The organism is Streptomyces rectiviolaceus (genome assembly GCF_039533825.1).
Classification (GTDB): domain Bacteria; phylum Actinomycetota; class Actinomycetes; order Streptomycetales; family Streptomycetaceae; genus Streptomyces; species Streptomyces rectiviolaceus.
Genome location: NZ_BAAAUG010000222.1, coordinates 1 through 48478 on the forward strand (window position 1 = coordinate 1; position 48478 = coordinate 48478).

The following is a 48478-nucleotide window of genomic DNA, read 5'->3' on the forward strand; positions in this document are numbered from 1 at the left end:
ATGGTCGCCCGGGTGGCCGCAGCCGCCGGCCAGCAGGGCTGCGGACCGGGCGATGCCCGCGGCGAGCGCGAGACGGCTGCGGTGCACTGCACTCCTGCCTGCCGGGAGAGCGGCCCGGGGGCTGCTCGGCTGCGGCGCGAGGTTCGGTTGCTGCGCCGCGGGGTCCGGGTCCCGTTGCCCGGGTCCGGTTCGGCTACGGCGCGAGGTCGGCGTAGAGAATGATGTTGTCGGTGCGGTGACCGTCCTTGATCGGGCCGCCACAGGTCAGCAGGCGCAGCTCGGGCCGGTCGGTCGCCCCATACACCTTATTGGTGGGGAAGTTCTTTTTGTCCACCTGTTCAATCTCGCGCACCTTGAACGTCGCGGTGCTTCCGTCCGCTCGCGGTACCTCGATCTCGTCCCCCATTCTCACCTTCGCCACGTTCTTCATCAGCGCGGGCCCCTTGGCGGTGTCGTAGTGCGCCACCAGGACGGCCGCCCCTTTCTCGCCCGGGGTGACGCCTCCGGTCCACCAGCCCGGCTCGTCCGCCTTGTCCACGGGCGGCACCTCCAGCGCGTCGTCCGCGCCCACGCCGAGGTCGAGCATCGACGTGGCGTCGACACCGGCCGCCGGAATCCGCAGGCCCGTCGGCCGGGACTTCTTCAGCGGAGCGTGCGGCTCGGCGGCCGGTGCCGCGGCGGCGTTGTCGACCTTGACGTCGGGCGCAGGGTCGCCGGAGCCCTGGCCGCAGGCGATGAGGCCGACGCCGAGGGCGGCGGTCAGCGTGGCGGCGGCCGCGATGCGGGTGGTGTGGCGGCGCTTGGTGGGCGCGGGCGCGGGGGCTTCTTCGGTGGGGGTGCTCACAGCGACTCCTGCGGGTGCGTTCCTGCGGGTGCGTGGGGGGCGTTGGGGGGGGCTCAGGCGTCGGTGCGGCCGCGGCGCAGCATCGCGTACCCGAGACCGGCGGCGCCGGCCGCCGCCATGGCACCACCGACGGCGATGAAGATCGGGTCGCCGCTGTGGAACCCCTCGGTCCCGGCCTTGACGCCGCCCTCGGGAGCGACGGGGGCGACGGTCCGCTTGCCCTCGGAGTGCGCGGGTGAGCCGGCGGCGACCGTCCGCGCGCCCCCGGCATGCCCGGGCGATTCCGCGACGGCGGCGACGGCCGGCAGGAGGAGTGCGCTGCCCGCGGCGGTGGTCACGGCGGCGGTACGGAGGAGGGAGCGGCGGCGACGGGTGCTCACGGGCGGTCCTTACGGCTGGCGGCAGATCGCTGCGGAGAGCGAAAGGGGCACCTCCGAACGTAGATGTCCGCCATTGCGGCAATTCGTCGACTATGTAACAGCGGGCCATAACTGCGGAGGCGGTGCCGTTACGAGCGGCCCAACTTCCTTCCGCGTCGCCCAGCTTCTTGCCCCAGGCGTGTCCTTGCTGCTCCCATGGTCCGTGGGGTGATGGTGCATGAGCGGACTGCGCGTCATACCGGCCTGGCGGCACGGACAGGAGCGGCTGTACGTCTGTTTCACGGACGGCAGGAACGTGGCGTGGTACGAGAGGGAGTCGTCCCGCGTGAACCTGCTCAGCGAGGAGCACAGGGATGCCGTCCTGCGCGCCCTCGCCCCCTTCCTGACCGGCGGATTCTCGATCGGCCCGCCGCCCGTCCCCACCCCCGCCGAGCTGGCCCGCCTCGCCCTCCACCCGGACGACGACCTCGCCCCGAACCGCCCGGGCGAGGCCCTCCTGATCGCCCTGGACCGCGACCCGGCCCCCGCCCGCAGGCTGCGCGCCGACCCCCGGCAGCGGGCGCTCGCCGCCGAGCACTCCATCGGTGAGGTGCTCGACGGCCTCGAAGGCGCGGGCTGGCACACCCTGCACTCGGTGCCGCTGCCGGGCGGCGCCCGCATCCACCACCTCCTGATCGGCCCCGGCGGCCTGTTCAGCGTCCACACGCTGTGGGCCCGCAAGCAGCGGGTCCGCGTCACCGACCCGATGGTCTCGGTCGGCCGCGCGGACCCGCGTCCACTCCTGAGGGAGATCCGCGCCGACGCCGACAGGGCGTCCTTCGCGCTGACGGCCGAGATCCGCCCGGTCCTCGCCCTCTCCGGGGCGAGTGACCTGGACGTGACGACCCCGCCGCGCGAGGTGCGGATCGTGCGCGACGGGGAGGTGTCGGCCGTCGCGGGCATCGGCGGCGTACTGAAACCGGCCGATGTGGAGGCGCTGCACGCGATGGCCCGCGACCGGCACACGTGGCTGCGGGTGTAGTCCGCTCCCTGGCTGCCGGTCAGAGGTTGTCCCCCCAGCCGCCCTGGATCATGGTCTGGAACGCCCAGGCCCCGCCCCGCTTCAGCAGGATGTCGGCGTAGCGCAGCTGCTGCGTCTCGCCGTTCGCGGTCATCACCGAGTCGGTGAAGACCACGGCCATGGCGGGGGAGAGGAAGACGGGTGTGCGCGTGGACTCGAAGGTGATGTCCTGGCTGCCGTCCCCCATCACGTGCGTCATGGTCGCGACGAACTGTTCCCGGTCCCACTGCGCGGAGCGACCGTCGCCCGCGGAGTCGTCGCTGACCAGGTTGAGCGGGAAGACGGCCAGGTCGGCCATGCGCTCCACGTCGCGCTTGGCGCTGTGGGCGTCGTACTCGGCGAACCAGGCGGCCAGGCTCGCGCGGTCCTCGTCGGTCGGGACGTATCCGGTCTCGGGCAGAACGGTCATGCGGGCTCCTCGTCAAGTTTGACTACGTGTGAGGAAGTTATGCTCGATTCCCTCGCTAGTCAAACTTGATTAGGCGTGATGCCGGTCACATCGGAAGAGGGGCCGGGCGAGCGGGGGTGTGCCGGGGCGTGCGGGGGCGTGCGGGGGTGTGGGGCGTCCGCCAGGGTTCAGCGGAAGCGGGCGACCACCGCGGTCGCGTGCCGGGTCGTGTTCTGCCGGACCTCCACCGTGACGGGCGGCTCGGTCGGCAGGGCGGCATACGTGACCTCGCCGATCCCGATGGCGATCGCGGTCCCTTCGCCCCTGGCCTCCGGCAGCGCGGCCCCGGCCGCCGTCCGCAGCGCGGAGGTGAGCGGTGACGACACCACGGGCGTGCCGTCCCCCGGCAGGACGAGCACGAGTGCCTGCGGGCGTGCCCTGCTCCCGGTGAACCCGACGACCACCGCGTCCCGGGTGTCGCTGTGCCGCAGCTTCAGCCACGCGCGCGTGCCACCCCGGTAGGCCCCGTCGAGCCGCTTGACCACCAGCCCTTCGATGCCGGTAGCGGGCAGGGTCTCGTACCAGGTCAGGGCGAGTTCGCGGTCGGTCGTCATCGGTACGGGCTGGAGCGGCGGGCCGAGCGGTTCGAGGATGCGTACGAGGCGTGCGCGGCGCTCCTCGTAGGGCAGGGCGCGGCAGTCCTCGCCCCCGTCCGCGAGCAGATCGAAGGCGGCGTAGGAAGCGGGGAGCGTGCGCGCGAGGTGGGTGGCGCGCGCACGGGTACCGGCGGCGCGCTGCTGTACGGCGCTGAAGTCGATGCGGCCGTCGGTCCAGACGACCACCTCGCCGTCGAGCACGGTCCCCTCGGGCAGCCGCGCCGCGGCCTCGGCGAGATCGGGAAACGCGGCGGTGACGAGTCGGCCGGAGCGGGCCTGCAGCCGCACGCGGTGGCCGTCGGCGAAGACGATCAGACGGTGGCCGTCGAACTTCGGCTCGTAGGCCCAGCCGTCGCCCTGCGGCAGCGCGGTGACGGAGTCGGCGAGGGCGACGCGGAGAGGTGGCGTGATCATGGGCGGGGCTTACGGGGCTTACGAGGGAGGGGGCGGGCCTGGTCCGGGTCGGTGAGGGGGGCGAGCAGGTCGCCGTGGCGCTGGAGGCGGGGGGCGATGTCGGCGGCCAGGAAGACGAGGTCGGCGGGGTCGCCGCGCTCCTTGACTCCCTCGACTTCCTCCCAGGTCACGGGGGTGGAGACCGTCGGTTCCTGGCGGGCGCGGAGGGTGTAGGGGGTGGCGGTCGTCTTCGCCGCGGCGTTCTGGCTGAAGTCGACGAAGACCTTGCGGGGACGCAGGCTGCGGGTCATCCGGTGGACGACCAGGTCGGGCAGCGCGGCCTCGGCTTCCTTGGCGAGCTCCTTCGCGTACGCGGTGACCTGCTCGGAGGGCGTCGGCTCCAGGTGGCAGAGGAGGTGCAGCCCTTTGCTGCCGGAGGTCTTCGCGTAGACGTCCAGACCATCCGCCTGGAGGCGCTCGCGCAGCCAGAGGCCCGCCCGGCAGCACTCGACGATGGTGGCGGGATCGCCGGGATCCAGGTCCAGCACGAGCCGGTCGGCGAGGGCCGGGGCGTCCGCCTGCCACTGCGGAGTGTGGAACTCGGTCACGAGATTGGCGGCCCACATCAGGGTGGGCAGATCGTTCACGAGGATCTGCCGGGAGTTCCCGTCGGAGCGGGGCACGTCGGCGGTCTGCACCCAGTCGGGGGTGCCCGGCGGGACGTTCTTGGCGAAGAACCGCTGGCCGTCGGGCCCGTCCGGGAAGCGGAGGAAGGAGACGGGCCGGTTGCGGAGGTGGGCGAGGAGGGCCTCGGCCGTGCTGGCGTAGTAATGCAGCATCTCGCCTTTGGTGAAGCCGGATGCGGATGCGGATGCGGTGTAGAGGGCCTTGTCGAGATTGCTGAGGGTCAGCCGCCGCCCCTCCACCTCGGTGATCGGCGTCATACGATGAGAATCCCATGAATGGGGACGAATCACCCTAAATCTATCCGTGGTGGCTGCTGAGAGGTGCCTGACGTGCGATCCATATGGAACGGTGCGATCTCCTTCGGCTTGGTCAGCATCCCGATCAAGCTCGTGAACGCCACCGAGAACCACTCGGTCTCCTTCCGGCAGATCCATACGGAGGACGGGGGCCGGGTCCGCTATCGCAAGGTGTGCGAGCTGGAGGAGCGGGAGGTGACGTCCGCCGAGATCGGCAAGGGATACGAGGACGCGGACGGCTCGATCATCCCGATCACGGACGAGGACCTGGCGGCGCTGCCGATCCCGACGGCCAAGACGATCGAGATCGTCGCCTTCGTGCCGCAGGATCGGGTCGATCCGATGCAGATGGACACGGCGTACTACTTGTCGGCCAACGGGGTGCCCGCGGCGAAGCCGTACACGCTGCTGCGGGAGGCGCTGAAGCGGAGCCAGAAGGTGGCCATCGCCAGGTTCGCGCTGCGGGGGCGTGAGCGGCTGGGGATGCTGCGGGTGGTGGACGACGTGATCGCGATGCACGGGCTGCTCTGGCCGGACGAGATGCGTGCGTCGGAGGGCGTGGCCCCGGATTCCCAGGTCAAGGTGAGGGACGCGGAACTGGACCTGGCGGACGCGCTGATGGACACGCTGGGTGAGGTCGACATGGCCTCCCTCCACGACGACTACCGCGCGGCGGTGGAGGAACTCATCACGGCCAAGGCCGAGGGTGTGGAGCCTGCGGGGCCGGCTGCGGGGGCGGATTCGGGTGGGGGCAAGGTGATCGATCTGGTGGCGGCGCTGGAGAGCAGTGTGCGGGCGGCGAAGAAGTCGACGTCGACGGCGAGGGCGGCGAAGAAGTCCTCGGCGAAGAAGACGTCACCGAAGAAGCGGACTTCGGCGTAGGTGGCGGACTGGTCCGTCTGTGGGGCGGTGCCGCGCCGGTATGTCCGTCCTAGCTATCGTCCGGTGGCCGCGGGGCTACTTCGGCTCCGGAGCGCCGCGAACCGTGCTCCGGGCAGACATACCGGCACGTCCCCTCGCGTCTCGATGCCGACTACAGGTGGGTGGGGTCCTGATCTCGCACCGCAAGGGGCAAGCCGACTCCCGCCGAACCCCGCCCCACCCCCCCTCTCCCCACCACGCAGACGCCCCCCCTCCCGCTGCGGGGCAATCGGGTGGGTGGGCGGGAAAGCTTGTTCGGCAAGGGTCGGATGCGGGGTGAACGGGCGGGTGGGCGGGGAGGTCTGTTCGGAGCCGGAGGCTACGGCGTAGCCCCCCCCGCAGGGGAGGTCTGTTCGGAGCCGGAGGGTACGGGGTAGCCCCGCGGGGAGGCCTGTTCCGGGCCGGAGGCTTCGGCGTAGCCCGCGTGGAGCCCCCAGGCTCGCCACAGCGCACGTACGCGGTGAACCTGGGGGAATGACTCAGGACAAGGATCACAACTACCGCCCCGTCGTCTTCCGGGACCGCTCGGCGGGCTACGCCTTCCTCACCCGCTCCACCGCCGAGAGCGCCCAGACCATCGAGTGGGACGACGGCGAGACATACCCCCTGGTAGAGGTGGAGATCTCCTCCGAGAGCCACCCCTTCTACACGGGCCGCGCCCGCGTCGTGGACTCCGAGGGCCAAGTCGCCAAGTTCGAGCGCCGCTACGGCGATCAGGCACCCCCGGGCGCACCGGAGTGACAAGCCGCCGCCCCGCCCCCACGCGCGCCACGCCGCGTGGACCGCAGGAGTGGCAGGAGGGGCACGGCGGCCCGACGATGGCCGTAGCACCTTGATCACGAACGACGAACGACGACGAGCTTGATCACGAGAAGGCGGCGGCATGACCGACGGCACGACCGAACTCCAGGCGCTCGCCGCCGAGGCGTACATCTACGGCTACCCGATCGTGCGCAACCTCGACGAAGTCGACCGCGTCTCCCGCAAGGGCATGGGCTCGGTGGCCCCCGCGCCGTTCAACGAGTTCAGCCATGGCAGCAAGCCCGCGGGCCCGGACGACCCCTCCGCGACCGCCGACGCCGACAACGACGTCATCTACTCGGTGGCGCAGCTCGACCTCTCCGGTGGAGCCCTCCTCCTGACGGTGCCGGACACCGGCGGCCGCTACTACGTCCTGCAGTTCGTGGACGCGTGGACCAACAACTTCGCGTACGTGGGCCGCCGCGCCACCGGCACCGGCGCGGCCAGCTTCCTGCTCACGCCACCCGGCTGGGACGAGGAGGTCCCGCTGGGCGCCACCCGGATCTCCGTACCGACCGAGGTGGCGACCGTCGTCGGCAGGTGGGCCTGCGCGGGTCCGGACGACGTGGCGGAGGTGCGGGCGCTCCAGGAGGACACGCTCCTGGAGCCGTACTGGACGGCGACCGGAGAGCCCCGCGGGCTGCCGACCCACACGTACATCCCCGACGCCGAACCGGAGCTCCTCTTCTACGAGAAGCTCCGGGCGAGGATGGCCGCCTTCCCGCCCGCGCCCGCAGACCTGACGTACCAACAACAGTTCGCGCCACTGGGCCTGTTGGACGCTCAGAGCCCTTACGCGCAGCCGGAGCCGGAACTCGCCGAAGCGCTGCGCGCGGGCTTCGCGGCGGGGAAGGAGAAGGTCGAGTACGAGTCGACCCACGGCAACAGCCCCGAGCAGCACGGCTGGAAACTGACGTACCACGCCTTCGACTACAACGCCGACCACTTCGAGGTCGGCACGCTCAAGGATCCCCAATGGATCTACACGGATCGGGAGTTGGGCCGCATGGCGCGCGCCACGTCGGCCCACACCGCGCTCTGGGGCAAGCACGGCTACGAAGCGGCGAACGCGATGACATGGACCGACGCCGACGGACAGCCCCTGGAGGGCGAGCACTCCTACACCCTGCGCTTCGAGAAGCCGCCGCCCGTGGACGCGTTCTGGTCGGTCACGGCGTACGACCTGCCGGACCGGCACCTGGTCGCCAACCCCATCGACCGCTGCTCCATCGGCGACCGCACCCCGGGCCTGAGCCACGACGACGACGGCTCCCTCACCCTCCACCTCCAGCACCAACGCCCCACCGACGACAAAACGGCCGCGAACTGGCTGCCCGTCCCCAGCGGAAACTTCCGCCTGATCCTGCGGATGTATACGCCCCACGCCGCGATCTTCGACGGGACGTACGAGCTGCCGCCGATCCGCCGGAGTTAGGGAGAGGTGGACCACCGAGAAGCGGTGCGGGCCCAAGCCGCTCCCCATTGGGCGAGGTTGTGCCGCTCCAGCCTGCGGTGGGCGCAGGCGTATGCGGCGGCGCCGGTGAGGGGGACGGCGATGGCGGTCAGGACGACGTAGCCCCTGGTGTGGTCGCGGACCTCCGCCTGGGTGAGAGGCGCGTCGGTGAGCTCTCCTTCGTCGCTGACCCATACGGGGATGGTGTTCCCGGCAGTCAGGGCGGGTTCGACGTCCGCTTCCGAGGTGCGGGTGTGCCCGTGGCGGTCGGCGAAGCGGACAGCGACCGGGTACAGGGCCTTCTTCGCCTCGACCGACCCGGGCTCGGGATGACGGGGGGCGTCGTGGACGAGGACCGCGGTGGTGCGGTGCCGGGTGTCGGCCTGGTGCCGGGCGGTCTGTTCCATGTGGCGGCGGGCCGCGTCGCCGACCAGGACGCCGGCGGCAGGGGTGGCAGTCAGGACGGCCAGGAACAGGCCGACGGCGATCCAAGCCTGTACGAGGTCGGTGCGGCGGCGCAGCGGATTGCGACGCCAGCGCCACAGCAGGGTGCCGGCCACGGGGCTCTCCTTGGGTGGTGGGCGCCTAGTGAGGCCTAGTGAGGGTGCGGGGTGTCGGTGCTTCTGGTGCTGCCTCCCGTACTGCTTCCGGTGGCGGAGGGGTGGCCGTGGGCGGCCCGGAGGAGCTTGGCGGCGCCGCGGACCGCCGCTGTGTGCGGGGCGGGCACGGGCTGGACGGGAGCGTGCAGTTGCCCGGCGATGCCGTAGCTGATGCCGGGGAGCAGGGCGCCGCCACCGGCGAGGAGCGCGCCCCGCCGGAGAGCTTCGAGGGTCCGGGAGGTGCGGTCCTGCTCGAGCATCGCGGTCACCATCGCGACGACGCAGTCGGCGACTTGAATGGAGGGGGAGGGGGAAGGGGACGGGGACGTGGCCATGGCCGTGACCGTGGGCAAGGCGCGACTGTCCAGGTCGCTCGTTCCCAGGGCGGCGTGGCGGGCGTCGATCACCGCGCCGTCGGCGAGGAGGGCGACCTCGGTGAGGTGGGCGCCGATGTCCACGACGAGCAGGGGACGGCTCAGATCGGCGTCCGCGGCCGAGGCCACGGCGCGCGCGGTGGGGATGGTCAGCACGGTGCGTGGACGGAGGACCTCGACGGCGACGCGGGCCTCGGCCCGGTAGGCGACTCCACCCAGTACAGGTGCGGTCAGGATGAGCAAGGGGCGGCCGAAGCGGGGCAGGCGGTGGCCGAGCAGCCGGTCGAGCATCCGGGCGGTTCCAGGGGTGTCGACGATGGTGCCGCGCCGGATGGGGTACACGGCACCACCGCCGTGGAAGGTCACGGTGGGAACGTCGAGGATCATGCGCCGACCGGACGTCCAGGCACGGGTCCGGGCGCTGCCCAGGTCGAGGGCGATCCCGGAGCACTGCCGGCACCAGGGCCACGAGCGATGCCGGCCGGGCACGGGGGAGTCGAGGGGCGCCGCGGGGGATCGGCGAGGTGGCGTCGTGGTCATCGGTCGGCCCCAGCTCGGACCTGCTGGCAGCGGGCGCAGTAGCGGGCCTGCGGCACGATCAGCAGGCGGTCGCGGGCGATCGGCCGCCGACACAGGTGGCAGGCACCGTAGTCACCGCGGTCCATGCGCCCCAGGGCGGCCTCGACGTCGGCGAGGACCATGCGTGCCGAGGCGGCGAGCTGGACGCGGACTTCGGTCCGGGCGGCGCTCTGCCGGTCGAGGAGCGCGTCGGCGCGGGTCATCGCGGGGGCGGAGAGCTGCTGCAGCTGTTCCCGGCGGAAGAGGAACTGCTCGCGCAAGTTCGCGCGCAGCGCGGTGAGGTCCTCGGAGGACAGGCGAACGCTGTCCGTGGTGCTGCGATCGTCGATGATCTGATGGTGGTTCACGACTTCACCCCTCGGGGAGGGCGGGAGACGGGGAGGGCGGGCGTACGGCGGTCAGTCGGCCTTCCGCTGGCAGGGAACGCAGAACTGCGTGTAGGGCAGGATCTCCAGACGCTCGACCGGGATGGGCTTGGAGCAGCCCGGGCAGGTTCCGTAATGGCCGTCCCGGACGCGGGCGAGGGCGGCCTCGACCTCTCCGAGTACCCGCTCGATGGTGTCCTTCTGCGCTGACATCACCTGTTCCTCAGCTTCCTGCCCGGCCTCGCCGATGGCCTGCAACTGCGCCAGCCGGGAGGCACGTTCGTGTTCCAGGCGCTGGCGGGCCTCGCGCGCGGTGAGGCGCTCGGGGCGGGCTTCGACCGGGGGAGTGTGGGTGTCGAGCGACATGGTGTGACCTTCTTCCAAGAGGCGTTCAACAGCGGGCGGAGCGTGTACGCCCCCACCGTCACCACCCACCGTCACTGGTACGCCGCGTAAATCCCATCGGGCGCGATACCCATCTGCGGCGGCCCCTGGACCCCATCGCGGTGTGGACGGCCCGAGGTCAGACACAAAAATGGGCATTGGGCCCCATCGACGGACGGAAGGGAAGGGTGCAGGCTGGGCGGAAGCCGCCCAAGATCAACGACTACACGACGAGCAGCGGCGAGTAGCCGACGCGCATCCGGCGAGCAACAAGAGAAAGGCATCAACCCGTTGTCCCTGTTCTGGCGGATCTTCGCGCTCAACGCGGTGGTGCTGGGCAGCGCCACCGCGCTGCTCCTGTGGGCGCCGGTGACCGTCTCCGTGCCGGTGGTGCTGACCGAGGCGGTCATCCTCGTCGGCGGCCTTGCCGTCATGCTGGTCGCCAACGCGGCCCTGCTGCGGATCGGCCTCGCCCCGCTGGACCGGCTCACCCGGCTGATGACCACGGTCGACCTGCTGCGCCCGGGGCACCGGCTGCCGGAGCAGGGAAGCGGGGAGACCGCCGAGCTGATCCGCACCTTCAACGCCATGCTCGAACGGCTGGAGCAGGAACGGGCAGCAAGCAGCGCCCGCGTCCTGCTCGCGCAGGAATCCGAACGGCGCCGCATCGCCCAGGAACTCCACGACGAGATCGGCCAGACCATGACCGCGGTCCTGCTGTCCCTGAAGCGGGCGTCGGACGAGGCGGACGAACCCCTGCGCGGCGAGCTGCAGCAGGCGCAGGAGATCACCAGGGGGAGCCTGGACGAAGTACGCCGCCTGGTGCGCAGACTGCGGCCGGGCGTGCTGGACGACCTAGGTCTGATCAGCGCCCTGACCTCCCTGACCACGGAGTTCGCGACGCACGCAGGACTGCGCGTGGTGCGCAGCTTCGACTCCGACCTGCCCCCACTGGATCAGCAGACGGAACTGGTCCTCTACCGAGTGGCCCAGGAGGCCCTGACCAACGCGGCCCGCCACGCCGATGCAGACCGGGTAGAGGTGAGCCTCTGCCGCACAGACGGCGCGGTGACGCTGTCCATCACGGACGACGGCCGCGGAACGGGGATCGCCCACGAGGGAGCGGGAATCCGCGGGATGCGCGAACGGGCCCTGTTCCTAGGGGCATCGCTGGACGTCACCACCGGTCCGCAGACAGGCACGCAGGTCCGCCTGACGATTCCAGTACCTGCCTCAGACTCCACCCCCACCCCACCCCCGGGAAGCAGTAAATGAGCACGCCCGACACGAACACGACCGCCACGAGCACGCCAGCTAGGTCCAGGATCCGCATCCTCCTCGCCGACGACCACGCACTGGTGCGTCGAGGGGTACGGCTGATCCTGGACGGCGAACCGGACCTGGAAGTCGTCGCGGAGGCAGGTGACGGCGCGGAAGCCATCGCCCTGGCGCGCACGCACGAGGTGGACTTGGCAGTCCTGGACATCGCGATGCCCCGAATGACGGGCCTGCAGGCAGCACGCGAACTCGCGGCGCTGAAACCGGGTGTACGCGTACTCATGCTGACGATGCACGACAACGAGCAGTACTTCTTCCAGGCGCTGAAGGCAGGCGCCAGCGGCTACGTACTGAAGTCGGTGGCGGACCGAGACTTGGTGGCCGCCTGCAGGGCGGCAATGCGAGACGAGCCCTTCCTCTACCCGGGAGCGGTCACAGCCCTGATCCGCAACTACCTCGACAGAGTCCGCCACGGAGAGGAGCCACCCGACCAGGTGCTGACGGCACGCGAGGAGGAGGTCCTCAAACTCGTGGCAGAGGGCCACTCGTCGAAGGAGATCGCCGAGATGCTCTTCATCAGCATCAAAACGGTCCACAGACACCGAGCAAACCTGCTCCACAAACTGGGCCTACGAAACCGCCTGGAACTAACGCGCTACGCAATCCGAGCCGGCCTGATCGAACCCTGACCACGTTCCTGACTGCTGCTCGCTCCAAGATCATGTCCACGTCTAGTCCACAGGCTCTGACGCAGGGTCGTTCAGGGCGGCATACGGCTGCACGCTTCCGTAGATACGCGAAGACCCCGACCGCAGCGTTTCCGCTGGTGACGGGGTCTTCGGACACCTCATACAAGGTGCCCCCGGCAGGATTCGAACCTGCGCACCCGGCTCCGGAGGCCGATGCTCTATCCCCTGAGCTACGGGGGCGTGTCAGCGCTGTGTGCGCGGCGACGTGTAGAACCCTACCAGCTCCTAACGGCTCCCCATGAACAGGTATTTCCGCACCTCTGTGGCTGTGGGGCTGCCGCATCCGCACCTCGCGTCCCAGAGGTCAGCCTTGGCTTCATCACACGCTCACCGCACGCTCCCCCGCACGGGGCGGAAGTGGGGAAAACCCGGACGCGGTGGCGGACGCGGACCTACTCTCGAGTTGTGTCAGGCGTGACCGGCCGCGTGCTTGTTGTGGACGACAACAAGGTCATCCGGCAACTGATCAGGGTCAACCTCGAGCTGGAGGGCTTCGAGGTCGTGACCGCGGCTGATGGTGCCGAATGCCTGGACGTGGTGAACCAGGTCAGACCTGATGTCGTCACGCTCGACGTGGTGATGCCCCGCCTCGACGGGCTGCTTACCGCCGCTCGGCTGCGCTCCGATCCGCGGACCCGGGACCTGCCCATCGTCATTGTCAGTGCTTGTACTCAGTACGAGGTGGAGAGCGGGCTTGAGGTCGGGGTGGACGCGTTCCTCGCCAAGCCCTTTGAACCTGCCGAACTGCTCGGAATCGTACGGCAGTTGATGGAGCATGGCGGTGGTGGTGGCGGGGGCGGACGTGGTGCCCTCGGCAGTGATTGTGGGGCCGCCGGAGAAGCCGAGCGCGCCGGCCGGCCCGGCGGCTGACCCAGCTGCCGTTGCCGTTCCCGATGCCGCGGAGCTGCCGATGCCGCCGGCGCCACTCCCGGAGTCGCCGGAGCCGCCGTCCTCCCCCACCTCCCCCACCTCCCCCACCTCCCCTTTCCCCGTCCACATCCCGGACCATCCGGGAAACCAGGTCGCGTCCCTACCCCCCTCCTCCCATACGCTTGTCCCGTGACCCCCGTCGAGCTCTCCCGCACCGTGCTGCGCGCCATGCGCCGTGCCGTCGATGACGGGGAGCTCAGTGGCCTTGGAGATCTTGGAGGCCCCGGGGATCTCAGTGACGTGGGCGTGGCCCGGCGGGTCGTCGTCGAGCGGCCGCGGCCCGGTGGGTGCGGGGACTACGCCACCAACGTCGCCCTGCAGGTCGCCCGCGCCGCCGGGCGGTCGCCCCGGCAGGTTGCCGAAGTGCTCTCCCCGCGGCTCGCCGGCGAGCCCGGCATCGCCGCCATCGACATCACCGGGCCCGGCTTCCTCAACATCACCCTCGAACGAGGCGGCCCCCAGAACACCGGCAGCGACAGCGATAGCGGCAGCGGCAGTGCCAGCGCCGCCCTCGTACGTGACGTCCTAAGCCGCGGCGCCTCCTACGGCCACGTTGCCCTCGCCCCCGAAACCACCCCCGGCCCCGGCGAACCCCACCACCTCCACTTCCCCCGCGAAGTCCGCGCCACCGTCCTCGCCGACTCCCTCCGCCGCATCCTCGAATCCCAGGGCACCCTCGTACGCCTCACCTGCGACGAAGCGCCCGACCCCGGCTGGGACTCCCTCGGTGTCCACACCGACGCCCACGGAAAGCCCCGCGCGCAGACGGAGACCCTCAAGACCCTCCGCCCCGTCCCCGCCCCGGCCGACCCCACCCCCCTCGGCCCCGACGCCGCCCGCTGGGCCCTCCTGTACCCCGCCGCCCACGACCGGCCCCGCATCAGCGACGAGCACCTAGTCCAGCGAGAGGCCAACCCCCTCTTCCGCGTGCGGTACGCCTACTCCCGCACCCGCGCCCTCACCCGCAACGCCGCCGCCCTCGGTTTCACCGCCGAGCCCGGGGCCATAGCGGAACCAGAAGCGCAAGCCCTCCTCGACGCCCTCGCCGACCACCCCCGCATCCTCGCCGCGGCTGCCCGCCACCGTGCCCCCGACCGCCTCGCCCGGCATCTCGTCGTCACCGCCGATGCCTTCCTCGCCTTCCAGGCCGACGTTCTGCCCCTTGGGGACGAGAAACCCTTGGCCGCCCACCGCGCCCGGCTCGCGCTCGCCGATGCCGCCGGGACGGTGCTCGCAGGCGGCCTTTCCCTGCTAGGCATCAGTGCCCCCGAATTCTTGTGACACGTGAAGACGTGAAGACGTGAAGACGTGAATGAAGTGAGAGAGACGACCGCGACATGAGCCGTTCCGCACACCCCGCCGGGCCCCGCCACGCCGACGTAGTCCCCGAAGGGCACTACACCGCCCCGGCCGCCGACCTGAACTCCCTCGACCCGAAGGTCTGGGCGCAGACGGTCACCCGCAATACCGACGGCGTCGTCACCGTCGGCGGGATCGAAGTGACCCGGCTCGCCGAGGAGTTCGGCACCCCCGCCTACTTCCTCGACGAGGCCGACTTCCGCGCCCGCTGCCACGCCTGGCGCGGTGCCTTCGGCTCCGACGCCGATGTCTTCTATGCCGGGAAGGCCTTCCTCTCGCGCGCGGTCGTGCGGTGGCTGCATGAAGAAGGGCTCAACCTCGACGTGTGCAGCGGTGGCGAGCTCGCCACCGCTCTCGCCGCCGGGATGCCCGCCGACCGCATCGCCTTCCACGGCAACAACAAGACCGAGGAAGAGATCGAGCGGGCCATCGCCGCCGGTGTCGGGCGCATCGTGCTCGACTCCTTCCAGGAGATCGTGCGCGTCGCCCACATCGCCGAGCGGCTCGGCATCCGGCAGCGCGTGCAGATCCGCGTGACCGTCGGCGTCGAGGCCCACACCCACGAGTTCATCGCCACCGCCCACGAGGACCAGAAGTTCGGCATCGCCCTCGCCGGGGGACAGGCCGCCGAGGCCGTGCGGCGGGCGCTGCGGCTCGACGGGCTCGAGCTCATCGGCGTGCACTCGCACATCGGGTCGCAGATCTTCGACATGGCCGGGTTCGAGGTCTCCGCCCGTCGCGTCGTGCAGCTGCTCGCCGAGATCCGTGACGAGCACGGCGTGGAGCTTCCCGAGATCGACCTCGGTGGCGGGCTCGGCATCGCCTACACCTCCGAGGACGACCCCCGCGAGCCGCACGAGATCGCCAAGGCGCTCGGCGAGATCGTGACGCGTGAGTGCGAGGCCGCCAATCTCCGGACTCCTCGCATCTCCGTCGAGCCGGGCCGCGCCATCGTCGGGCCGACCGCCTTCACGCTCTACGAAGTCGGCACCGTCAAGCCGCTCGAAGGACTGCGTACGTACGTCTCCGTCGACGGCGGCATGTCCGACAACATCCGTACCGCGCTCTACGACGCCGAGTACAGCGTCGCGCTCGTCTCGCGGGAGTCCGACGCCGAGCCCATGCTCGTCCGCGTCGTCGGCAAGCACTGCGAGAGCGGGGACATCGTGGTGAAGGACGCGTTTCTGCCCGCCGACCTCGCGCCCGGTGATCTGATCGCCGTGCCGGCGACCGGTGCGTACTGCCGTTCCATGGCGAGCAACTACAACCACGCCCTTCGACCGCCGGTCGTCGCCGTGCGGGATGGTGGGGCGCGGGTCATCGTCCGGCGCGAGACGGAGGAAGATCTCCTGCGTCTGGATGTCGGCTGAGGAAATATCGGCCGAGAAACAGCTTCTGGCAGAGTATCGGCCAGTGAAATAGATGTCTCACAATCCGGACAGTGGATAGAAACTGCGATCCGGTGGGTGAGACTGGTCCCACTGTAGATGTATGAGAAGTGAGGTCGGATGATGCGTACGCGTCCGCTGAAGGTGGCGCTGCTGGGCTGTGGGGTTGTCGGCTCAGAGGTGGCGCGCATCATGACGACGCATGCCGACGACCTCACGGCCAGGATCGGCGCCCCGGTGGAGCTCGCCGGGGTCGCCGTCCGTCGCCCCTCGAAGGTGCGCGAGGGAATCGATCCTTCCCTCGTCACCACCGACGCGACCGCGCTGGTCAAACGCGGGGACATCGACGTCATCGTCGAGGTGATCGGCGGCATCGAGCCGGCCAGGACCCTCATCACCACCGCCTTCGAGCACGGCGCATCCGTCGTCTCCGCCAACAAGGCGCTCATCGCCCAGGACGGCGCCGCGCTGCACGCCGCCGCCGAGGAGCACGGGCGGGATCTCTACTACGAGGCTGCTGTCGCCGGTGCCATTCCGCTGATCCGGCCGCTGCGCGAGTCCCTCGTCGGTGACAAGGTCAACCGGGTTCTTGGCATCGTGAACGGGACCACCAACTTCATTCTCGATGCCATGGACACGACGGGGGCGGGCTACCAGGAAGCGCTCGACGAGGCCACTGCTCTCGGGTACGCCGAGGCCGACCCGACCGCCGACGTCGAGGGCTTCGACGCTGCCGCCAAGGCCGCGATCCTCGCCGGCATCGCCTTCCACACGCGCGTGCGCCTCGACGACGTCTACCGCGAGGGCATGAGCGAGGTGACCGCCGCCGACTTCGCGTCCGCGAAGCGCATGGGCTGCACCATCAAGCTGCTCGCCATCTGTGAGCGGGCCGCCCACGGCGGGTCCGTCACCGCGCGCGTGCACCCCGCGATGATTCCGCTCAGCCATCCGCTGGCGTCGGTCCGCGAGGCGTACAACGCCGTCTTCGTGGAGGCCGAGGCCGCCGGGCAGCTCATGTTCTACGGTCCCGGCGCGGGCGGCGCTCCCACCGCGTCGGCCGTCCTCGGCGACCTCGTCGCCGTCTGCCGGAACAAGCTCGGCGAAGCCACCGGGCCCGGCGAATCCGCGTACACCCAGCTGCCCGTGAGCTCCATGGGCGAGGTCGTCACGCGCTACCACATCAGCCTCGACGTAGCCGACAAGCCGGGTGTTCTCGCCCAGGTCGCGACGGTCTTCGCCGAGCACGGCGTATCGATCGATACGGTCCGTCAGACGGGCAAGGACGGCGAGGCCTCCCTCGTCGTCGTCACCCACCGCGCGCCCGACGCCGCTCTCAGCGGCACCGTCGAGGCGCTGCGGAATCTCGACACCGTGCGTGGTGTCGCCAGCATCATGCGGGTTGAAGGGGAGTAAGCAGCAATGACCCACCAATGGCGCGGAATCATCGAGGAGTACCGGGATCGTCTTCCCGTCTCCGACACGACGCCGGTCGTGACGCTCCGCGAGGGCGGCACGCCGCTCGTGCCCGCGCAGGTGCTCTCCGAGCGCACGGGCTGCGAAGTGCATCTCAAGGTCGAGGGCGCCAACCCGACCGGGTCCTTCAAGGACCGCGGCATGACGATGGCGATCACGAAGGCCAAGGAGGAGGGCGCGAAGGCCGTCATCTGCGCCTCCACCGGCAATACGTCGGCCTCGGCCGCCGCCTATGCCGTACGCGCCGGGATGGTCTGCGCGGTCCTCGTGCCGCAGGGCAAGATCGCGCTCGGCAAGATGGGCCAGGCGCTCGTCTACGGCTCGAAGATCCTCCAGGTCGACGGAAACTTCGACGACTGCCTGAACCTCGCCCGCGCCCTCTCCGAGAACTACCCGGTGGCGCTGGTCAATTCGGTCAACCCGTTCCGCATCGAGGGCCAGAAGACCGCCTCGTTCGAGATCGTCGACGCGCTCGGTGACGCCCCCGACATCCACGTACTTCCGGTGGGCAACGCGGGCAACATCACGGCCTATTGGAAGGGCTACAAGGAGTACGCCGCCGACTCGGTCTCGACGCGCACTCCTCGCATGTGGGGCTTCCAGGCTTCCGGTTCCGCGCCCATCGTGCGCGGCGAGATCGTCAAGGACCCGTCGACGATCGCCACCGCGATTCGCATCGGCAACCCCGCGTCGTGGCAGTACGCCCTCGACGCGCGCGACGAGTCGCACGGCTTCATCGACGAGGTGACGGACCGTGAGATCCTGCGCGCCTACAAGCTGTTGGCGTCCCAGGAGGGTGTCTTCGTCGAGCCGGCGTCGGCCGCTTCCGTCGCCGGTCTGCTGAAGGCCGCCGAGCAGGGCAAGGTCGACAAGGGGCAGAGGATCGTCTGTACCGTCACCGGAAACGGCCTCAAGGACCCGGACTGGGCCGTCGCCGGCGCACCGCAGCCGGTCACCGTTCCGGTCGACTCGGCCGCCGCGGCCGAGCGTCTGGGTCTGGCATAACCGTCCCGCGTCCGGCATAACCGGTTCGGTCCGGGATAGCCGCAGACGCAGGGCGGGCATAATCGCCTGGAAAACCCGCAACTCCGCATAGGGGGTGCACAGGGGGCTTACGACACGCATCGTGCGCCTCCTGTGCGCCCTATGTCGCCACAGAACCTTCCTTCGATAGGCTGTACCTAACCCGCCCCGCCGCATATGCCGCGGTGCCGCCGTAGAGCGGCCTTCGGGTAGTGCCTCATCACGTGGCAAGTCCTCAAAAGATCGCAGCTCAAGGAGAGTCATCGAGCGATGGCCGGTCCCGCGTTCCGCGCCGCCGCCGTCCGGGTGCGCGTCCCCGCCACCAGCGCCAACCTCGGCCCGGGCTTCGACGCCCTAGGCCTGTCGCTGGGTCTGTACGACGACGTCGTCGTGCGGGTGGCCGACACCGGACTGAACATCGACATCGCAGGTGAGGGCAGCGAGACGCTCCCGCGCGACGAGTCGCATCTGCTTGTACGTTCCCTGCGTACCGCCTTCGACCTGCTCGGCGGACAGCCGCGCGGGCTTGAAATCGTCTGCGCCAACCGCATCCCGCACGGCCGGGGCCTCGGCTCCTCGTCCGCCGCCATCTGCGCGGGCATCGTCGCCGCGCGCGCCGTGACGATAGGCGGAGACGCCCGTCTGGACGACAACGCCCTCCTTGAGCTCGCCACCGAGATCGAGGGCCACCCCGACAACGTCGCCGCCTGTCTGCTCGGCGGTTTCACGCTCTCCTGGATGGACGGGGGAGCTGCGCGGGCGATCAGGATGGAGCCCGCCGATTCCATCGTTCCGGTGGTTTTCGTACCGGGAAAGCCCGTCCTCACCGAGACCGCGCGCGGACTGCTCCCGCGCACCGTCCCGCACGTCGACGCGGCCGCCAACGCGGGCCGGGCCGCACTGCTCGTCGAGGCCCTGACCAGGCGCCCCGAGCTGCTGCTTCCCGCAACCGAGGACCGGCTCCACCAGGAGTACCGCGCGCCCGCCATGCCGGAGAGCGCCGCCCTGGTGGAACGCCTGCGCGCGGACGGTATCCCGGCCATGATCTCCGGCGCGGGACCCACGGTCCTCGCGCTGGCCGATGAGAGTGCGGCCGACAAGGTCGCACGCCTCGCGGGCGAGGGCTGGGCGGCCAATCGCCTGGCGCTCGACGCGACCGGTGCGAGCGTGCTGCCGCTTGCGCCTTGACACCTGGTGACCGGATTAGAGAGGGGGAATGTTTGTTGGATCCGGTAGTGTTAATCTCAAGTCTGCACCCGACCCCACCATGGCGAGGTGCTTTGTGTCCCCGTCCGGGACATCCATCCTTCCGGGAGCCTCCCAAACTGCTCTGTGCCCCGCATTGAGCAGCGCCGAGCACGCTCCGGAACCGGCGTGACCGAGCCGAGTGACACCGCACATCAGTGGCACCTCACCGGGACTCGCCATCACCAGTGAATTCTTCCGCCGCGCGTTGGCGGACCACCGCCCCGGCATGGTCCACACACCAGAGGACCTCCGGACAGCACAACCGGTCGCCGAGCCAGACAGGCCGACGTCCGCTCCAGGGAAGGACCCTTCGTGAGCGACACCACCGATCTGATGGGCGTGACTGCCGACACGCCCGCCACGGACGCCTCTGCGGCGCCTGCCACCGGTGCTTCGGCCGGGTCCCGGCGGCGCCGCGGCACCGGCCTCGATGGCATGGTGCTGGCGGAACTGCAGCAGGTCGCATCAGGCCTCGGTATCAAGGGCACCGCGCGGATGCGCAAGAGCCAGCTGATCGAGGTCATCAAGGAGGCGCAGGCCGGAGGGGGTGCCCCCGCGAAGAGTGCCGCGCCGTCCGCGTCCACGGACGCCGAGACCAAGCCCAAGCGTCGCGCCACCTCGAAGGCCCGGACGGGCGAGGACACCGCGGCGAGCACGGACAAGGCCGCCAAGGCGAGCAAGGCCGACAAGGCCGAGCAGACCGCGGGCGCCAAGGCCGAGGACGCCACCGCCCAGCAGCAGATCGACATCCCGGGCCAGCCCGCGGGTGCCGACAAGGGCGAGCGCCGCCGTCGCCGTGCCACCGCCGACGCGGGAAGCCCCGAGACGGTCACCGCCGAGGCCAAGGGCGAGCCGAAGAACGACGCCAAGAGCGACAAGAACGACAAGAGCGAGGCCAGGGCGGACGCGTCGTCCGAGGCCAAGGGCGACGGCTCCGGTGACAGCAACGCCGACGGCCGCCGTGACCGCCAGGGCCGCGACCGCCAGGGCCGTGGCCGTGACCGCGACCGCCGTGGCAACAAGGGCGACGAGCAGCAGGGCGGCAACCGCCAGCAGGGCGGCGGCCGTCAGGACCGCCAGGACCGCGGCGACCGCCAGGACCGCCAGGACCGCCAGCAGCGGGACCAGCGGGACAACGGTCCGCAGGACGACTTCGACGACGAGGCGGGTGGCCGCCGCGGTCGCCGTGGACGCTACCGCGACCGCCGTGGCCGCCGTGGCCGCGACGAGTTCGGCGGTGCCAGCGAGCCGCAGGTCGCCGACGACGACGTACTGATCCCCGTCGCGGGCATCCTGGACATCCTCGACAACTACGCGTTCATTCGTACGTCGGGCTACCTCCCCGGCCCGAACGACGTGTACGTGTCGCTCGCCCAGGTCCGCAAGAACGGTCTGCGCAAGGGTGACCACGTCACCGGCGCCGTCCGCCAGCCCAAGGACGGCGAGCGCCGCGAGAAGTTCAACGCGCTCGTCCGCCTCGACTCGGCGAACGGCATGGCGGCCGAATCCGGGCGCGGGCGACCGGAGTTCAACAAGCTGACGCCCCTTTACCCGCAGGACCGGCTCCGTCTCGAGACCGACCCGGGCGTGCTCACCACCCGCATCATCGACCTCGTCGCGCCGATCGGTAAGGGCCAGCGAGGCCTGATCGTGGCCCCGCCGAAGACCGGCAAGACCATGATCCTGCAGGCGGTCGCGAACGCGATCACCGTCAACAGCCCCGAGTGCCACCTGATGGTCGTCCTGGTCGACGAGCGTCCGGAAGAGGTCACCGACATGCAGCGGTCGGTGAAGGGCGAGGTTATCTCCTCGACCTTCGACCGTCCGGCCGAGGACCACACCACGGTCGCCGAGCTGGCCATCGAGCGCGCCAAGCGCCTCGTCGAGCTGGGTCACGACGTGGTCGTGCTCCTCGACTCGATCACCCGCCTGGGCCGTGCGTACAACCTGGCGGCTCCGGCCTCCGGCCGCATCCTGTCCGGTGGTGTCGACTCGACCGCGCTCTACCCGCCGAAGCGCTTCTTCGGTGCGGCGCGCAACATCGAGGACGGCGGCTCGCTGACCATCCTCGCCACCGCGCTCGTTGACACCGGTTCGCGCATGGACGAGGTGATCTTCGAGGAGTTCAAGGGCACCGGCAACATGGAGCTCAAGCTCGACCGGAAGCTCTCCGACAAGCGCATCTTCCCGGCGGTGGACGTCGACGCGTCCTCCACCCGCAAGGAAGAGATCCTGCTCAACAGCGAAGAGCTCGCGATCGTCTGGAAGCTGCGCCGGGTGCTGCACGCGCTCGACTCGCAGCAGGCCATCGAGCTGCTTCTCGACAAGATGAAGCAGACGAAGTCGAACGCCGAGTTCCTCATGCAGATCGCGAAGACGACCCCGACGCCGGGCAACGGCAACGACTAGTCCTCGCGCGACTCGCGCAAGCAAAGGTCCGCCCCCGTCGAACGACGGGGGCGGACCTTTGCGTTTGTGGGGGCGCGGCAGGGGCGCCGAATGACCTTGGCCACACACCTAAGAGATTCTTACGGTCACGGGCAGTAGCCCCACCACCGAAAAAACCGCAGGTGAGAAGCCGGAAGGACGGGGCAGGAGTGCACGATGCGTCACGAGCGCGCGCCGGGGCGCCCACAAACCGCTGTGCAACCCTTCTTTCGGTTTCCACGTCTGACAAGTGACGACAAACCGCGCCTGACCCTGAAAGCAGGGGGTACCCGACCCGACGAGGACTGAGGAGCACATGACCGACGAGAGCGCACCCGCGGATGCGAAGCCGAAGCGCCCCCGAGGCGGTGGCGGTCGGCGTCGCAAGCCCCGCGACAAGCGCCGCAAGGTCCTCGTCGTCACCGCGTGGACCGCGGCATCGGTGATCGTCGTCGGCGGTGCGGGCCTCGGCTTCGTGTACTTCAAGCTCAACGGCAACATCAAGGGCGTCGACATCAACGCGGCGCTCGGCACGGACCGCCCGAAGAACGTCGACAACGGCTCGCAGGACATCCTGGTCCTCGGCTCCGACTCCCGCTCCGGCGACAACGCCAAGTACGGCAAGGACGAGGGCGCCGCCCGCTCGGACACGGCGATGGTCGTGCACGTGAACAAGGGCCACAAGACGGCCAGCGTCGTCTCCATACCCCGCGACACCCTCATATCCCGTCCCGAGTGCAAGACGGACGACGGCGAGACGGACCCGGGCGGACAGCGGCAGATGTTCAACACGGCGTACGAGGTCGGCGGCCCCGCCTGCGCCGTCAAGACCGTGGAGAAAATGTCCGGCATCCGGATGGACCACTATGTAGAGGTCGACTTCACGGGCTTCAAGAAGCTCATCAACACCCTCGGCGGCGTCGAGATCACCACCAAAAAGGCGATCAACGACAAGGACAGCCACCTCAACCTCAAGGCCGGCACGCACCAGCTCACCGGCGAGCAGGCACTCGGCCTGGTCCGCACCCGGCACGCCGTCGGCGACGGCAGCGACCTCGGCCGCATCCAGCTGCAGCAGGCCTTCATCAAGGCCCTGATCAACCAGGTCAAGGACGTCGGCGTCTTCAGCAACCCGAAGAAGCTCTACGACCTCGCGAACGACGCCACCAGCGCCATCACCACCGACTCCGAGCTGAACGACGTCAAGAGCCTGGCGGGCTTCGCCGGCGGCCTCAAGGGCATCGGCGCGGGCGACATGAAGATGGTCACCCTGCCCATCCAGTACGACCCCGCCGACCCCAATCGCGTCCTCCCCCTGGAGAAGGCCGACCGGCAGGTCTGGGCAGCGCTCAAGGCCGACAAGCCGATCCCCAAGTCCGCCACCGAGAAGTCCGCGGGCGACAAGGGCGACGCGAGCGATGTCGTGACCAGCAACTAACGGCGTTCGTAGCGGGCCGCACGGCCCGCCGCGCACCCCGCCGGGAATAGAACGGAACCCACCCCGGTTTGGGCAGATGCGACCCGTCCTGGCAGACTGGTACGTCGGCCCCGGTTCACGTACGAGCAATCAGCTCGCACGACCCGGCGCCCTCCCGAAACTAGGAGACACCCTTGAAGCGCGAAATCCACCCCGAGTACGTCGAGACCCAGGTCAGCTGCACCTGTGGCGCCGAGTTCACCACCCGCAGCACGATCTCCAGCGGCACCGTCCGCGCCGAGGTCTGCTCCGAGTGCCACCCGTTCTACACGGGCAAGCAGAAGATCCTCGACACCGGTGGCCGCGTGGCCCGCTTCGAGGCCCGCTTCGGCAAGGCTGCCGCCGCCAACAAGTAGCGAGCCACTGCGCCGGTCTTCGGCTGCCCCCGGGAGGGGGCGGTTGGGACCGGCGCTTTGCCGTCTGACCGCAGCAGCCATGTCGCGTAGAACCTTCGCGTAGAAACGCAGAAAACCAGGAGCCCCCGATGTTCGAGGCGGTCGAGGAACTGATCGGCGAGCACGCCGATCTGGAAACGAAGCTCGCGGACCCCTCGGTCCACGCCGACCAGGCCAACGCGCGCAAGCTCAACAAGCGCTACGCCGAGCTGACCCCGATCGTCTCGACGTACCGCGCCTGGAAGCAGACCGGCGAGGACATCACGACGGCCCGTGAACTGGCCGCGGAGGACCCGGAGTTCGCCGCCGAGGTCAAGGACATGGAGAAGCAGCGCGAGGAGATCACCGAGAAGCTGCGGCTTCTCCTGGTGCCCCGGGACCCCAACGACGACAAGGACGTCATCCTTGAGGTCAAGGCGGGCGCGGGCGGCGACGAGTCGGCGCTCTTCGCCGGCGACCTGCTTCGCATGTACCTGCGGTACGCGGAGCGCGTCGGCTGGAAGACCGAGATCATCGACGCCACTGAGTCCGAGCTCGGCGGCTACAAGGACGTCCAGGTCGCCGTGAAGACCAAGGGCGGCAACGGCGCGACCGAGCCCGGCCAGGGCGTCTGGGCGCGGCTGAAGTACGAGGGCGGCGTGCACCGCGTGCAGCGCGTGCCCTCGACCGAGTCGCAGGGCCGGATCCACACCTCCGCGGCCGGTGTCCTGGTGACGCCCGAGGCCGAGGAGGTCGACGTCGAGATCCACGCCAACGACCTGCGCATCGACGTCTACCGCTCGTCGGGCCCCGGCGGCCAGTCGGTCAACACCACCGACTCCGCGGTGCGTATCACGCACCTGCCCACCGGAGTCGTGGCCTCCTGCCAGAACGAGAAGAGCCAGCTGCAGAACAAGGAGCAGGCGATGCGTATCCTGCGCTCCAGGCTCCTTGCCGCGGCGCAGGAGGAAGCGGAGAGCAAGGCCGCGGACGCCCGCCGCAGCCAGGTCCGCACCGTCGACCGCTCCGAGAAGATCCGGACGTACAACTTCCCGGAAAACCGGATCTCGGACCACCGTGTCGGCTTCAAGGCGTACAACTTGGACCAGTTGCTCGACGGAGACCTCGACGCGGTCATCCAGGCCTGTGTCGACGCGGACTCCGCCGCCAAGCTCGCGGCGGCCTGAGCCCCGACCGCACCCGCCCATCGCTCAGCTCAGCCCCGGAGGACCAGCGTGAACCTGCTGCTCGCGGAAGTGGCCCAGGCCACCCAGCGGCTGGCCGACGCCGGCGTGCCCTCGCCGCGCAACGACGCGGAGGAACTCGCCGCCTTCGTGCACGGCGTGAAGCGGGGCGAGCTGCACTCCGTCAAGGACTCCGACTTCGACGCCCGCTACTGGGAGACGATCGCGCGCCGCGAGGCCCGCGAACCGCTCCAGCACATCACCGGGCGCGCCTTCTTCCGCTATCTCGAACTCCAGGTGGGCCCCGGTGTCTTCGTGCCGCGCCCGGAGACCGAGTCGGTCGTCGGATGGGCCATAGACGCGGTGCGTGCGATGGACGTCGTCGAGCCGCTCATCGTCGATCTCTGTACGGGATCCGGGGCCATTGCGCTGGCCATGGCCCAGGAGGTCCCGCGCTCGCGGGTGCACGCGGTGGAGCTCTCCGAGGACGCCCTGAAGTGGACGCGGAAGAACGTCGAGGGGTCCAGGGTCAAGCTCTCCCAGGGCGACGCGCGCGACGCCCTTCCGGAGCTCGAAGGACAGGTCGACCTCCTCGTGTCGAACCCGCCGTACATCCCGCTCACGGAGTGGGAGTACGTCGCTCCGGAAGCCCGCGACTACGACCCGGAACTGTCGCTCTTCTCCGGCGAGGACGGCCTCGACCTGATCCGCGGCATCGAGCGCACCGCACACCGCCTCCTGCGGCCCGGCGGTGTCGTCGTCATCGAGCACGCCGACACCCAGGGCGGCCAGGTGCCGTGGATCTTCACCGAGGAGCGGGGCTGGGCGGACGCGGCCGACCACCCCGACCTCAACAACCGGCCGAGGTTCGCGACCGCCCGCAAGGCGATGCCGTGAGCACACCGACTTCAAGCCAGCAGTACGTGTACGAGGAGGCCCGCTAGATGGCACGGCGATACGACACCAATGACGCGACCGACCGTACGACCGGTCTGCGCGAGGCCGCGTCGGCCGTCCGCCGTGGCGAGCTGGTCGTGCTGCCCACCGACACCGTCTACGGCATCGGTGCCGACGCCTTCACACCGGAGGCGTGCGCCGACCTGCTCGACGCCAAGGGCCGTGGCCGCAACATGCCCACCCCTGTGCTCATCGGCTCCCCGAACACGCTGCACGGCCTGGTCACCGACTTCTCCGAGTCGGCCTGGGAGCTCGTCGACGCCTTCTGGCCCGGTGCGCTGACCCTGGTCGCCAAGCAGCAGCCGTCGCTCCAGTGGGACCTCGGGGACACCCGTGGGACCGTCGCGATCAGGATGCCGCTGCACCCCGTCGCCATCGAACTGCTCACCGAGGTCGGCCCCATGGCGGTCTCCTCGGCGAACCTCACGGGTCACCCCGCTCCGGAGGACTGTGACGCCGCGCAGGAGATGCTCGGCGACTCCGTCTCCGTGTACCTGGACGGCGGCCCGACGCCGGGCATCGTCCCCTCGTCGATCGTGGACGTCACCGGGAAGGTGCCGGTACTGCTGCGCGCGGGTGCGCTGACCGCGGAGGAGCTCCGCAAGGTGGTACCCGACCTCGAGGTGGCGAATTGACAGCCCCTGAGACGGGGCGTGGCATAGCGGCTTATCCCGATTCGTTCCGCATCCTCCACGTCAGCACCGGCAATGTGTGCCGCTCGCCGATCACTGAGCGGCTGACCAGGCATGCCCTGGCCGACCGCCTGGGCGATCCCTTCACCGGCGGCCTGATCGTGGAGAGCGCGGGCACATGGGGGCACGAGGGCGCCCCCATGGAGACCAACGCGGAGACGGTCCTCGCGGACTTCGGCGCGGACGCATCCGGCTTCATGGGGCGCGAACTCCTCGACGACCACGTCATCCGCGCGGACCTCGTCCTGACGGCGACCCGGGACCACCGGGCGCAGGTCATCTCGATGGGGCACTCGGCCGGCCTGCGCACGTTCACGCTCAAGGAGTTCACGCGCCTTGTGCGGGCCATAGACCCGGCGACGCTGCCCGACGTCGACGGGGGCGTCGTCGAGCGGGCCAGGGCCCTGGTGCGGGCCGCCGCGGCGCTGCGGGGCTGGCTCCTGGCGCCCACGGCCGAGGCGGACGAGGTGTACGACCCCTATGGGGCGCCGCTGCCCTTCTTCCGCTCGGTGGGCGACGAGATCAACGAGGCGCTCGATCCGGTGGTGACGGCGCTGACCGGCGTGCGGGCCAAGGCTTAAACCTTTCTCCCTGTCCGGCCAATGGTTCAGATGCCTCTCGCATGCCTCTCGCACCGCGCGGGCACCGTGAGGCAGGCCTACATTGGAGGGACCCTCACCCCTCGCGAGGCCCGGAGCCCAAGATGCCGGTCAGCACCGCACCCACCGCCGCCCCGACGGCGCCCGCTGACTTTGCCGCGCTCCGCCGCGCGGACCCCCAGATGGCGGAGATCCTGCTGGCCGAGCAGGACCGCCAGGCGTCCTCCCTTCAGCTCATCGCCGCGGAGAACTTCACCTCACCGGCGGTGCTCGCGGCCCTGGGCTCCCCGCTCGCCAACAAGTACGCCGAGGGCTACCCCGGCGCCCGCCACCACGGCGGCTGCGAGCTGGTGGACGTCGCCGAGCGCATCGCCATCGACCGCGCCACGGCCCTCTTCGGCGCCGAACACGCCAACGTGCAGCCGCACTCGGGATCCTCAGCGGTCCTCGCCGCGTACGCCGCGCTGCTGCGCCCCGGCGACACCGTCCTTGCCATGGGCCTGCCGTACGGCGGCCACCTCACGCACGGCTCGCCCGCGAACTTCTCGGGGCGCTGGTTCGACTTCGTGGGCTACGGCGTCGACCCGGACAGCGGCCTCATCGACTACGACCAGGTCCGGGCCCTGGCCCGCTCGCACCGGCCGAAAGCCATCGTCTGCGGCTCCATCGCCTACCCGCGGCACATCGACTACGCGGCCTTCCGCGACATCGCCGACGACGTCGGCGCGTACCTCATCGCCGACGCGGCCCACCCGATCGGCCTGGTCGCCGGGGGAGCAGCCCCCAACCCCGTGCCGTACGCCGACGTCGTCTGCGCCACGACCCACAAGGTGCTCCGCGGCCCGCGCGGCGGCCTGATCCTGTGCGGCGCCGAGCTCGCCTCCCGCATCGACCGGGCCGTGTTCCCCTTCACACAGGGCGGCGCGCAGATGCACACGATCGCCGCCAAGGCCGTCGCGTTCGGCGAGGCGGAGACCCCGGCCTTCACCGCGTACGCCCACCAGGTCGTCGCCAACGCCCGCACCCTGGCCCAGGTCCTGGCCGCCGCCGGCTTCGCGATCACCACCGGCGGCACCGACACACACCTGATCCTGGCCGACCCCACGCCCCTGGGCATCGACGCGCACACCGCCCGCGGCAGACTCGCCGCCTGCGGCCTCGTCCTCGACACCTGCGCCCTGCCCTACGCCGACGGGCGCGGACTGCGGCTCGGCACCGCTGCCGTCAGCACACAGGGCATGGGTGACGCGGAGATGGTGCGGATCGCCGGGCTCTTCGCCGACGCGGTGCGCGAGGGGTCCAAGGAGGCGAACGACTCGAAAGTACGAGAGGAAGTGCGTGAACTGGTGGGCAGATTTCCGCCGTATCCGGCCTAGGTCGGGGTAGACGCGTCAGGGCAAGGCGCGTACTCGTGCAACCATCGTCGCTACCCGGAAGTCCCCAACCGTATGCACGCAGAGCTAGGGTGTGGGGCTGAGATGGCCAGCGATACCTGTGGGGAAGCCCGTGCGTGAATACCTCCTGACGCTCTGCATCACGGCCGCGGTGACTTACCTGCTGACCGGCCCGGTGCGGAAGTTCGCGATCGTGGCCGGCGCCATGCCGGAGATCCGCGCCCGCGACGTGCACAGGGAGCCCACGCCCCGGCTCGGCGGTATCGCGATGTTCTTCGGGCTGTGCGCCGGTCTGCTTGTCGCCGACCACCTGCCGAACCTGAACGACGTCTTCGAGCGGTCCAACGAACCGCGCGCACTGCTCTCCGGTGCCGCGCTGATCTGGCTGATCGGCGTCCTGGACGACAAGTTCGAGATCGACGCGCTGATCAAGCTGGGCGGCCAGATGATCGCGGCCGGCGTCATGGTCCTCCAGGGCCTGACGATCCTGTGGATCCCGGTCCCGGGCTACGGCATGGTCCTGCTCGACCAGGGCCAGGGCACGCTCCTGACGGTCGCGCTCGTCGTCATCACCATCAACGCCGTGAACTTCGTCGACGGCCTCGACGGCCTCGCCGCGGGCATGGTGTGCATCGCGGCCACGGCGTTCTTCCTGTACGCCTATCGCCTCTGGTACGGCTACGGCATCGAGGCAGCGGCTCCCGCGACGCTCTTCGCCGCGATCCTGATCGGCATGTGCCTGGGCTTCCTGCCGCACAACATCCATCCCGCCCGGATCTTCATGGGGGACTCGGGCTCGATGCTGATCGGCCTGGTCCTCGCGGCGGGTGCGATCTCCGCCACAGGGCAGATCGACGGCGACGCCCTGAAGCTGAACTTCGGAGGCACCCGCGATGCCACGCACGCGATGCTTCCGGTCTTCATCCCGCTCCTGATGCCGCTGACGATCATCGCCATCCCGTTCGCCGACCTGGTCCTCGCGATCGTCCGGCGTACGTGGAACGGCAAGTCGCCGTTTGCCGCCGACCGCGGCCACCTCCACCACCGCCTCCTGGAGATCGGCCACTCGCACAGCCGCGCGGTGCTGATCATGTACTTCTGGTCGGCGCTCATCGGCTTCGGCACGGTCGCCTACTCGGTCCACTCGGCCAGCATGTGGATCTTGTTCGCGATCGTCGCCCTGAGCGCGGTGGGCCTCGTGCTGCTCCTGCTGCCGCGGTTCACCCCGCACATCCCGGGCTGGGCCGAGTCCTTCGTGCCGCCGCGCTACCGGCGGCGCAAGAGGGCCGCCGCGGAGGTGTCCGCGGCCGGTGCGACGGACGGGGCGGACGAGGCGGACGCAGCGGCGGACGACCGTCCTCCGGTCGGGTCAGGCGTCAACGGGGCGACGGCCGTTGGCACCCGCTCGCGCTTCGACGATCGGCACAAGGCCGAGTCATCGAGCTGACGGCCCTTGCCAAACTCGCCCAATACCAGACAAGTTGCCGCGCTGCGTGCACATACGCGCGGGTTAACTCTCATGTGTGACGGCGAGCACACCTAGCAGGTAAAGACCTCATCAAATAGTTTGTGATACCGTTCACGAAACCAGGGGATAGAGCCGAAGGACCGTAGTGCGACGGTCCATTGGCCCGAGGGACACTCTCGACCCCGGACTACGCTCGTCCATGACGACACCCTGCCCCCATCAGTTAGCGGAGCGCCGCCATGCCGTCTCAAGACACCCGAACTCTTCTTCAGTCCGCCGTACCCACAGCTGCCGCCGGTGCGATCACCGCCGCGGTCAGTGCCGTGGTCGCGGGCGGCAAGGGAGCGCTCGGTGCGGTCGTCGGCACCCTGGTGGTCATCGCCTTCATGGGGCTCGGAATGTTCGTACTTCAGCGCACGGCGAAATCGCTTCCGCAGTTGTTCCAGGCGATGGGGCTGATGCTCTACGTCGCCCAACTCCTGCTGCTTCTTGTCTTCGTGGCTCTCTTCAAGGACACCACGTTGTTCAACCCCAAGGTGTTCGCCGTGGGGCTTGTGGTCGCGACCGTCGTGTGGATGGCGTCGCAGGCCCGCGCGTTCATGAAAGCCAAGATCCTTTACGTTGAACCCGACTCCGAGCAGAAGGACAAGCCGGAGAAGTCGGGGTCCTCGACGTGAAGGGTAGGGCCGGGATAAATGCGCGTTCGAGATGCTGCTATCGTCCGGTGCCAACTGCGGCACTGCCGGCGCGGGCATCTGAGCTGACGCCTGCACAATCGCGAGGCTCGATGCCTGAACGCCGCGCCCACATCCGAAACACCAGTCTGGTGCCGAATCGCGGCTGCGCGCCGCGCCGACACGACAACGAGGTTGCCGTACCTATGCGTCACGCCGAAGGAGCCCGCGGTGAGTGCTGACCAAACTGAGCTCGCCTTTGACTGGAGCTGTCGGATCATGTCCGACAACGGCTGTGGCTTCCCGGCTCCGGGCCTGCACTCGTTCCTCTTCAAGCCGATCTTCGAGGTCGGCGGGTTCGAGTTCAACAAGGTCATGCTGCTCGCCCTGCTGACGACCCTCGTCGTGGTCAGCTTCTTCTACCTGGCGTTCGGCAAGTCCAAGGTCGTCCCGGGCAAGCTGCAGATGATCGGTGAGGCCGGCTACGACTTCGTACGCCGCGGCATCGTCTACGAGACGATGGGCAAGAAGGAGGGCGAGAAGTACGTCCCCCTGATGGTCTCGATGTTCTTCTTCATCTGGATCATGAACATCTGGTCCGTGATCCCGCTGACGCAGTTCCCGGTCTCGTCGGTCATCGCGTACCCGATCGTGCTCGCGGCTGTCGTCTACTTCATCTGGGTGCCGCTGACCTTCAAGCGCCACGGATTCGTCGGCGGCTGGAAGAACATCACCGGCTACGACGCCTCGCTGGGTCCGATCAAGTGGCTCGTGTCGTTCATCGAGTTCTTCTCGAACCTGCTCGTGCGTCCCTTCACGCACGCCGTGCGACTCTTCGCCAACATGTTCGCCGGTCACCTGATGCTGGTGATGTTCACCGTCGCCTCCTGGTACCTGCTGAACAGCTGGATGATCCCGGCCGCCGGTGTCTCGTTCGTGATGACCGTCGTCATGATCCTCTTCGAACTTTTCGTACAGGCGGTCCAGGCGTACGTCTTCGTGCTCCTTTCCGCCACCTACATTCAGGGCGCTCTCGCAAAGCACCACTGAGTGAGACCCGGCTTTCAAGCCCCCAGATCGCCCGGTGGCCAACCCCCACCGGTCCATGAAAGAGAAGGAAGTAACGGCATGTCCGCGACCCTCGAACTCGCCGCAGGCGTCTCCGGCTCCCTCGGTTCCATCGGCTACGGTCTCGCCGCGATCGGCCCCGGCATCGGCGTCGGCATCGTCTTCGGTAACGGCACCCAGGCCCTGGCCCGTCAGCCCGAGGCTGCCGGTCTGATCCGCGCCAACCAGATCCTCGGCTTCGCCTTCTGTGAGGCGCTCGCCCTCATCGGCATCGTTATGCCGTTCGTGTTCGGTAAGTAATCACTGCTTACTGACACTTTTCGACGAAAGGCACTGATGTGATCGCCAACCTGGTTCAGCTGGCGGCTGAGGAGGAGCAGAACCCGCTCGTCCCGCCGGGTCCTGAGCTGCTCGTCGGCGCCATCGCCTTCGCCATCGTCTTCTTCTTCTTCTGGAAGAAGCTCCTCCCGAACATCAACAAGGTTCTGGAAGAGCGCCGCGAGGCGATCGAAGGTGGCATCGAGAAGGCCGAGGCCGCTCAGACCGAGGCCCAGAGCGTGCTCGAGCAGTACAAGGCTCAGCTCGCCGAGGCACGGCACGAGGCCGCGCGTCTGCGCCAGGAGGCGCAGGAGCAGGGCGCCACGCTCATCGCTGAGATGCGAGCCGAAGGCCAGCGGCAGCGCGAGGAGATCGTCGCCGCCGGTCACACGCAGCTCGCAGCCGACCGCAAGGCCGCCGCGCAGTCGCTGCGTCAGGACGTGGGCCAGCTGGCCACCGACCTGGCCGGCAAGCTCGTCGGTGAGTCCCTCGAGGACTCCGCTCGGCAGAGCCGCACCATCGACCGCTTCCTCGACGAGCTCGAGGAGAAGGCCGAGGCGGCTCGATGACAGCGCACGGAGCCAGCCGCGGGGCCCTCGCGGCCGCGCGAGAGCGTCTCGACGCGCTGACCGACAACACCTCGGTGGACGTGCGGCAGCTCTCTGACGAGCTGGCCCAGGTCACCGCGCTGTTCAACCGCGAGGTTTCGCTGCGCCGGGTCCTGACCGACCCGTCGCAGTCCGGCGAGGCCAAGGCCGAGCTCGCCGGGCGGCTGCTCGGCGGGCAGGTGGGCGGCGAGACCGCCGACCTGGTGGCCGGCCTGGTCCGCGCCCGCTGGTCGCAGTCGCGTGACCTGGTGGACGCCCTCGAGGAGCTCACCAACCTCGCCGAGCTGACCGGTGCGCAGAAGTCCGGCGCGCTGGACGACGTCGAGGACGAGCTGTTCCGGTTCGGCCGGATCGTCTCCTCGAGCACCGGGCTCCGGTCCGCGCTGACCGACCGCGCTGCCACAGGTGCGGCCAAGAGCGAGCTGCTGCGCAGCCTGCTCGGAGGCCGGGCCAACGAGGTGACGGAGCGGCTCGTCGAGCGCCTCGTGACCGCGCCCCGTGGACGTAGCCTGGAAGCGGGACTCGAGTCCCTCTCCAAGCTGGCCGCGGACCGCCGGAACCGGATGGTCGCCGTCGTCACTTCGGCTGTGCCCCTCTCGGACCAGCAGAAGCAGCGCCTCGGTGCCGCCCTCGCGAAGGTCTACGGCCGCCAGATGCACCTGAACCTCGACGTGGACCCCGAGGTCCTCGGCGGGATCACGGTGCAGGTCGGCGACGAGATCATCAACGGCAGCATCGCGGACCGCCTCGAGGACGCACACCGCCGCATGGCGCGCTAGCAGTAACTCAAAACGTAGGAATGACGGCCCTAGTTGGGCCGTGCAGAGGATTCACCCTTACTTGGGGGGAGTCCCCAGACCCCCAAAGTGAAACTTCGGGCCCAACAAGGAGAGCAGGGAACCCAGATGGCGGAGCTCACGATCCGGCCGGAGGAGATCCGGGACGCGCTGGAGAACTTTGTCCAGGCGTACAAGCCGGACGCGGCCTCGCGCGAGGAGGTCGGTTCGGTCACCGTTGCCGGTGACGGCATCGCGAAGGTCGAGGGCCTCCCCTCGGCCATGGCCAACGAGCTGCTGAAGTTCGAGGACGGCACCCTCGGTCTCGCCCTCAACCTTGAGGAGCGCGAGATCGGCGCCGTCGTACTCGGCGAGTTCAGCGGCATCGAAGAGGGCCAGCCGGTCACCCGTACCGGCGAGGTCCTGTCCGTCGCGGTGGGCGAGGGCTACCTCGGCCGCGTCGTCGACCCGCTCGGCACCCCGATCGACGGCCTCGGCGAGATCGAGACGTCCGGACGCCGCGCCCTCGAGCTGCAGGCCCCCACGGTCATGGACCGCAAGTCGGTGCACGAGCCGATGGAGACCGGCTACAAGGCCGTCGACGCGATGACCCCGATCGGCCGTGGCCAGCGTCAGCTGATCATTGGTGACCGCCAGACCGGCAAGACCGCCCTGGCCGTCGACACGATCATCAACCAGCGCGACAACTGGCGCTCGGGCGACGTGAACAAGCAGGTGCGCTGCATCTACGTCGCCGTCGGTCAGAAGGGCTCCACCATCGCCTCCGTGCGCGGTGCCCTCGAAGAGGCCGGCGCGCTTGAGTACACGACCATCGTCGCCGCCCCGGCGTCCGACCCGGCGGGCTTCAAGTACCTGGCGCCCTACACCGGCTCGGCCATCGGCCAGCAGTGGATGTACGAGGGCAAGCACGTCCTCATCATCTTCGACGACCTCTCGAAGCAGGCCGACGCCTACCGCGCCGTGTCCCTGCTGCTCCGCCGCCCGCCGGGGCGCGAGGCCTACCCGGGTGACGTCTTCTACCTGCACTCGCGTCTGCTCGAGCGCTGCGCGAAGCTCTCGGACGAGATGGGCAAGGGCTCGATGACGGGTCTGCCGATCGTCGAGACCAAGGCGAACGACGTGTCGGCGTTCATTCCGACCAACGTCATCTCCATCACCGACGGCCAGTGCTTCCTTGAGTCCGACCTGTTCAACGCCGGTCAGCGTCCGGCCCTGAACGTCGGTATCTCGGTCTCCCGTGTCGGTGGCTCCGCCCAGCACAAGGCGATCCGCCAGGTGTCCGGTCGTCTCCGCGTGGACCTCGCCCAGTACCGCGAGCTGGAGGCGTTCGCCGCCTTCGGTTCCGACCTGGACGCCGCGTCGAAGGCCTCCCTCGAGCGCGGTCAGCGGATGGTCGAGCTGCTCAAGCAGGCTCAGTACCAGCCGATGGCCACCGAGGACCAGGTCATCTCCATCTGGGCCGGCACCACGGGCCGCATGGACGAGGTACCGGTCGCCGACATCCGGCGCTTCGAGCGCGAGCTGCTCGACTACCTGCACCGCAAGGAGCAGGGCCTGATGACCTCCATCAAGGAGGGCGGCAAGATGTCCGACGACACGATCACGGCCATCACCGACGCCGTCGCCGAGTTCAAGAAGCAGTTCGAGACCTCGGACGGCAAGCTGCTCGGCGAGGACGCTCCGGCTGCCGTCGACGCGTCCAAGTGACGACGGAAGGGACCTGACTCATGGGAGCCCAGCTCCGGGTCTACAAGCGTCGCATCAAATCCGTCACCGCGACCAAGAAGATCACCAAGGCGATGGAGATGATCGCCGCCTCGCGTGTCGTCAAGGCACAGCGCAAGGTGACCGCCTCCACTCCGTACGCGACCGAGCTCACGCGCGCGGTCACCGCGGTGGCCACGGGTGCCAACGACAAGCACCCGCTGACCACCGAGGCCGAGGCTCCGACCCGGGCCGCTGTCCTGCTCCTCTCGAGCGACCGCGGCCTGGCCGGCGCCTTCAACTCCAACGCCATCAAGGGTGCGGAGAAGCTCACCAAGAAGTTGCAGGACGAGGGCAAGGAGGTCGACACGTACATCGTCGGCCGCCGTGGCATCGCGCACTACAACTTCCGTGAGCGGAAGATCGCCGGGCAGTGGACGGGCTTCACGGACGCCCCTTCCTACTCGGACGCCAAGGAGATCGCCGCACCCCTGATCGAGGCCATCGAGAAGGACACGGCCGAGGGCGGCGTGGATGAACTCCACATCGTCTACACCGAGTTCATCTCGATGATGACGCAGGAAGCAACCGGTGACCGGCTGCTCCCGCTCAGTCTCGACAAGGTCGCGGAGGAGGCGGGCACGACGGACGAGGCCCGCCCGCTGTACGACTTCGAGCCGTCGGCGGAGGACGTCCTTGACGCCCTGCTGCCGCGCTACGTCGAGAGCCGTATCTACAACGCGCTGCTCCAGTCGGCTGCTTCCAAGCACGCCGCCACGCGCCGCGCGATGAAGTCGGCGACCGACAACGCGGGTGACCTGATCAACGCTCTCACCCGTTCTGCCAACGCGGCCCGCCAGGCCGAAATCACCCAGGAAATCAGCGAGATCGTCGGTGGCTCCAGTGCCCTGGCCGACGCTTCTGCGGGGAGTGACAAGTAATGACGACCACTGTTGATACGGCCGTTGCCACGGGCCGCGTCGCCCGGGTGATCGGCCCGGTCGTCGACGTGGAGTTCCCCGTCGACGCGATGCCGGAGATCTACAACGCCCTGCACGTCGAGGTGGCCGACCCGGCCAAGGACGGCGAGAAGAAGACGCTGACGCTCGAGGTTGCCCAGCACCTCGGCGACGGCATCATCCGCGCCATCTCGATGCAGCCCACCGACGGTCTGGTCCGCCAGGCCGCGGTGACCGACACGGGCTCGGGCATCACCGTCCCCGTCGGTGACATCACCAAGGGCAAGGTGTTCAACACCCTCGGTGCGATCCTGAACCACCCCGAGGCCGAGGCCGACGTCACCGAGCGCTGGCCGATCCACCGCAAGGCCCCGGCCTTCGACCAGCTCGAGTCCAAGACCGAGATGTTCGAGACCGGCCTGAAGGTCGTCGACCTTCTCACCCCGTACGTCAAGGGTGGAAAGATCGGTCTGTTCGGTGGAGCGGGCGTCGGCAAGACCGTCCTCATCCAGGAAATGATCATGCGTGTGGCCAAGCTGCACGAGGGCGTTTCCGTGTTCGCCGGTGTCGGCGAGCGCACTCGTGAGGGCAACGACCTCATCGACGAGATGGAAGAGTCGGGAGTTCTGGACAAGACCGCCCTGGTCTTCGGCCAGATGGACGAGCCGCCGGGCACGCGTCTTCGTGTCGCCCTTGCCGGTCTGACCATGGCGGAGTACTTCCGCGATGTGCAGAAGCAGGACGTGCTGTTCTTCATCGACAACATCTTCCGCTTCACGCAGGCCGGTTCCGAGGTCTCGACCCTGCTCGGCCGCATGCCCTCCGCGGTGGGCTACCAGCCGAACCTGGCCGACGAGATGGGCCTCCTCCAGGAGCGCATCACCTCGACGCGTGGTCACTCGATCACCTCGATGCAGGCGATCTACGTCCCCGCGGACGACCTCACCGACCCGGCCCCGGCCACGACCTTCGCGCACCTCGACGCGACGACCGTGCTGTCGCGTCCGATCTCGGAGAAGGGCATCTACCCGGCGGTGGACCCGCTGGACTCGACGTCCCGCATCCTGGACCCGCGCTACATCGCGCAGGACCACTACGACGCCGCCATGCGCGTCAAGGGAATCCTGCAGAAGTACAAGGACCTCCAGGACATCATCGCGATTCTCGGCATCGACGAGCTCAGCGAAGAGGACAAGCTGGTCGTTCAGCGCGCCCGTCGCGTCGAGCGCTTCCTGTCGCAGAACACCCACGCCGCCAAGCAGTTCACCGGCCTGGACGGTTCGGACGTGCCGCTCGACGAGTCGATCGCCGCGTTCAACTCGATCATCGACGGTGAGTACGACCACTTCCCCGAGCAGGCGTTCTTCATGTGCGGTGGCATCGAGGACCTCAAGGCGAAGGCCAAGGAGCTCGGCGTTTCCTGACGCTGATTCTCCCGGGAGGGGTGGGTGCGTCCCGCCCCTCCCGATACGCCCACTAGAATTTGACCCAACACCCGGCGAAGCCGCCGGGTGGTGACCCGAGGAGCCACTCTTGGCTGCTGAGCTGCATGTCGAGCTGGTCGCCGCGGACCGCAGTGTCTGGTCCGGCGAGGCCACCCTGGTCGTTGCGCGTACCGCGTCCGGCGACATCGGCGTCATGCCCGGTCACCAGCCGCTTCTCGGTGTGCTGGAGTCGGGCCCTGTGACCATTCGTACGAGCGACGGCAACACTGTCGTCGCCGCCGTCCACGGAGGATTCATCTCCTTCGCGGACAACAAGCTGTCACTGCTTGCTGAGATCGTCGAGCTGTCGGACGAGATCGATGTCCAGCGTGCGGAGCGGGCGCTCGAGCGCGCGAAGTCGGAGGCCGACGCCTCCGCCGAGCGTCGCGCGGACGTCCGACTGCGGGCGGTGTCGTCGCGCTGAAACCAGGCGCGTCGGCGTTGACGTGACTCAGCCGCGGCCAGGTCCGGAGCAATCCGGACCGGGTCGCGGCTGAGGCAATGCGGGTGCAATTCTGTTGGTCCGTTTCGAAGAGGCGAGGAGGTCGGTGCCGATGATCCTCACTCTGCTCGTGTGCGGACTCGTGTTGGTCGTGCTGCTGTTGGTGGGGCTCTTCGTCTTCGGGCTGCGGCGCCGGCTCATCCAGCGGTCCGGCGGCACCTTCGACTGCAGCCTGCGCTGGAACGCCCCGGAGAAGGGCGACACCTCCGGCAAGGGCTGGGGGTATGGCGTCGCCCGCTACAACGGCGACCGGATCGAGTGGTACCGCGTCTTCTCGTACGCTCCCCGGCCTCGCCGGGTCCTTGAGCGCTCGGCCATCGAGGTCGTCGACCGGCGCGCCCCGGACGGCGAGGAGGAGCTTGCGCTGCTCTCCGACGCGATCGTGCTGGGCTGTCTGCACCGCGGCGTCCGCCTTGAGCTGGCGATGGGCGAGGACGCGCTCACCGGTTTCCTCGCCTGGCTGGAGGCAGCACCGCCGGGCCAGCGCGTAAACGTGGCCTAGCTGGGGCGCCCCTTTAGGGGCGCGGGGAACTGCGCGACCAGCCACATACGGCCCGCAGATGAACGTAAGAAGCCGGGTGAGACAAGGGGCGTACTTGTCTCACCCGGCTTCGTCTATGCGGGACGGGCTACTTCAGACCGTCATTAATGGCAGACACCAACTCGCCATTGGTGGTGTCCCCGCTGAACTCCCAGAAGAAGGCGCCTCCCAGGCCCTGCTGCTTCGACCAGGCCATCTTGCTCTTGACCGTCGCCGGGGTGTCGTACGACCACCAGTTGGTGCCGCAGTGTGCGTAGGCGGTACCCGCGATGGTGCCGTTGGACGGGCAGCTGTTCTTGAGGACCTTGTAGTCCTCGATGCCCGCCTCATACGTCCCGGGCGCCGCGCCAGTAGCCGTGCCGCCGGGCTCCTTCTGTGTGACGCCCGTCCAGCCGCGGCCGTAGAAGCCGATGCCGAGCAGGAGCTTGGCGGCGGGGACGCCCTTCGCCTTCAGCTTCGTGATCGCGTCGGCGGAGTTGAAGCCGGCCTGCGGGATGCCGGGGTACGAGGTGAGGGGCGAGTGCGGGGCCGTCGGGCCCTTGGCCGCCCAGGCGCCGAAGAAGTCGTACGTCATCACGTTGTACCAGTCGGCGTACTGCGAGGCGCCGCCGTAGTCGGCAGCGTCGATCTTGCCGCCGCTCGAACCGTCGGCGGTGATCGCGGCGGTGACCAGGGAGTCCTTGCCGAACTCGGTGCGGAACGCCTGCATCATGTTCTTCATCGAGGCCGGGCCGCTGGTGTCGCAGGTCAGGCCGCAGGCGTTGGGGTACTCCCAGTCCAGGTCGATGCCGTCGAAGACATCGGCCCAGCGCGGGTCCTCCACCAGGTCGTGGCAGGACTTGGCGAAGGCGGCCGGGTTCTTCATCGCGTCGGTGAAGCCGCCGGACCAGGTCCAGCCGCCGAAGGACCAGAGGACCTTGAGGTTCGGGTGCTTGGCCTTGAGCTTGCGCAGCTGGTTGAAGTTGCCGCGCAGGGGCTGGTCCCAGGTGTCGGCCTTGCCGTCGACGGACTGGTCGGCGGTGTAGGCCTTGTCGTAGTCGGCGTAGGCGTCGCCGATGGTGCACTTGCCGCCCTGGACGTTGCCGAAGGCGTAGTTGATGTGGGTGATCTTGGAGGCGGAGGCCGAGGTGTCGATGTTCTTCACGTGGTAGTTGCGGCCGTAGACGCCCCACTGGGCGAAGTAGCCGAGCTTGACCTTGTCACCCGGCCCGGGGCCGGGGTCGCCGCCGCCCGTGGTGTGCACCTTGACGGCGCCGGAGGCCGGTCCTGTCTGGTCCGCGGTGTCGCGGGCCTGGACCGTGTAGGAGTAGTCGGTGCCCGCGGTGAGGCCGCTGTCGGCGTACGAAGTCCCGGTCACCGTCGCGACCTTGGAGCCGTCGCGCAGGACGTCGTAGTTCTTGACGCCCTTGTCGTCGGTGGCCGCGCTCCAGGCGAGCTTCACCGAGGTGTTGGTGATGTCGGACGCCGTGGGGGTGCCGGGTGCCGAGGGAGGGTTGTCGCCGGGCACGCTGCCGCCGTCACAACTGCCGCCGTTGAGTGTGCAGTTGGCGGGGGAGCCGGGGCCCGAGCCGTTGAAGCCGAAGGAGACCGAGGCGCCGGGCGCGAGCGTCCCGTTCCAGCCGAGGTTCTTGGCGGTCCAGCGGTTGCCGGAGTTGGTGACGGTGGCGTCCCAGGCGGAGGTCACCTTCGTGCCGGTGGGGAAGTCCCACGCGACGTTCCAGGAGCTGATGGAGGTGGTGCCGGTGTTCTTGACGGTCCACTTGCCCTCGAAGCCGGTGCCCCAGTCCTGGGTCTTGGCGTACGTGGCGGTGGCTGCGGGGGCGGCTTCCGGTGCGGCTTCGGCGGGGCCGCCGAGTGCGACCAGGGTGGCGAGCGGGAGCAGCAGGGTGGTGAGGCCTGCCACGGCTCTGTGTCTGAAGCGCAAGGTGCGCAAGGTGTGCTCCTCGGGTGAGATCCGGGGGGTCATAGGGGTGGATCCCTGCGCCGCCCGTGAGCACGTGGAACACGTGGGGGAGTGCTCACCGCAGTGCGGTGAGAATAGAAAGGTCTGGACCAGCGGTCAAGAGGTCTGAACCATTGGCCGGATTGCGTCGGCCCGGACCCCGCTCTCGCGACCTATACGCCCAACTCCTGGGCAAGCACGGCCGCCTGGACCCTGCTGCGCAGCTCCAGCTTGGCCAGCAGTCTGCTGACGTGGGTCTTCACCGTCGCCTCCGCCATGTCCAGACGGCCCGCGATCTCCGCGTTCGAGAGCCCTTCGCCGAGGCACGCGAGCACCTCGCGCTCGCGGCGGGTGAGGGTGTCGAGGATGGCGGGATCGGGTCCGTTCTCGCGGCGCGCGGGTCGCACGGTCTTCGGGGCGGCGAACTCGGCGATCAGGCGCCGGGTGACGGCCGGTGCGATCAGGCCCTCGCCGCGCCCGACCGTACGGACCGCCTCCAGGAGGTCCTTGGCCTCGGTGTTCTTCAGGAGGAACCCGCTGGCGCCCGCGCGCAGCGCACCGAAGACGTACTCGTCGAGGTCGAAGGTGGTCAGGACGAGCACGTCCGAGAGCCCATCGGCGACGACCTGACGGGTCGCCGATACTCCGTCAAGGCGCGGCATCTGGATGTCCATGAGCACCAGATCGGGCCTCAGCTCACGGGCGAGCGCCACCGCCTCCTCGCCGTCCGACGCCTCGCCGACCACCTCTATGTCGGGGGCGCTGCGCAGGATCAGGACGAGTCCCGCCCGTACGGCGGACTGGTCCTCGGCGACGAGCACTCGGATCATACGGAAGCTCCTTGGTCTGCTGGGTCGACGGGCAAGGTGGCACGGACTTCCCAGACCTTGCCGTCAGGGGTGCTCTCGGGGCCCGAATCGAAGGTGCCGCCGAGGAGTTCGGTGCGCTCCCGCATGCCGACCAGACCGGCTCCCGATCCGGGCGCGCGTGGCCCGGCGGGGGAGCCGTACGGGCTGGTCACGTGGACGTCCAGGGCGCGGGCGCGCTGGGCGAGGGTCACCGTGACCAGGCCGGGCGATGCGTGCTTGAGGGCGTTGGTCAGGGACTCCTGGACGATGCGGTACGCCGCGAGCTCGACGGGCGCGGGGAGCTTGGGGCCGTCCGGGGCGCGGGTGTCGTCGAGGGTGACGTCCAGACCATTGGTACGTGCGTTGCCGATCAGGGCACCGAGGCCGTCCAGGGTGGGGGCGGCCGTCGGCTCCCGGTCGTCGCCGGCGTCACGCAGGATCCCGATGAGGCGGCGCATCTCGGCCAGGCCCTCGACGCTGTTCTCGCGGATGACGGCCAGTGCGTCGCGGGTGGTCTTCGGGTCGTCGAGGGAGAGCGCGGCCGTGGAGTGGATGGCGATCGCCGAGAGGTGGTTGGCGACCATGTCGTGCAGCTCGCGGGCCATCCGGGCACGCTCGGCGGTGATGGCCTGCACGCGGTCCATCTCGGCGAGCAGCGCGGTCTGTTCGGCACGCAGGCGCGCGGCCTCGGCTGCCTCGCGATGATTGCGTACGAGAACACCGGTGCAGGCAGGGCCGAAGGATACGAGACCCGTGACGACGCCGATGAGGATCGCCTCCGGCTCACGGAACCAGGCGAGGAACCCGACCGTCACGGCCACCGTGATCGCCCCCGTGGTGACCGGGATGCGGCGGGCGGAGGCGGGTGTCCCGTAGACCACGGCCGCGTACACGATGTCCGTGAACATCATGACCGACGCCAGATTTCCCGCGGTGAACTGATCGGCGACCAGCGCGAGCGTGCCGAGGGTCAGGGCGGTCTGCGGCATGCTGCTGCGCAGCAGCTCGAGTCCGCCGAGGACGAAGAGCGGGATCAGCGCCCATGTGTCGCCGAGCAGCCGGTCCGTCTGCATGTGGAGCCCGATTCCCCACCATGCGAGCCCGGCGAGCACGCAGGTCACGGCGATCTGTACGTCGACGCGGGCGGGACGGGGGAGGGACGGGGCCATGCGTCCATCCAACACGGCGCGCCGGGGCAGTGCCTGATTCTGAGGGAGGAACCGCGCGCTACATCGAAGGATGCAGTCGAACTTCGTCACTGGCGACGACGATCAGCGGCCTCGCCGACGGGAGCCTGGAAAGGTGACCGAGAGGAGCGAACCGTGATCGTCGTACTGATCATCATCTGCGAGGTCGGCTTCTGGCTGCTGCTGGCCGGTGGCCTTGCCCTGCGGTACTGGGCGAAGATGCCGCGCGCGAGCATCGCCGTACTGCTCTGCGAGCCGGTCCTGGAGGTCGTCCTCTTCGTCGTCACGGCGATCGACCTGAAGAACGGCGCGGAGCCGGACTGGAAGCACGGTCTGGCCGCCGTCTACATCGGCTACTCCATCGCGCTCGGCCACTACACGATCAAGTGGGTGGACGTCCGCGTCGCCCACCGTTTCGCGGGCGGCCCGCCGCCGTCGACCCCCAAGTACGGCATGGCCCGCGCCATCCACGAGTGGAAGCTCGCCGCCCGCTGGATCCTGGCAGGACTGATCGCCATGGCGCTGCTGCAGGGCGCGGTCTGGTACGTCGGGGGTGACGGCGACATCGGCTCGCTGCGGATGTGGCAGCAGAGGATGCTGTGGCTGATCGGCATCAACGTGGCCATCGCCGCGACGTACACGGTCTTCCCGAAGAAGGCACCGTCGATGGAGTCCGCCAAGGACGACCGGCCGAGCTTCCTGAGCAAGCTCTAACGCTCGCCGCCCGGCACCCACAGCACGTCCCCGACCTCCTTGTTGGCCGTACGGGCCAGGATGAACAGGAGGTCGGAGAGGCGGTTCAGATACGTGGCGGTCAGGGGATTCATACTGCCACCTTCTTTACTGGCCCCATGGACCTCGAAGGCGGCCCAGACGGACCGCTCGGCCCGCCGCACCACCGTGCACGCCTGGTGCAGCAGCGCCGCGCCCGCCGTGCCCCCCGGCAAGATGAAGCTGCGCAGCTTCTCCAGCTCCTCGTTGAAGCGGTCGCAGTCCGCCTCCAGCTTGTCGACGTAGAACTGCTCGACCCGCAGCGGCGGGTACTCCGGGTTCTCGGCGACCGGCGTCGAGAGGTCGGCGCCCACGTCGAAGAGGTCGTTCTGGACCCGGACAAGGACCTTCACGACCTCTTCGTCGAGCTGACCGAGCGCGATCGCCGTACCGATCGCGGCGTTGGCCTCGTTGGCGTCGGCGTACGCCGAGATCCGCAGATCGGTCTTGGCGGTCCGGCTCATGTCTCCGAGGGCCGTCGTGCCCTGGTCGCCGGTCCTGGTGTAGATGCGCGTCAGATTGACCATGAGGTCAGCCTAGTTATGCGCCCGCCTTCCGGAAGACGCGTGTGCCCACCGTCACGGACCCGAGCGTGAGCGCGGCGGCCGTCAGGACGCCGTACAGCATCGCCGTACTCGCGTACTCGCCCACATAGGCGGCCCGCACCGCGTCCACGAGATAGCGGAACGGCATGAAGTGCGAGAGCACGTCCAGCCAGCCCGGCGCCAGTGCCATCGGCAGCATCAGGCCGGAGAGCAGCATCGAGGGCATGCTGACCGCGTTGATGACGGGCCCGAACTCGTGCGGCTTGGAGACGAGCAGCGCGAGCGCGTACGAGAGGGACGCGAGGACGACCGTCAGGACCCCCACGAACGCGAAGCCGATGAGGATGCCGGCGAGCGGCGCCCGCAGCCCCATCACCACGGCCGCGAGGACGAGCAGCACCGCCTGGAAGACGAAGAGCGCGGCATCGCGCAGCACCCGCCCGAGAAGGAGCGCGAGCCGGCTGACCGGCGTCACCCGCATCCGCTCCACCACGCCGAACTGCTTCTCGATGATGATCGCGAATCCGCTGTACGAGGCGCCGAACAGGCCGAGTTGGAGCAGCAGCCCCGGCACGAGCACCTGCCAGGAGTCACCGCGCGAGCCGAGCGGCAGGTCGGTCAGGAGCGGGCCGAAGAAGAGCAGGTAGAGCAGCGGCATCAGGACGCCGAAGAGGATCTGGAACTTGGAGCGCAGGGTCTGACGGGCGTACCGCCCGAAGATCAGCGCGGTGTCGGACAGAAACGCAGACATGTGAGGTCGTCCTGGGGTCTTGAGGGCGTGAGGGCATTGAGGGCGTTAGGGCATCGAGGGCTCAGACGGCGACGGGCGCCGTGTCCTTGGGGGTGAGGTCGCGCCCGGTGACGGCCAGGAACGTGTCCTGGAGCGAGGCGTCGATGGAGCCGCCGTACCGGAGCTTGAGCGCGCTCGGCGTGCCCTCGGCGACCACGACGCCCTTGTCGATGACGACGAGGCGGTCGCAGAGCGCGTCGGCCTCGTCGAGGTAGTGCGTGGTCAGGACGACGGTGGTGCCGTGGTCGTCGCGCAGCCGCCGCACGAGCGCCCACAGGTCGGCCCTGCTGCCCGGGTCGAGCCCGGTGGTCGGTTCGTCGAGGAAGAGCACATCGGGCCTGTGCATCAGCCCCATGGCGATGTCGAGCCGCCGCCGCTGGCCGCCGGAGAGGGTCGCGCACTTGCGGTCGAGGAGGTCGGTGAGGTCCAGGTCGGCGGCCAACTCCTGGGCACGCGTGGCGGCTTGGGGTTTCGTCAGGCGGTAGAGGCGGCCCTGGGTGACCAGTTCCTCGCGTACGGAGATGTTGAGGTCGACGCCGCCGGACTGGGCGACGTACCCGATCTTGCGCCGTACGGCGGCCGGGTCGCGGGCCAGGTCGAGGCCCGCGACCGTGGCGGCGCCGCCGGTGGGCGCCAGGAGCGTGGTGAGCATGCGCAGCGTCGTCGTCTTGCCCGCGCCGTTGGGTCCGAGGAAGCCGAGGATCTCGCCGGGGGCGACGGTCAGGTCGATGCCGCGCACGGCCTCGACGGTGCCGCGCTTGGTCCGGAAGGTCTGGGTGAGTCCGGCCGTGCTGATGATTGCCATGGCGACCACAAAAACAGAGTCTCTTAAATTTTGCAATGACACCAAGTTTTCAGTTGCCCTAGCCAGTGGTCGTAGGGTGGACCCATGGCTGAAGGACTCAGGGAGCGCAAGAAGCGGCAGACCAAGCAGCGGATCTCGGACATCGCGACGGGGCTCTTCCTGGAGCACGGCTTCGTCACGGTGACCGTCGCGGAGGTCGCGGAAGCCGCCGACGTCTCCGTGAATACCGTCTACAACTACTTCCCGGTCAAGGAGGACCTCTTCCTCGACCGCGGCGAGGCCGTCGTCGACCGGCTCTCCGGTTACGTACGCAGCCGTCGCGTAGGGGAGTCCGCCGCCGCCGCGGTCCTGCGCGCGCTGCGCTCGGACGTCGAGGGCGTGTCACCCCACGTCGGTCTCTTCTCGGGCTGGGCCGACTTCATGAAGGTCATCACCGAAGCCCACCCCCTGCGCTCCCGGCTCTGGGAGATCCAGCAGCAGGCGCTCGGCCACCTCGCGAAGACCCTCGCGGAGGAGGCGGGGGCCGCCGAGGGCGACCCCATGCCCGGACTGATCGCGGGTCAGCTCTCCTGGGTCCACAGCACGCTCATGGCGTGGATCGGCGACGAGATGGCCAAGTGCCGCAAGCCCGCCGACGTGTCCCGCGATGCCCTCGTCCTGCTGGACGAGATGGAGGACCTGCTCGGCGAAAAGGTCCTCAACTACGCGGTGCGGGGGCCCGAATGAGGCGTACCAGTGTGATGTCCGTCATCTGAGACGTGACGCGCATTACTTCACGGCCACTCGACCGCTCACGACCGCTAATGTCCGCCCAAAGGCCAAACGTAAACAGCGTGTAAGCCAGGCGTGATAAGCGGTAGGGGAGTCGGAACAGTGGCACGGAAGCTCGCCGTCATCGGAGCCGGACTCATGGGGTCCGGCATCGCTCAGGTCTCCGCCCAGGCGGGCTGGGACGTCGTCCTGCGCGACGTCACCGATGAGGCCCTGACCCGTGGCACCGACGGGATCAAGGCGTCGTACGACAAGTTCGTGAGCAAGGGCAAGCTCGCCGCCGATGACGCGGAGGCGGCGCTCGGGCGCATCACGACGAGCACCGACATGGACGCCGTCGCCGACGCGGACATCGTCGTCGAGGCCGTCTTCGAGAAGCTCGAGGTCAAGCACGAGATCTTCCGTACGCTCGACAAGATCGTGCGCGAGGACGCCGTGCTCGCGTCCAACACCTCCGCCATCCCGATCACGAAGATCGCGGCCGTGACGGAGCGTCCGGAGCGGGTCGTGGGCGCGCACTTCTTCTCGCCGGTGCCGATGATGCAGCTGTGCGAGCTGGTGCGCGGCTACAAGACCAGCGACGAAACCCTCGCCCGCACAAGGGAGTTCGCCGAGTCCGTCGGCAAGACCTGCATCGTCGTGAACCGCGACGTCGCGGGCTTTGTGACGACCCGTCTGATCTCGGCGCTCGTCGTCGAGGCCGCGAAGCTCTACGAGTCGGGCGTCGCCACCGCCGAGGACATCGACATCGCCTGCAAGCTCGGCTTCGGACACGCCATGGGACCGCTCGCGACCGCCGACCTGACGGGCGTCGACATCCTGCTGCACGCCACGAGCAACATCTACACGGAGTCCCAGGACGAGAAGTTCGCGCCGCCCGAGCTGATGCGCCGGATGGTTGACGCCGGTGACATCGGCCGCAAGAGCGGGCAGGGGTTCTACAAGCACTGACGTCTGCATCCTCCCTTGCGGGGTCACCCCTCGGAGTGAATTCGGTATCGGTTCGCTTACAGACGGCAACTTCCTTGCCCATGCGGCAGTCAGTTGCAGTGACATACGCAGACGCCTTACGGAACAGACGTCACAGGAAACTCAGCACTCTCGGGGAGCGCATATGCACATCAGGGGCGACCAGGCCCAGCTGGTCGTCGGGGGACGCCTCGACGTACGCAGCGCGGCGGACGCCCGAACGGTCCTGCACTCGGCCGTCGACGACGGAGCCGGTGACCTGGTGCTCGACCTGTCCGAACTCGACTCGTGGGACGCCACGGGACTCGGCGTCATCATGGGCGCGCACCGGCGCGCGGGACGGTGCGGACGCCGGCTCGTGCTGCGCAGTGTGCCGCCCCAGATGCAGCGCCTGCTCGTCGCCACGCGACTGCACCGGATCCTTGCCATCGAGGGCGGCATCGGGGTGGAATCGCTTCCCCGCGTGTGATCCGCGATGATCCCCAGGCGATCTGGGTGTGAAACGCATCTCGCGCACAATCCTCACGAGACTGTGACGTCTCGGACGGCGCGGTACCCCGCCCGTTCGTAGATACTGAGCGAAGGTCTAGGGTTCGGTCGCCCACCGTCATGACGAAGACAGACGCCCGAGCGGGGGCACCGGACCAGAAGCGACAGCGCAGTGTGCACAAGGCCGGAGGGGGCTGTGTACACAACGCATCTGGGGGGCTTTGACCATGGACCCGATGAACCGGGGACCGGAAGAGTACGGCCATGACGGCATCAACGACGACGATTCGGCACGTCCCGTGCGTCCACCGCGCGATCCTCTGACACCGGACTTCGGGCAGCCCGCGCCCGCGCTCGCCCGCACCGTCCAGCTCGTGTCCGGCGACTTCCTGCTCACCGTGAACCCCGTCGACGGCAGCGAGATCGAACCCTGCCCGCCGGGCGAACGGCCCGCACGACCCGTCAAGCGCACCGCCGCCGAGCGCGCCGAGGTGCGCCGCGCCGCG

Annotated in this window: 49 protein-coding genes, 1 tRNA gene and 2 pseudogenes; 36 read left to right on the forward strand and 16 right to left on the reverse strand. The window is 69.2% G+C overall.

The genetic code is table 11. The features are described 5' to 3' along the window. Positions 1-193 precede the first annotated feature (193 nt). Both ABD378_RS42475 and ABD378_RS42480 read right to left on the reverse strand, forming a co-directional pair. The gene (locus ABD378_RS42475; protein ID WP_425583977.1) at positions 194-781 is read right to left on the reverse strand and encodes a class F sortase; all 588 of its coding nucleotides are present in this window, start codon (positions 779-781) and stop codon (positions 194-196) included. Between the two features lie 116 nt (positions 782-897). Continuing rightward, a complete protein-coding gene (locus ABD378_RS42480) occupies positions 898-1224 on the reverse strand; it encodes a hypothetical protein (RefSeq protein ID WP_344530604.1) in 327 nt (108 codons plus the stop codon). A 217-nt stretch (positions 1225-1441) separates the two neighbouring features. On the opposite strand from ABD378_RS42480, the gene ABD378_RS42485 reads away from it, so the two are divergent. Next, a complete protein-coding gene (locus tag ABD378_RS42485; RefSeq protein WP_344530606.1) occupies positions 1442-2245 on the forward strand; it encodes an NERD domain-containing protein in 804 nt (267 codons plus the stop codon). 19 nt (positions 2246-2264) lie between these two features. On the opposite strand, the gene ABD378_RS42490 is transcribed toward ABD378_RS42485, so the two are convergent. The 3 genes from ABD378_RS42490 to ligD form a co-directional block, all read right to left on the reverse strand. Continuing rightward, entirely contained in the window at positions 2265-2693 is a 429-nt protein-coding gene (locus ABD378_RS42490) for a DUF4440 domain-containing protein (RefSeq protein WP_344530608.1), read from the reverse strand. Positions 2694-2860: 167 nt separating this feature from the next. After that, positions 2861-3742, reverse strand: a complete 882-nt coding sequence (locus ABD378_RS42495) for an ATP-dependent DNA ligase (protein ID WP_344530610.1) — start codon at positions 3740-3742, stop codon at positions 2861-2863. Then, the gene (gene ligD / locus ABD378_RS42500) at positions 3739-4665 is read right to left on the reverse strand and encodes a non-homologous end-joining DNA ligase (RefSeq protein ID WP_344530612.1); all 927 of its coding nucleotides are present in this window, start codon (positions 4663-4665) and stop codon (positions 3739-3741) included. Before ligD ends, ABD378_RS42495 begins: the two co-directional genes overlap by 4 nt. Before the next feature lie 72 nt (positions 4666-4737). On the opposite strand from ligD, the pseudogene ku reads away from it, so the two are divergent. The 3 genes and pseudogenes from ku to ABD378_RS42515 form a co-directional block, all read left to right on the forward strand. After that, a pseudogene (gene ku / locus ABD378_RS42505) lies at positions 4738-5508 on the forward strand (non-homologous end joining protein Ku); the annotation flags it as partial. Positions 5509-6099: 591 nt separating this feature from the next. Beyond that, positions 6100-6366, forward strand: coding sequence for a type B 50S ribosomal protein L31 (locus ABD378_RS42510; RefSeq protein WP_344530616.1), 267 nt, complete (start codon positions 6100-6102; stop codon positions 6364-6366). Positions 6367-6508: 142 nt separating this feature from the next. Next, positions 6509-7861: a DUF1254 domain-containing protein gene (locus ABD378_RS42515; protein ID WP_344530619.1), complete on the forward strand. Its 1353-nt coding sequence runs from the start codon at positions 6509-6511 to the stop codon at positions 7859-7861. On the opposite strand, the gene ABD378_RS42520 is transcribed toward ABD378_RS42515, so the two are convergent. The 4 genes from ABD378_RS42520 to ABD378_RS42530 are packed head-to-tail and all read right to left on the reverse strand — an operon-like array spanning position 7858 to position 10162. Next, positions 7858-8439: an Rv1733c family protein gene (locus ABD378_RS42520; protein WP_344530621.1), complete on the reverse strand. Its 582-nt coding sequence runs from the start codon at positions 8437-8439 to the stop codon at positions 7858-7860. The two genes, ABD378_RS42515 and ABD378_RS42520, sit on opposite strands and share 4 nt — an antisense overlap. Positions 8440-8474: 35 nt before the next feature. Then, positions 8475-9392, reverse strand: coding sequence for a rod shape-determining protein (locus ABD378_RS42525; protein ID WP_344530692.1), 918 nt, complete (start codon positions 9390-9392; stop codon positions 8475-8477). Next, positions 9389-9778, reverse strand: a complete 390-nt coding sequence (locus ABD378_RS44285; protein WP_386543885.1) for a TraR/DksA family transcriptional regulator — start codon at positions 9776-9778, stop codon at positions 9389-9391. Before ABD378_RS44285 ends, ABD378_RS42525 begins: the two co-directional genes overlap by 4 nt. Before the next feature lie 51 nt (positions 9779-9829). Then, the gene (locus ABD378_RS42530; protein ID WP_344530623.1) at positions 9830-10162 is read right to left on the reverse strand and encodes a TraR/DksA family transcriptional regulator; all 333 of its coding nucleotides are present in this window, start codon (positions 10160-10162) and stop codon (positions 9830-9832) included. A gap of 309 nt (positions 10163-10471) precedes the next feature. On the opposite strand from ABD378_RS42530, the gene ABD378_RS42535 reads away from it, so the two are divergent. Together ABD378_RS42535 and ABD378_RS42540 are read left to right on the forward strand one after the other, a co-directional pair. Continuing rightward, positions 10472-11455 carry a HAMP domain-containing sensor histidine kinase gene (locus ABD378_RS42535; RefSeq protein WP_344530625.1) on the forward strand — a complete coding sequence of 328 codons (984 nt, stop codon included), beginning with the start codon at positions 10472-10474 and terminating at the stop codon, positions 11453-11455. After that, positions 11452-12147 (forward strand): response regulator, encoded by a 696-nt coding sequence (locus ABD378_RS42540; RefSeq protein ID WP_344530627.1) that lies wholly within the window; start codon positions 11452-11454, stop codon positions 12145-12147. The genes ABD378_RS42535 and ABD378_RS42540 overlap by 4 nt, the downstream gene beginning before the upstream one ends. 168 nt (positions 12148-12315) lie before the next feature. Here the strand turns inward: ABD378_RS42540 and ABD378_RS42545 are convergent. Further along, positions 12316-12387: transfer RNA gene (locus tag ABD378_RS42545), tRNA-Arg, on the reverse strand. A 177-nt stretch (positions 12388-12564) separates the two neighbouring features. Between ABD378_RS42545 and ABD378_RS42550 the strand changes: the two genes are divergently transcribed. From ABD378_RS42550 to ABD378_RS42670, 25 genes are all read left to right on the forward strand, one after another. Then, positions 12565-13077 carry a response regulator gene (locus ABD378_RS42550; protein WP_344530629.1) on the forward strand — a complete coding sequence of 171 codons (513 nt, stop codon included), beginning with the start codon at positions 12565-12567 and terminating at the stop codon, positions 13075-13077. Positions 13078-13266: 189 nt separating this feature from the next. Continuing rightward, a complete protein-coding gene (nrtL, locus tag ABD378_RS42555; RefSeq protein WP_344530631.1) occupies positions 13267-14418 on the forward strand; it encodes an ArgS-related anticodon-binding protein NrtL in 1152 nt (383 codons plus the stop codon). A gap of 56 nt (positions 14419-14474) precedes the next feature. Continuing rightward, positions 14475-15866 (forward strand): diaminopimelate decarboxylase, encoded by a 1392-nt coding sequence (gene lysA / locus ABD378_RS42560; RefSeq protein ID WP_344530633.1) that lies wholly within the window; start codon positions 14475-14477, stop codon positions 15864-15866. Positions 15867-16004: 138 nt separating this feature from the next. Continuing rightward, positions 16005-17297, forward strand: coding sequence for a homoserine dehydrogenase (locus tag ABD378_RS42565; protein WP_344530635.1), 1293 nt, complete (start codon positions 16005-16007; stop codon positions 17295-17297). Positions 17298-17303: 6 nt separating this feature from the next. After that, entirely contained in the window at positions 17304-18362 is a 1059-nt protein-coding gene (gene thrC / locus ABD378_RS42570; RefSeq protein WP_344530637.1) for a threonine synthase, read from the forward strand. Positions 18363-18650: 288 nt separating this feature from the next. Next, positions 18651-19568 carry a homoserine kinase gene (gene thrB / locus ABD378_RS42575; RefSeq protein WP_344530639.1) on the forward strand — a complete coding sequence of 306 codons (918 nt, stop codon included), beginning with the start codon at positions 18651-18653 and terminating at the stop codon, positions 19566-19568. Positions 19569-19940: 372 nt separating this feature from the next. Beyond that, positions 19941-22037, forward strand: a complete 2097-nt coding sequence (gene rho / locus ABD378_RS42580; protein ID WP_344530641.1) for a transcription termination factor Rho — start codon at positions 19941-19943, stop codon at positions 22035-22037. A gap of 334 nt (positions 22038-22371) precedes the next feature. Further along, positions 22372-23493 (forward strand): LCP family protein, encoded by a 1122-nt coding sequence (locus ABD378_RS42585; RefSeq protein ID WP_344530643.1) that lies wholly within the window; start codon positions 22372-22374, stop codon positions 23491-23493. A 173-nt stretch (positions 23494-23666) separates the two neighbouring features. Next, entirely contained in the window at positions 23667-23888 is a 222-nt protein-coding gene (rpmE, locus tag ABD378_RS42590; protein ID WP_249587748.1) for a 50S ribosomal protein L31, read from the forward strand. Positions 23889-24016: 128 nt separating this feature from the next. Continuing rightward, the gene (gene prfA, locus ABD378_RS42595; RefSeq protein ID WP_344530646.1) at positions 24017-25093 is read left to right on the forward strand and encodes a peptide chain release factor 1; all 1077 of its coding nucleotides are present in this window, start codon (positions 24017-24019) and stop codon (positions 25091-25093) included. Between the two features lie 48 nt (positions 25094-25141). Continuing rightward, positions 25142-25987, forward strand: coding sequence for a peptide chain release factor N(5)-glutamine methyltransferase (gene prmC / locus ABD378_RS42600; RefSeq protein WP_344530648.1), 846 nt, complete (start codon positions 25142-25144; stop codon positions 25985-25987). 47 nt (positions 25988-26034) lie between these two features. Beyond that, the gene (locus tag ABD378_RS42605) at positions 26035-26682 is read left to right on the forward strand and encodes an L-threonylcarbamoyladenylate synthase (RefSeq protein ID WP_135331177.1); all 648 of its coding nucleotides are present in this window, start codon (positions 26035-26037) and stop codon (positions 26680-26682) included. Further along, the gene (locus ABD378_RS42610; RefSeq protein ID WP_344530651.1) at positions 26679-27320 is read left to right on the forward strand and encodes an arsenate reductase/protein-tyrosine-phosphatase family protein; all 642 of its coding nucleotides are present in this window, start codon (positions 26679-26681) and stop codon (positions 27318-27320) included. The genes ABD378_RS42605 and ABD378_RS42610 overlap by 4 nt, the downstream gene beginning before the upstream one ends. A 122-nt stretch (positions 27321-27442) precedes the next feature. Continuing rightward, positions 27443-28714: a serine hydroxymethyltransferase gene (locus tag ABD378_RS42615; protein WP_344530653.1), complete on the forward strand. Its 1272-nt coding sequence runs from the start codon at positions 27443-27445 to the stop codon at positions 28712-28714. 130 nt (positions 28715-28844) lie between these two features. Beyond that, positions 28845-30179 (forward strand): MraY family glycosyltransferase, encoded by a 1335-nt coding sequence (locus ABD378_RS42620; RefSeq protein WP_344530655.1) that lies wholly within the window; start codon positions 28845-28847, stop codon positions 30177-30179. Between the two features lie 260 nt (positions 30180-30439). Beyond that, entirely contained in the window at positions 30440-30877 is a 438-nt protein-coding gene (locus ABD378_RS42625; protein WP_344530657.1) for a Cg1360 family ATP-synthase-associated protein, read from the forward strand. Positions 30878-31105: 228 nt separating this feature from the next. Further along, positions 31106-31924 (forward strand): F0F1 ATP synthase subunit A, encoded by an 819-nt coding sequence (gene atpB / locus ABD378_RS42630; protein WP_486389311.1) that lies wholly within the window; start codon positions 31106-31108, stop codon positions 31922-31924. Between the two features lie 78 nt (positions 31925-32002). Further along, positions 32003-32242 carry an ATP synthase F0 subunit C gene (gene atpE / locus ABD378_RS42635; protein WP_055564408.1) on the forward strand — a complete coding sequence of 80 codons (240 nt, stop codon included), beginning with the start codon at positions 32003-32005 and terminating at the stop codon, positions 32240-32242. A 38-nt stretch (positions 32243-32280) separates the two neighbouring features. Continuing rightward, a complete protein-coding gene (locus ABD378_RS42640) occupies positions 32281-32829 on the forward strand; it encodes a F0F1 ATP synthase subunit B (protein WP_344530660.1) in 549 nt (182 codons plus the stop codon). Next, positions 32826-33647: a F0F1 ATP synthase subunit delta gene (locus ABD378_RS42645; protein WP_344530662.1), complete on the forward strand. Its 822-nt coding sequence runs from the start codon at positions 32826-32828 to the stop codon at positions 33645-33647. The genes ABD378_RS42640 and ABD378_RS42645 overlap by 4 nt, the downstream gene beginning before the upstream one ends. Positions 33648-33773: 126 nt before the next feature. Further along, a complete protein-coding gene (gene atpA / locus ABD378_RS42650; protein ID WP_344530664.1) occupies positions 33774-35372 on the forward strand; it encodes a F0F1 ATP synthase subunit alpha in 1599 nt (532 codons plus the stop codon). Between the two features lie 20 nt (positions 35373-35392). Next, positions 35393-36310, forward strand: coding sequence for a F0F1 ATP synthase subunit gamma (locus ABD378_RS42655; protein ID WP_344530666.1), 918 nt, complete (start codon positions 35393-35395; stop codon positions 36308-36310). Further along, entirely contained in the window at positions 36310-37752 is a 1443-nt protein-coding gene (gene atpD, locus ABD378_RS42660; protein ID WP_344530668.1) for a F0F1 ATP synthase subunit beta, read from the forward strand. Before ABD378_RS42655 ends, atpD begins: the two co-directional genes overlap by 1 nt. A 109-nt stretch (positions 37753-37861) precedes the next feature. Then, complete coding sequence (locus ABD378_RS42665; RefSeq protein WP_344530670.1) at positions 37862-38236, forward strand: F0F1 ATP synthase subunit epsilon; 375 nt, start codon at positions 37862-37864, stop codon at positions 38234-38236. Between the two features lie 130 nt (positions 38237-38366). After that, the gene (locus ABD378_RS42670) at positions 38367-38816 is read left to right on the forward strand and encodes a DUF2550 domain-containing protein (protein WP_344530672.1); all 450 of its coding nucleotides are present in this window, start codon (positions 38367-38369) and stop codon (positions 38814-38816) included. Between the two features lie 127 nt (positions 38817-38943). Here the strand turns inward: ABD378_RS42670 and ABD378_RS42675 are convergent, their stop codons facing one another. The 3 genes from ABD378_RS42675 to ABD378_RS42685 form a co-directional block, all read right to left on the reverse strand. Beyond that, entirely contained in the window at positions 38944-40779 is a 1836-nt protein-coding gene (locus ABD378_RS42675) for a glycosyl hydrolase family 18 protein (protein WP_344530696.1), read from the reverse strand. 191 nt (positions 40780-40970) lie between these two features. Beyond that, on the reverse strand, positions 40971-41627 hold the full coding sequence (locus ABD378_RS42680; RefSeq protein ID WP_344530674.1) for a response regulator: 657 nt from the start codon (positions 41625-41627) through the stop codon (positions 40971-40973). Beyond that, on the reverse strand, positions 41624-42814 hold the full coding sequence (locus ABD378_RS42685) for a sensor histidine kinase (RefSeq protein ID WP_344530676.1): 1191 nt from the start codon (positions 42812-42814) through the stop codon (positions 41624-41626). Before ABD378_RS42685 ends, ABD378_RS42680 begins: the two co-directional genes overlap by 4 nt. Before the next feature lie 153 nt (positions 42815-42967). Here ABD378_RS42685 and ABD378_RS42690 point away from each other — a divergent pair, with 153 nt between their 5' ends. After that, on the forward strand, positions 42968-43546 hold the full coding sequence (locus ABD378_RS42690) for a hypothetical protein (protein WP_344530678.1): 579 nt from the start codon (positions 42968-42970) through the stop codon (positions 43544-43546). Here the strand turns inward: ABD378_RS42690 and ABD378_RS42695 are convergent. The 3 genes from ABD378_RS42695 to ABD378_RS42705 form a co-directional block, all read right to left on the reverse strand. Next, a complete protein-coding gene (locus ABD378_RS42695) occupies positions 43543-44130 on the reverse strand; it encodes a cob(I)yrinic acid a,c-diamide adenosyltransferase (protein ID WP_344530680.1) in 588 nt (195 codons plus the stop codon). The genes ABD378_RS42690 and ABD378_RS42695 overlap by 4 nt on opposite strands. A gap of 13 nt (positions 44131-44143) precedes the next feature. Beyond that, positions 44144-44899 (reverse strand): ABC transporter permease, encoded by a 756-nt coding sequence (locus ABD378_RS42700; protein WP_344530682.1) that lies wholly within the window; start codon positions 44897-44899, stop codon positions 44144-44146. Between the two features lie 61 nt (positions 44900-44960). Next, the gene (locus tag ABD378_RS42705; RefSeq protein ID WP_344530685.1) at positions 44961-45743 is read right to left on the reverse strand and encodes an ABC transporter ATP-binding protein; all 783 of its coding nucleotides are present in this window, start codon (positions 45741-45743) and stop codon (positions 44961-44963) included. An 84-nt stretch (positions 45744-45827) separates the two neighbouring features. Between ABD378_RS42705 and ABD378_RS42710 the strand changes: the two genes are divergently transcribed. The 4 genes and pseudogenes from ABD378_RS42710 to ABD378_RS42725 all read left to right on the forward strand — a co-directional run. Further along, complete coding sequence (locus ABD378_RS42710) at positions 45828-46469, forward strand: TetR/AcrR family transcriptional regulator (RefSeq protein WP_344530687.1); 642 nt, start codon at positions 45828-45830, stop codon at positions 46467-46469. A gap of 147 nt (positions 46470-46616) precedes the next feature. Further along, entirely contained in the window at positions 46617-47465 is an 849-nt protein-coding gene (locus tag ABD378_RS42715) for a 3-hydroxyacyl-CoA dehydrogenase family protein (RefSeq protein WP_344530689.1), read from the forward strand. Between the two features lie 163 nt (positions 47466-47628). Then, on the forward strand, positions 47629-47952 hold the full coding sequence (locus tag ABD378_RS42720) for an STAS domain-containing protein (RefSeq protein WP_160507247.1): 324 nt from the start codon (positions 47629-47631) through the stop codon (positions 47950-47952). A 247-nt stretch (positions 47953-48199) separates the two neighbouring features. Then, positions 48200-48478: pseudogene (locus ABD378_RS42725) on the forward strand (ATP-binding protein); the annotation flags it as partial.

Bases quoted from the DNA above. Each gene is read 5' to 3' on its own strand.
- thrB (WP_344530639.1), top strand. From the start codon at position 18,651: ATGGCCGGTCCCGCGTTCCGCGCCGCCGCCGTCCGGGTGCGCGTCCCC.
- prfA (WP_344530646.1), top strand. From the start codon at position 24,017: ATGTTCGAGGCGGTCGAGGAACTGATCGGCGAGCACGCCGATCTGGAA.
- ABD378_RS42710 (WP_344530687.1), top strand. From the start codon at position 45,828: ATGGCTGAAGGACTCAGGGAGCGCAAGAAGCGGCAGACCAAGCAGCGG.
- ABD378_RS42655 (WP_344530666.1), top strand. From the start codon at position 35,393: ATGGGAGCCCAGCTCCGGGTCTACAAGCGTCGCATCAAATCCGTCACC.
- ABD378_RS42540 (WP_344530627.1), top strand. From the start codon at position 11,452: ATGAGCACGCCCGACACGAACACGACCGCCACGAGCACGCCAGCTAGG.
- ABD378_RS42695 (WP_344530680.1), bottom strand. From the start codon at position 44,130: ATGGTCAATCTGACGCGCATCTACACCAGGACCGGCGACCAGGGCACG.
- atpD (WP_344530668.1), top strand. From the start codon at position 36,310: ATGACGACCACTGTTGATACGGCCGTTGCCACGGGCCGCGTCGCCCGG.
- ABD378_RS42705 (WP_344530685.1), bottom strand. From the start codon at position 45,743: ATGGCAATCATCAGCACGGCCGGACTCACCCAGACCTTCCGGACCAAG.
- ligD (WP_344530612.1), bottom strand. From the start codon at position 4,665: ATGACGCCGATCACCGAGGTGGAGGGGCGGCGGCTGACCCTCAGCAAT.
- ABD378_RS42485 (WP_344530606.1), top strand. From the start codon at position 1,442: ATGAGCGGACTGCGCGTCATACCGGCCTGGCGGCACGGACAGGAGCGG.
- ABD378_RS42525 (WP_344530692.1), bottom strand. From the start codon at position 9,392: ATGACCACGACGCCACCTCGCCGATCCCCCGCGGCGCCCCTCGACTCC.
- ABD378_RS42645 (WP_344530662.1), top strand. From the start codon at position 32,826: ATGACAGCGCACGGAGCCAGCCGCGGGGCCCTCGCGGCCGCGCGAGAG.
- ABD378_RS42495 (WP_344530610.1), bottom strand. From the start codon at position 3,742: ATGATCACGCCACCTCTCCGCGTCGCCCTCGCCGACTCCGTCACCGCG.
- ABD378_RS42670 (WP_344530672.1), top strand. From the start codon at position 38,367: ATGATCCTCACTCTGCTCGTGTGCGGACTCGTGTTGGTCGTGCTGCTG.
- ABD378_RS42605 (WP_135331177.1), top strand. From the start codon at position 26,035: ATGGCACGGCGATACGACACCAATGACGCGACCGACCGTACGACCGGT.
- atpA (WP_344530664.1), top strand. From the start codon at position 33,774: ATGGCGGAGCTCACGATCCGGCCGGAGGAGATCCGGGACGCGCTGGAG.
- thrC (WP_344530637.1), top strand. From the start codon at position 17,304: ATGACCCACCAATGGCGCGGAATCATCGAGGAGTACCGGGATCGTCTT.
- ABD378_RS42720 (WP_160507247.1), top strand. From the start codon at position 47,629: ATGCACATCAGGGGCGACCAGGCCCAGCTGGTCGTCGGGGGACGCCTC.
- ABD378_RS42700 (WP_344530682.1), bottom strand. From the start codon at position 44,899: ATGTCTGCGTTTCTGTCCGACACCGCGCTGATCTTCGGGCGGTACGCC.
- ABD378_RS42625 (WP_344530657.1), top strand. From the start codon at position 30,440: ATGCCGTCTCAAGACACCCGAACTCTTCTTCAGTCCGCCGTACCCACA.
- lysA (WP_344530633.1), top strand. From the start codon at position 14,475: ATGAGCCGTTCCGCACACCCCGCCGGGCCCCGCCACGCCGACGTAGTC.
- ABD378_RS42680 (WP_344530674.1), bottom strand. From the start codon at position 41,627: ATGATCCGAGTGCTCGTCGCCGAGGACCAGTCCGCCGTACGGGCGGGA.
- ABD378_RS42510 (WP_344530616.1), top strand. From the start codon at position 6,100: ATGACTCAGGACAAGGATCACAACTACCGCCCCGTCGTCTTCCGGGAC.
- ABD378_RS42615 (WP_344530653.1), top strand. From the start codon at position 27,443: ATGCCGGTCAGCACCGCACCCACCGCCGCCCCGACGGCGCCCGCTGAC.
- ABD378_RS42585 (WP_344530643.1), top strand. From the start codon at position 22,372: ATGACCGACGAGAGCGCACCCGCGGATGCGAAGCCGAAGCGCCCCCGA.
- ABD378_RS42685 (WP_344530676.1), bottom strand. From the start codon at position 42,814: ATGGCCCCGTCCCTCCCCCGTCCCGCCCGCGTCGACGTACAGATCGCC.
- ABD378_RS42490 (WP_344530608.1), bottom strand. From the start codon at position 2,693: ATGACCGTTCTGCCCGAGACCGGATACGTCCCGACCGACGAGGACCGC.
- ABD378_RS42515 (WP_344530619.1), top strand. From the start codon at position 6,509: ATGACCGACGGCACGACCGAACTCCAGGCGCTCGCCGCCGAGGCGTAC.
- ABD378_RS42530 (WP_344530623.1), bottom strand. From the start codon at position 10,162: ATGTCGCTCGACACCCACACTCCCCCGGTCGAAGCCCGCCCCGAGCGC.
- atpE (WP_055564408.1), top strand. From the start codon at position 32,003: ATGTCCGCGACCCTCGAACTCGCCGCAGGCGTCTCCGGCTCCCTCGGT.
- ABD378_RS42565 (WP_344530635.1), top strand. From the start codon at position 16,005: ATGATGCGTACGCGTCCGCTGAAGGTGGCGCTGCTGGGCTGTGGGGTT.